The organism is Enterococcus sp. AAFC-DPL-5146 (genome assembly GCF_058216635.1).
Map to the genome: position 1 here is coordinate 1729627 of NZ_CM177103.1, position 57671 is coordinate 1787297.

Genomic DNA, 57671 nt, shown 5'->3' on the forward strand with positions numbered 1-57671 from the left:
AAAGAAATGAAATGATTTTGTGATTGATAATTGTAACGGATAACACTTGATAACTTATAGATAGCTTCTTCTAAATCCGTATTTTCATTAAAGTGAGCAAGTCTTGCTAATGTAGTTAGTGAATTAAATACAAAATAAGGTGTTAGTCCTTTGATATTGTCCTGGTTTTCTATATGTTCAATTTTTTGAGATAGAATTTTCAAATTATTTTCAGTCTTCTGTTGTTCTTTTTCCAATTTTTCTCTTGTTAAAGTTTGAGATAAAAAAGCCGCAAAGACTGAAGCGAAATTTTCAACTGTTTCTAATTCCTCCTCTTCAAAAAGGTGTAAGATATTCATTTTCTCATTTGCACCAGCCTTATCGATATCAGATACAATCAATAAGTTAAGATCTGTCTCATCTCTAAAAAAAGGGCCAAAAATCAACAAGCCCCGTTCGTTTCCATTATACTTAAACGGATAAATGAATTTACTTAATCCATAACTACAGCGATGACAATAAGAAGCAATTTTCTTCTTTCTAAAAATACCACTGCTTGATGGACAAGAAGAACAATCCGTTGATCGCTTGCAGAAACTTTGATTCGTTGCATCGAAGCTTGAACTCACTTTATTGAAAGATTCAAAACGCGGACGTACCTTGAATGGAAATCTTTTTAATAGTTCTTTGGACTGTTCAACTGTTTGTTGAGAAAGCTCTGAGCTGGTGTAGACGGTTAGATAAACATTTTCCACACTATTCGCTCCTTTTCAATACTAAATATGTTTACTTAAAGTATAACATAAATAACATTCGCTGTAATTTAAGCTTTTAACCCTGCCATAGTTACCTAATTTGTAAAGTGTATTGAAATGAGATTGAAGGACCTCAATTTATCCATCAACGACTTTTCTCAATGTTTGACTACTCTGATTGGTAAATCAAATTGAGCCATATATTCTTTGATTTTTTCAAGCTCCTCATCAGTATAAGACATATCTATATCTTCTAAAGGATAATGTTGTCCTAATTGTTCATACTTCGCCACACCTAGTTTGTGATAAGGTAAAATATCGATACTTTTTAAATAACCGTTTGTTTGAATCTTTTTAATGTGTAAAACAGTATTTTTTAGTGTTTCCATCGAATCATTTAACCCTTTAATCAAAGGCATTCTAACTGAAATATTTGCTCCTGCTTGGAACAACTGTTCCAAGTTTGTCATAATCCGTTCATTTCTTGCACCCACTAATTCACGATGCCGTTCAGGATCAAAATGCTTTACATCAAATAAAAATAAATCCGTCACATCAACAAATTTCTCCATGGTTTCCCATTTAGTATAACCACATGTCTCGATTGCTGTATGAATACCGTTCTTTTTACATTCTGCTAAAAGCTCTACAGCAAAATCCCCCTGATAAGTCACTTCACCTCCACCAAGTGTAACACCACCATTTGAACTCAGATAAAACAATGTATCTTGTAAGATAATATCCATCACTTCTGGAACTGTCATATCCTGTCCCATCACTTTTAATGCATTTTTAGGACAGCTTTCTTCGCAAATACGACAGCCACTGCAAGTAATTTCTCGATCAATAAAATGTTCTTTACGGCCATCAACAGTGGTACGCATTTTGTGAACATTACTTGGACAAACTTCGGCACAAATCCCGCAATCATCACATAGCGAATTTTGTTTCATGACTTGGAAACCTGATTCCACACTTTCTGGATTCGAACACCACTTACACCGTAACGGACAGCCTTTAAAGAAGACTAGCGTACGAATCCCGTCCCCATCATAAATAGAATATTTCTGAATATTAAAGATCCGGGCCGTTTTATTTGCTGACAACATCTTCTCTCACTACTTTCCTTTATTTTTTCGGCAAATATTTTCTTAACATTTCTTTTCCAGCATCATTTATCTGATAAGTCGTTAATAATTGATTTTCCTCATTAATGTATGCATCCGCTGCATCTAATAAACCATTTTCTTTTAAAGCAAGTACATGGTCTAAAAATGCTGTTTCGTTAAACTGTTTTTCTGCACCATATTCTTGATGAAGGCATGTCATCAATTCTTGAAAATGCATTTTTTGTCCTTCTAACTCTTTTAACACACGAAAACGTAAAGGTAACAAAGTTTCACTCATTACACTGCCTCCTTTTTAAAGAATGAAAGTGGATTTACTGACACCATGATTGCTCCAAACGTGATAAGTAATGCACCTATAATAACTGTTGGTGTAATCGCTGAAAAATCTTGTGAAACAACTGCTGAAAAAATAATCCCCCACATTACATACGTACTATTCAAAGCCATTCCTTTGGCTACTCCGCACATACTATTTGCGTTATACCATTGTAAAAACGAAACTGCTGCAACTAATGCTGCTAATGATAAGACAACCAAAGTTTTTGGCGATTGAAATACATGTTGAAAGACACCAAAACCATTCACTAAAGGCATAACGATCAAAAAGAATGTTAATCCAGAAGTAATATCACGAATCGTAATCGTTACTTTAGGATCAAGAACAGAACCTCCAAACGCTGAAAGAACTCCTTCAAGTCCCCAACCTAGAGCAGCAACTGCTGCACAAATAATACCTAAATAAAAATTTTCTACATTTCCTGCAGGTGGTGTATAAGAAATAACAACTGCACCTACTACACAAATTCCCATACCAGCCCAAACGCGCTGGGTAATTTTTTCTTTCAAGAAAACGGCCGAAAGCAAAGCTCCAACCACTGGACACAATGCTGAAATTGGCACTGCATATGTTGGTCCTGCAAAAGCAATTCCTAAGAGATACGCACCTTGTGCAACTGGTCCACCCATTAAAGCTGCTAAACAAGTCATTTTACCTGGAAATAATTTTAAACTTCTAAAAATTTCTTTTAATCTACCCTGATATGCATTATAAATAATCAACCAAATTGCTGCTAAAAAATCATTAAATCCAGCAAATACTAAAGGAAGAGCATAGGCATTCGGTTCATCTGAAAACAGAAACAATGAAATGGCTAAAGCTAATAATGCACTATTCAGTCCAAATAGTAATCCAGAAGACAAACCATTTAGTAGCCCTTTACGCTCAAAACTGCTGGCTTGTTTTATTTTTGCTTGTTCAATAGTAGAAGTACTTAGGTCGTTTACATTATTCATTCTTTTTCCTCCATTTGTAAAATGAGGTTAAGACAAAAGCTGTTTAATCGTTTCTATACTAAACAGCTTTTCCTTGCAATTCTTTAACTTTTAAACTAACAAGAAAGAACAGACTACCTCTCAAAATATAAAACTAAAAATGCTCAATCATTGTTCTACTAATAATCTCATCTTGTACTTCTTTACATAATTCAACAAAATAGGCACTATAACCCGCTACACGAATAATCAAATCACGATATTGTTCTGGGTGTTCTTGGGCTTTCAGTAATACATCATTATCAATATAACTAAACTGCATCTGACCATTCCCTAAAATTGAAGCTGTTCGTAAAAGATTGATCAAACCATTTTCGCCTTCTGGTGTCTCTAAAATCCCTTTTAGTAGTTTGAAGTTATGAACCATACCGATAGTCATACTTTCAACCCCTAGTTTGCTGACCGACTTAATGATTGCTGTTGGGCCAAATTTATCGGCTCCTTGGCTTGGAGAAATACCGTCAGAAAGTGGTACCCAAGCATTTCTACCGTTTGGAGTAGCAGCTGTCATTTCACCAAATGGTGTATTGTTAGAAATTGACAATGTTCCATGACTCATTTTTGAATAAAGCATGTCATATTGTTGATGTTCTCTTTCTGTCCAGTTAATGATTTCTGCTGCAATCGAATCCGCATAATCATCATCATTTCCATATTTTGGTGCATTTAAACAATCACGTTTTATTTGATCGAATCCTTCAAAATCGGCATCTAACGCTTCTTTAATTTGTTTTAGCGTATATTTATGGTCTTCAAAAACTAATTTCTTAATTACAGCCATTGAGTCTACATAAGTCCCTAAACCTGACCAAACTAATCCAGGGCCATTATTGACTACTGCTCCGCCATGCGTAACGTCTTTTCCGGTATCCATACAGCCTTCGACCATTAATGACATCAATGGTTTTGGAGCAACTTCCGAATGGACACGTTGACTTATTACAGTTCCAACCGCTGATAGGTGAACGATTCTTCTTAACTGCTCTTTAACGGCTTCATCAAATTGTTCAAATGTTGTAAACTTATCTAAATCCCCTGTATCAATTCCTTGTTTTGAGCCATGCCATTTCATGGTTCCACGATTTAAAACAAATTCGATTGCAATTGGCCATTGCGTATAGCCCGTTGAAGTCCACTGATAGATTCTACCGGATTTTTGTGGCTCTACACAGCCCATCAGACAGTAATCACGAGCGTCCTCAATACCGAACCCTTTAGCCAACATCATCTTGATGTGGGAATCATCAAAGTGACATGCTGGAAATCCCATACCCGCTTTTACAACTTCAACAATTTTTTTCAAATATTTTTGTGGTGATTGATTATGAATTCGACAAGCTAATGAAGGCTGATATACTTTTGTCATACGGATTGCTTCCATAATCGCATATGTTAGCTCATTAGTTGCGTCGCCTCCTGTACGTTTTACTCCGCCGACTGTACAGTTGATAAACGGTTGATACCCTGCAAAGAATTTTGCCCCGCCTTCACTAGACAACCACATATATTCAGAACATTTGATAAAGAAACAACCTAATAATTCAATAGCTTCATGTTCTGTCATTCGCCCAGCTTCGATGTCGGCTTTATACATCGGATAAATATACTGATCCAAACGACCTAATGAAATACCAGTTTGATTTTCTTCAATAACAAATAATGATTCCATTGTCCAAATTGATTGGAGCGCTTCTTTAAATGTTTTTGGTGGATTTGCTGGAACGTTTAATAAAATTTCTGCGGTTTCTAAAAGTTCTGCTTTTCGGATTGGATCATTTTCCTTACCAGCAAGCTCTTTAGCATAATCAGACAAGCGTTTAGAATAATTTAAAATCCCTTCACAAGTTTCGATTTCAGCTTTATAGAAATAAATTTTTTCAATGTCCTCTGGATTACTCATTGATAATTCAGAAAGTTTTGTTTCTGCTTCCTCTTTGATTTTATTGATTCCTTTTTTGATCAATAAAATATCATAACCTGGACAAGTATCGCCACCACCATTTATTTGGTGATAGGATAGATCACTAACAAATGCTTCACCAGAAAATTCCCAAAGTCCTGCTTCCTCATATTGAGACTGACAAACTTCATCTAATGAACGAGTTTCCCAAAATGGGAAAATATCTTCACGGAGCATTCTCTTAGTCTCTTCTGTAATTTCAAAAGGATCTTGCGGCCGCGAATCAATTGTATCAAGTTCATCTAGTACCCAACGCCAAGCAATATCTGGAGCAACTGCCCCAGCACGTGGACGTCCACAAGGATGACCTACAATCAATTCATTATCTTGAATCAATAAAGGAGCTGTTTCACATGCATGCTTAAAAGCTTTAGCTCGCAAAATGATTTTAGGCATTCCCCAATATTTTTGGGCAATTTCTGTCACTGCTTTTGCTCGATGAGCCGTCACTGAGGGACGAATGGTTAAATAATGTTCTTTTAACTTTTTCAAGCGAGGGCTAAATGTGCTTAACTCATCTGCTTCTCTAGAAGAAGGATTTGATATAACAACAGAATCCTCCTCTTTTAACTCTTGAATGACACCAGAAAATACTTTGACTAGCTCTTTTGACTCCGTATTAGATAGATTTTTTGTAGCATCAAGTAACTGTTTTTCTAAAAGTTGATTATTCATTTACTTTTCCTCCTCTGTTTTCTTTTAAATGATTTTTTGATGATTGCAGATCAAACATCTAATATATTGTGATAAGAAAAAATCAGATGTTTTCTAACAGTTATATTTTTTTATTCTGAATATATCCTCCACTCTCCTTCATTCACTAAACTGTTCACGCTTACATTTCCACAAAAAAAAGTTTGTTTACATGATTTAGTTTAACTTGTAAAATTCATAGATTTTTTTAAAATAAAGACCTTCTATTGTAAAAAAGAGAGATTGTGATTGTGAATGCCTTTCTTTTTCACAATCTTTATATTCTTCATAACAATTTCAAATGAATTCACACTTTTTTCAATCTTTTTTATGTTTGATTTAATCTATTAAGGATATAGTTTAACTATAGTAAACAACAACTTAAACATTTTTGTGGATGAACGTGGTGTTAAAACTCTTTGAGGACTAACGGATGTTTATTCTCGACCCGATGAGGTGTAGGTTCGAATCCTACCGTCCACGTATGTGCAAATTTTGCACTTGATTATAAACATAGGAACTGACGAAAGGAAGGCTGTTTTATGAAAACACTCTTGGTTACTGGGGCAACATTATCTGCGATTACACTTGCTGCATATTCAATTTTAAAACATGCTCCGAAACATCAATACGATTACGGAAAGTTATAATAAAAAAGTTGTCATGAATAGTTAAATTCATGACAACTTTTTTATTTTGTAAAACAACTGTTTTAATAATCTTACTACTAAAGTAAATTTTTATCTTTTGCTACTTTTAATGAGAATCTAATTCGTCAAATCTTCCCCATTTGTAGCAATGACTTTTTTATACCAGTTAAATGATTTTTTCTTCAAACGTTTCAACGTACCGTTTCCTTCGTTATCCCGATCGACATAGATGAAACCATATCGTTTTTTCATTTCTCCCGTTCCAGCTGAGACTAAATCGATACAGCCCCATGTGGTGTAACCTAATAAATCTACTCCATCCAGTTCTACTGCATCTTTCATCGCTTGAATATGGGCTGCTAAATAATCAATACGATAATCATCGATTACATCCCCATTTTCGTCTGGTGTATCCACTGCCCCTAAGCCATTTTCTACGATAAATAATGGTTTTTGATAACGGTCATACAAATCATTCATTGTTGTTCGTAAGCCTAATGGATCAATTTGCCAGCCCCATTCACTGGCTTGTAAATAAGGATTCTTCACAGAGGCAAAGATATTACCGGCAGTTTGTTCGTTAACGGCTGGGTCTGTAGATTGCACTCTTGAAGAGTAGTAAGAAAATGAAATAAAGTCTACTGTATGTTCTTTTAATAGCTCTAAATCCCCATCTTCAATCGGTAATTCAATTCCTTCACGTTCTAATTTTTTCAACGCATAAGCTGGGTACTCCCCACGAGATTGTACATCAATAAAGAAAAAGTTTTCCCGATCCGCTTGGCGAGCTGCCCAAACGTCTTCTGGTTTGCATGTATAAGCGTAGTTTGTCCCTGCCGCTAACATACAACCCACTTGGTTTTCTGGATCCACTTCATGCGCAATTTTTGTTGCGATGGCACTGGCTAATAATTCATGATGTGCCGCTTGATATTTCACTTGTTCTTTGTTTTCGCCTTCTTCAAAATAAAGACCAGCCCCCATAAATGGTGCATGCAAAATCATATTGATTTCATTGAAGGTCAACCAGTATTTAACTAATCCTTTATAACGATTAAAGATCACATGACACAAGTTTTCATAAAAACCAACCAATTCACGACTACGCCATGCGCCATATTTTTCAACAAGATGCATCGGACAATCAAAGTGTGTAATCGTTACAAGAGGCTCGATACCGTGTTTGCGGCATTCTTTGAACAAATCTTCATAGAACTTCAACCCTTCTTCATTTGGCTCTGTTTCGTCTCCTAGAGGGAAAATACGACTCCAGGCAATCGACAAACGATAGGTTTTAAACCCCATTTCACCAAATAAAGCAATATCTTCTTTATAACGGTGATACATATCAATCGCATTTTGAGCTGGATAGAAATGTTCCTCATCAAATGCAAACATTTTTTTCTCTCCAGTGATTACTGGAAAACGATCGGATCCAACTGGTGCTAAATCCACATTGGCTAAGCCTCGTCCACCTTCATTATAGCCGCCTTCACATTGATTGGCAGCCGTTGCTCCGCCCCATAAAAAGTCTTTTCTAAATGACATTTGACTCATCCTCCATCAATTTATTTTAGTAACAGTATTATTAACGAATAACTTTCATTACTTCCTCACCAGGTTCAGCTAAAGCTTTGGTCAAAGTAATAATATCACCAAAATCAGCTGAATTCGTTACAACAACAGGTGTAATTATATTATAACCCTTTTCAGAAATTTTCTCTAAGTCAAATTCAATTAATTTATCACCTGTTTGGATTTTTTGACCTTTTTCAACAAAGTATTCGTACCCTTCTCCATTTAGTTGAACTGTATCAATACCTACATGAATCAATAATTCAATACCTGAATCACTAGTTAAACCAATAGCATGTTTAGAATCAAATACTGCTGTTACGGTTCCTGTAAATGGAGCAAAAACAATACCTTCCACTGGTTTAACTGCAAAACCTTTTCCTAAAATTTCCTCTGAAAACATTCCATCTTCAACAGCTGTTAAAGAAACAATTTCTCCTTTAACTGGTGTTACCACATTTAAGCTATCTTCTGAAGAGACAGGGTTGTTAATTGTTTCATCATTAGTTCCTTTTTTTGTTTCATCTGTGACAGGTTCTTTATATAATATATAAGAAATGACAAAAGAAATTCCAATACTGATTGCTGCACCAATACAGGCAAGGTATAAATGTTTCAATGTATCGTCCCCAATATAACTTGGCAATGTTAATAGACCTGGTGAACCACCTGTAAAGTTTTTCACTCGTCCTATTCCCATAAATAATCCACCCAGACCACCACCGATCATCGCAGCATAAAGAGGTGTTTTAAATCTCAAGTTGACACCATACAAAGCAGGTTCTGTAATCCCAAACAAACCAGTTAAACCAGCTGAAGATGCCAATTGCTTAATTGAAGAGTCTTTACTTTTAAGACCAACAGCTAATGATGCTGCTCCTTGACCCAAGTTTGATGCTAACATCCCTGGATAAATCACAGTATCATACCCTGTTGTCATACGGTTGTTAATACCAATTGGAACAAGGCCATAGTGCGTACCTGTTGCTACAAATAAAGGAGTTAATGCACCAATAATTGTAGGCACTAACCAAGGACTAAAATTTTCCAAGGCTTTGATTCCATTAGAAATACCATCACTGATTAAATAACCGACTGGACCAATCACAACTAATGAAACAGTCCCAACAATGGCGATTGTAATTAAAGGTTTACTGAAGAACTTGATTACTTTTGGTGATACTTTATCTGCAATCGGTTCAACATAAGACATAAACCAGACAGATAAAATAATCGGAATCACTGATGAACCATAAGTTACAGCAGAAATTGGCATATCAAAAAGATGAATACCACCTTCGCCAGCTTCTTTAATAGCATTTACCATTCCTACAAAATTAGGATGTAGTAAGATCCCACCCACCATCATTGCTAAATACATGTTTGTTTTAAACTTCTGAGCAGAAGATGCAGCTAAAAGAATCGGTAAAAAGTAGAAAGCTGAATCCGCCATAAAATCAATAATAATATACGTTTGACCAGTTTTATCAATTGCATTAAAAACAACTAATAATGAAAGAACCGCTTTTAACATCCCAGCTGCAGTAATTGCTGGTAAAATGGGAGTGAAAATTCCAGTAATAGTATCAATGATTTTTGATGCTGTACCGCGATCATCTTTTTCAGTTGAGACAGCTTGTTCTCCATCTAAAGACGGCACTTCTTTTAAAATCTCTTTGTAAACACTTCCTACATCGCTCCCAATAATAACTTGATATTGTCCACCTTTTGAAACAACACCCATAACACCTGCAGTATTTTTTATTGTATCTGTCTGTGCCTTGTCCTCATGTTTTAGGTTAAAGCGTAGTCTGGTTGCACAGTGAGTTAATCCACTTATATTTTTTTCTCCACCGATATTTTCGATAATTTTTTGTGCTAGTTCTTGATAATTCATTCCATTTCCTCCTTTATAGCTAAATAATTGTTTCCCTGAAACTCTTGTACTCCTCACATCAGTCACGAATCAACATTACATTCCATTGTTTTGTACGACGTAGCAAATAATCACACGAGTAATCACATTTTTGCCTTTAAAAACATACTGTTGATTCTTTAAGGTAGCTAAAAAACAATAAAAAATACCTAAGAAACCTCTTATTACAAAGAGTTTTTTCTTAGGTATAGCCTGCTTTTATGCAGTAACAATCCTTTAATTATTGGTTATTCTTCTAATATGAATGGTGAGATAAATCATCTCATCTTCTTTTAAATCACGACCAAATTCTTTCCCAATATACTCACGAATCTTTAAAGCACAAAGATATTCTTCTTGATATTTTTCTTTTAGCATAAACAAGAAACCTTCGTCTTTGTCTTTATCTAATTCTATTCCGCTGAATAATCGTTGGACAAAAAACTTTAAATGCGTAATAAAACGTTCATAATTCAACGTATACTCGTCTAAATCAGTTTTATAATGGTACTTAACAATATTGATAATTTTTTGAATGACTTTCGTCATCTCAGAAACTTGGCTGACTTGTGACAAGTCTAGCTCTGCATTAACAATATGCAAAGCAATAAAACCAGCTTCATCTTCTGGCAATACTATATCCAGACGATTGGAAATAATGTTTAACGCTTCTTTGCCAATCAGATATTCATGATTGTAAAAACGTTTGATTTCCCAAAGAAGTGCATTTCTAACAGGTAAACCACTATTATGTCGCTCAATTGCATAATCAATATGATCAGTCAATGTAAGATAGATATTTTCGTTTAACTTTTTTCCTAAAGAAACTTTAGCAAAACCAATAATTTCATTAGCAACCTGTAAATGCTCTAAACGAACATTTGATAACAGTTGAGTTAGCTTATTTGTATTTAAATCTGCATTACTTGTATACACTTTTTCTACAAGCGTATCATCAATGCTATCACCGACATTTTTTTTAAAGCCAATACCTTTACCCATTACTAGTACTTCATGACCGTCTGCATCAAGAGACTTAACAATATTATTATTGATTACTTTTTTTACTTCCATAATATCTCCTCAATGAGATTAGATCAGCTAGCTAAAACAATGTAAATAAAAGAAATTAAGTATAGCCTGAAAACTCAGTAACAATCTTGATTTCTCTTGTAATTAAACCATGAAAATAAAGCGTTGTCAATAATGGAAAAACTAGCTTTATTTTCTAGAATAAATAATATCGTTTTATTTATAATTATTGTTACTTTTCGCACATATGACAAACAGAGAGACAGAAAAACTAGTCTGACTCTCTGTTTTGCCTCTACTCATTTTACTACTAATTCATATAAGTAATTGTTTCTTAAACGTTCTAACTGACTATCATCTACTTTCAAAACGTCGTTCAAGTAATTAACCATCGTTCCATATCGTTCTTCCACAGTATTGTAAGCTCCATCTAAATAATCTTTTCTTGTTTGTTGTAAGGACGCAAGAAAAGCTAACACGTCTTCATTGTTCGTGTATTTTTTATAGATAGCCATTCTTTTAGAGTTTCTAGGTGCATTCATTTTATCTGTTAACAAATAATCCTGATAGATTTGTTCTTTATCAACACCTAATCCAGCTAAATATAATGCAGCAGCCCAACCTGTTCGATCTTTCCCTCCTTGACAATGAAATATTAACGGTGTTGCATCTTTTTGTAAGAGTACCTTAAAAAATTGTTGATACGCTTTAATAGCATTGTCTCCTAAAACCAGTTGTTCCATTTGCTTGATCATGATATTACGATTTTTGATTAGTTGTTCACGCCCTGTTTTTGTCTGTACCATTTTTTCCAATTGAGCTATTTTATCTTCGTCTTTCTTAGAAACAGATTGAGTACTAGCTTGTTGAGCAACATCTGCATGAGGATTAAAGTTAAACATCTGACTTGTCGAAATACTTTTATTTGGATCTTTCGCTATTTCTTCTGGCGAGCGAAAATCGATAATCCTCTTTACACCTATCCCCTCAATATATTCTTGCCCTCGTTGATCTATTTGATGTAATGCGTCCGAACGAAAGACTTCTCCCCACTTTGTCAATCGACCATCTATGGTGAGATATCCACCCATATCACGGCAATTATACAAATTAGTTAAAGGTAAGCGCCGTTCTGAACCAATAAAAGTATCAGCGTTTGTTCTGAGCTTAAAATAAAGTCGTTCTTTAACGTTTGGATCCTCCAACGTTTGCCAACCTTTTTCATGAACTTCTATATAATCAGTCCCAGTGACATCGAATAAACTATTCGTTCCATAGTAGACTTTTACAGGCAGCTCCACTGTATCTGGAATGTAAATCGCCAACTTATCTTCGTTCCGCTTCACTTGAAGTGCTTGCATGTTTTCACGCTCCTATTGATTTTCAAGATTAATCGTTTCTTCTGCTACTCCTTGACTGTCTAACTTTTTCATGAATGGTAGATATAATAATAATACCACAACAAATTGAATCAGTTGTACGACCAATCCTTGCCACCCTGCAGCCATAAAGCCAGATAAGAAAGTTGGCAAATTTTTTGGTACATTGACACTAATAACAGGTAAAAATCCAACAATAGTTGCTAGATAAGCAATCCCTACACAAATAGCCGCTGAAAGAGTCAATGGAATAAAAATTAGAGCATTCATAATCATTGGAATACCAAATTTCATTGGTTCAGTAATGCCAAAAATACTTGGTACTAAAGATATTTTCCCAATCGATTTAAATTTTTCACTTCTGCTCATCCATACTAAAATAGCAGCTAAAGCCAAAGCTCTAGGACCTTTAAATGCATCTAAGAAAAATGAATTGATAATATTTGTAGCCGTCTCCCCAGCGGCCACTGCCTCCATATTCGCATATGCTTGTGTTGTAAATAAAACAGCAATAACTGACCCTACAACCATACTGCCATGAATACCGAAAAACCATAATAATTCTGATAAAAACATAATAAATAAAGCAGACCAAATTGAACCACCCAAAGCCTCAAGAGGTGTTTGAAGATTCGTATAAATAAAATCATGGACATTGCCAAACTTCGTTTCAGCAAATGCTGTACTAATAATAATAACTACAATAAAAATAATTGCTGCTGGCACAATTGCTTCAAATGTTTTAGCAATGGCTGTTGGTACACTTTCTGGCATTCTAAAAGTAATCCGTTTCTCTACCATTTTAGCAAACACCCAAGTCACAACTAATGCAACGATCATCCCAACAAAGATTCCTTTTGATCCTAAATAGGTTAGTTCAAACGCCATAGCAGGTTTCTCTTTTCCAATATCAAATGCAGTTATCGGTGTTAAAACAAAGAATGCAGCGAGCGATAATATGATTGAGGAAATCATATCTCCTTTTTTCTCTCTCGCCATCGCACAAGAAATACCAATAATCACATAAATAGTAATTAAATTACTTGAAATCGACGTTCCTAGCGAACAGGCTTTCATAACAACCTCAGGTAAACCTGGAATCATCCCAATGATGGTTGTCAGACTTCCCACAATAGTGATCGGCAACGTCATCATCATTCCATTAGCGATACTCTTTACAAAAGTATTATTTGAAAACTTATTAACAAACACATTCAATCCATTGATAAATGAACTTTTTTTCGTTTCTGACATTTGTATTCCTCCTTAACTATCCTTAGTTAGCTGCTATAATTTCTTGAGCTTTTTTAAAAACTTTTTCCCCATTCATCATGCCGTAGTCCATCATCTCGATCACTAAAACAGGAATCTCCGGATATTCTCTTTTCACATCATCTTGCTGGTAACCAACTTGAGGTCCCAATAAAATAATATCTGATCCTATAACTCGATCCTCCAATTCACTCAATCCGCAAGCAGATATATCTGCTTTGATTCCTTGTGAATTTGCGTATTCTTCCATTTTTTTTACTAACATTCCCGTTGACATTCCACCTGCACATGCTAAAGTAATTTTCATCCTAATCACCTTTTCCATTTTATTTTTTATTTGTTCTCTCTAATTAAGGTACGCAATTCTTGCATTTCTTCATGTAAATCGATAAATTCTTTCGTAAAATCTGTTGCAGTAATTGCAGCCATCATATGATCTTGTGCATGGGTCAAGAACATATTTGCTGGTTCATCTGGATTACTGGCAAATGTTTGTAAAATATTGGTATGGTGCTGATGAGCAATTTTCATATTTTTTTTGCTCTCTTCTAACATTTTTTTTGCAACAACAACCTCTCCACCCTTTGCTTCTTTAATTGCATTCATTGCCAGTGATTTTGCGTTCCCGGCATAAACAATGATTTGCATTACATCTGTCTCTGAAATCATTTGACCTTCTCCCTTCAAACACTAATTACCTCTACATAGTTATATAAGCAACTATCATGCCAAACAGCTAAATCATTGATATAGCAACAACCAAAATTAATGTGTTTTATTTTTTTACTGTTAAAACACATCTTAATCATCTTGCAAAACACATTTAAATAAATAAAACAGATGACTTTGACTATTTGAGCTGGCAACATTATACTAAGTTCATAAACAATATCCATTAAAAGGTGGAAGAAAAATGAAAAGAATTGATAAGGTAGCAGAATTACTTAAAGAGTATTCTGAAGAAAAACCAGTTACTGCAAGTGAAGTAGCTGAACAACTGAATATCACACGAGCAAATGTCAGCAGTGACTTAAATCAGCTAGTCAAACTAGGAAAAGCAAAAAAAAATGGTACAAAACCCATCTATTTTTACTCAACAACACCAAAAGAAAAAAGTACAAAAAATATTTTAGATGAACTCATAAAAAAAAGCCCTAGTCTTTTTCACTGTAGTGAACAAGCAAAGGCTGCTATTCTTTATCCACCAAACGGGATGCATATCTTACTAACTGGGGAAACCGGCGTAGGAAAAAGTATGTTTGCTGAATTGATTTTCACTTATGCAAAATCGCAGAATAAAATGAAAGCGCATTCTGAATTTATCACCTTCAATTGTGCTGATTATGCGAATAATCCGCAATTATTAGTAGGTTCAATTTTTGGAGTCCTAAAAGGTGCTTATACAGGCGCAGACAATGATCGAATGGGACTATTGGAAAAAGCAAATGGCGGGATTCTCTTTCTTGATGAAATCCATCGTCTTCCTCCTGAAGGTCAAGAAATGCTTTTTACGTTTATTGATCGAGGGATTTATCGCAGACTTGGTGAAACAAGCAGTGACAGAAAAGCACAAGTATTACTCATTTGTGCAACAACGGAAGATACTTCATCTTCCTTATTGCAAACATTCATCCGCAGAATTCCAATGCGCATCGAAATTCCTAACTTAGTTGACCGTGGTTTAGAAGAACGATTGCAATTGATCTCAACTTTTTTTCAAATAGAAACAAAGAAATTAAGAACCCCCATCGAAGTTTCCACAAACACAATTCGAGCCTTATTAGGTTATCATTGTACAAATAATGTCGGTCAGCTAAAAGCAGATATTCAATTACTTTGTGCGAAAGCTTATTCTCAATTTATTGCTCGACAAGAAGAAACGATTAAAATCAGTAGCTATGAATTACCCCATTATATCCGAGAAGGCCTTTATAATAGCGAGGACCGAAAAAAAATCTGGCTGCTCTTACCGAATATGAATACTCGTTTCTTCCTATTTAATGAAGAAGAAACAACACTTTTATTACCTAATAATACAAAAGGGAATGATATTTACCAAATTATTGAACAAAAGATAAGTGATATGCAACGAATTGGGCTTGATATTTCCCAAACATCAGAAATCATTGATACGACGATTACTAATTATTACCGTTCATATAACACCGAATCTACGGTTGACCTAACTAACTTAGAACAGATTGTTGGTTCAGAAATCGTTACAACCGCCAATAAAGTATGCGAAAAAGCTTCTCGTTTGCTTAATGTATATCTACCAGATAATGTTCGTTACGGACTAGCGCTTCATTTATATAATACAATTCAACGAGTAAAAAGAGGTCAAACAATCAGTAATCCACGAATTGATGAAATAAAAAAAGAACATCCACATCTTTTTGAGACTGCTCAACACTGTCTTTCTGTTATTGAAACCGACTTTAGTATCCAACTTCCTGAAGATGAAGCTGGTTTTGTTGCGTTATTTTTTGCATCTGAAAAAAAACAAAATAGAAAGCAAACGAAAGTTGAAGTAATTGTTGTAGCTCATGGTGAATCAACTGCAACAAGCATGGCTAATGTGGTAAATAAGCTCCTTGGAGAACAAATCGCTGTAGGATTTGACATGAGACTTGAGGACAAACCAATCATTACTTTGTCTAAGATTAAAGGATACCTTTCAAAAAAAGACCAGTTAAAAGAAGTCCTTTTATTAGTTGATATGGGCTCATTGATTAATTTTAGTGACGAGCTACAAAAAAGTTTAGCTATTCGAATTCGCTGTATTGAGTTAGTCAGTACTCTACACGTTCTTGAAGCAAGCAGAAAAGCTTCTCTTGGTTACGGATTGAATGAAGTTTTTGAATCTACTATGAATATAAAAGGCCTCTCTACCTACAAAAAAAAGAATGATGAGCTAAAAGTACTAAAACTATATATACTCACATTATGCACTACAGGAGAAGGCTCTGCTCAACTTATTAAAACAATGCTTGCTGACCGCTTAAATTTAAGGAATAGCACTTGTGAAATTATATCGCTGCAAGTGACTGATGAAAGACTATTAGAACAAACGATAAGCAATCTAAGTCACTCTGGAAAAATAATTTGCACAGTCGGTACATTTCAGTTACCCTTAACTTCCCCTCATTTTTCAATTACAGATGCATTAGATGAGACAAAAACAGAGAAAATACAATCTCTTATTGACTATGAAATTGCATTTGAAGGAATGCGTACAAATATTACCGGCATGTTAGTATATGAACAAGGCGAAAAATTAATTTCATCAATTCGAGAATGGGTCGAAACAATCGCAGCTGAAATAAATCCTGCAGTTTCTTATGAAGTCAAAGTTGGCTTAGCGTGCCATATTGTTTGTATGATCGACCGTTTAAAACAAGGAAAAACAGTTAGTAGTTTCCCACAAACATCGAGTTTTCAGGAAAAATATGTAACTGAAATTGCAAGTGTTCAAAAAAATAGTCAATTCTTAGAAAGTTACTACGCTATTAAAATACCAAAAGATGAAGTATTTTATATTACTGCCTTTTTTATGAATGAATCATTCATTTAACCAACTAAAAAATAACAGTGTGAGATGAAACTAAAAACACGTTTCACCTCACACATCAAATAATTTACGTAACTAACAGTATTTTAAATTCAAGTGCGTAGAAAAAACCTAGATATAATTTCCTTCTAGGTTTTTTCTACGTACTTATTCGTACTCTTCTTCTGTTGCAAAGTACTGATTTTGGATAGATACAACAATCAAACCAATCAGAACCATAAATGCTGCAAAGTAAAATGTAACGCTAGAATTCCATATTTCTGCCAATTTTCCAGCTACAAAAGGTGCAATTCCCCCACCAAAAAATCGAATAAAACTATAAGAAGAAGATGCTACACTTCTTTCAATACCAGGTATTTCCATTGCAATAGTTGTTAACAAGGTATTAATTAACCCTTGAAAGAAGCCAGCCATAACTACTCCTAATGCGACTAAAGCTGGTGATTGTGCATTGAATCCGATAAAACTCAAACATGCTAAGAAAAAGAACAAAGCAAGTAAGATCGTTCGATAGGTATTGATTTTCTTTTCCAAAATGGGAGCTATAAATACAGAAGATACTGCCAATAATGCACCCCATCCAAAAAAGACAAAACCTACTTGCATTTCAGAAAAACCTTCAAGTAAAAATGGAGCATAAGCCAACAATGTAAAAAAACCAAAATTATACAATAAAGCAATAATTCCGATTGAACGTAACTTATGATTACTTAACGCTTTTATTCCTGCAAAAAGAGAGACTTTTTTCTTTGGTTTAGCAATTGGTGACAACAAAAAGCCAATCGCAAATGTCGCAACAAGCATCAAAGTAGCCACACCAAAAAATGGCAAACGCCAAGATTGACTACCTAAAACTCCCCCTAGTAAAGGACCTATAGCCATTCCCAATCCCATTGATGCTTCATACATAATAATCGCTTTTTCAGTTTGACCAGCTAAAACTCCAACAATTGCTGACAAAGCAGTAGAAATAAACAACGCATTCCCCAAGCCCCAACCAGCACGTAAATAAATAAGTCCGTTAATTGTTTCAGAAAAACCAGCTAAACATGAAAATAAAATAATAATAATAAGTCCAACGATTAGCGTTTTCTTTGCACCAATCCGACTAGAAATAAAACCAGTAAATAACATCATCACACCTGTTACTAACATATAACTTGTAAATAAAAGTGTCGTTTGCGCAGGGGTTGCATCCAATTGATGTGCAATTGTTTTTAAAATAGGGTCAACAAGCCCAATTCCCATAAATGCAATCATACAAGTAAAAGCGACTGCATATGCTGATTTTAGTCCCCCTTTATCATAATTCACTTCTTCTAAATAGTTCGTTTCTTCCATTTCTCTACCTTCTTTCTCTATAAAAATACTATAAAAACAAAAACATGTCAATATTTACATGTAATATTTTACAACGAAACTATTTTTATATGTTATAATAAAAAATAAGTAGATTCAACAATTATAAGGAGACTTTTTTACTATGAATACTCTTAGTTATATTTTGCTTTGCATGCTAGTTAGAAAACCTTGTACAGGTTATGAATTAAAGCAATATCTGGCTCTTTTTTGGGAAGCTCATCACAGCCAAATTTATACTTCTTTAGCTAAACTTTTAAAAGAAAAATATGTCTCAGTCGAAAACGATGACAAACATTCACAAAAAAAAATCTATCATTTAACAGAAAAAGGAAAGAAAGTTGTCAATAGTTGGATTCAAGAAGAAACGAAAGAACCTTCTCAAAAAGACGAATTCCTAGCCAAGATGTACGTAGCATCAATTTTAGATAAAGATACTGTCAAAGGTCTACTCTTTGAAAGAAAGCAACACCAACTTAAAATTCTCAAAAAAAATCAAGAAAAACAAGCCCAAATCGATCAATTAACTGATCCTGAAGAACAACAAAAAAACTTTGGACGTTTTCTTGTTATCCAAAGAAAAATACGTATGTGTGAAGAAGAATTACGTTGGTGCCAATGGGCTGAAGAACAAGTTGATGATATGTTTTCTTTTGAACTTTACTAGGACACAACATCATTCATTTCTTCTATAGAAAAAGTATTCATTAAATATAAATTACTAAAAAAATCAACGAATCATTAGAAACGTTGATCTTTTTTAGTAATTTAGTTGTTTAAACAATTAAATTTAAGATTAAAGCACCAATCAATCCAACAACTGAGATAATAGACTCTAAAACAGTCCAAGTAGCGAACGTTTCTTTAATAGATAGATTGAAGTATTCCTTAAACATCCAAAAACCAGCATCGTTTACATGAGAAGCAATCAAACTCCCTGCTCCTGTTGCAATTACCATCAATGCTGGATTCGTTCCCGTAGTAGCCATTAATGGTGCAGCCAGACCAGCAGCTGTTAATGCTGCTACTGTAGCAGATCCCAAACAAATTCTTAATACTGCAGCAATCACCCAGCCTAAAATCAAAGGTGACAGCGTTGAATTAACGAATAATTGTGCCACATAATCTCCCACACCACCATCAATTAGTACTTGTTTAAAAGCGCCCCCGCCTCCAATAATCAATAGCATCATGGCAATTTGTTTAATTGCTTCTTCAGCTGATTTCATAACTTGCGGCATAGTTTGTTTACGCCGAATACCCATAGTATAAATTGCGAATAATAAAGATAATAGCATTGCCATACCAGGCGTTCCAATAAAAGCAACAACTTGATCAATCATTTTGCAATAATCTTGTTGTTCGAATAAAAATAGGCAATAATTCACGATAAATTGGAACAGGTCTTCCAAATGTTCAGAAGTTAGCATCCTTTGAATGTCTTCGTCGCTTATTTATTCTAAATGCTGATATTGATTCATCCTACATCTCCTTTTGATTTATCACATGAATGAAAAACGATTCTACTGGCCTAGATATGCACTATTTTAATGAGCTGATTGATAGCCATAAATAGTGAAAACACTACGCTCTTCTTCATAAGGAATATATTTTTTTAATATTAGATTTTTCAATTTCTATATCCATTAGCTGTTAAACAAGCCCAATTATTCTCATCTATCCGATTTCCTTCTGGATTTAATCTAAACCACTCTACTAGCTTATCAAAATTTTCTCTACGTTCTTCTGATAGTGATAAATAATACATTTTCTTTGCTTGATTAAACTGTTCTTGCGTTCCAAATCGATAAAAAAAGTTGGCACTTAACCGAAGTGTATTATTCTCAGTTTGATGTTGTAAAAACTTATCTAAATTAGTTGAAAATTCTTTGATTAGTGGAACAAACTCCTTCATTATAAAGCAATACATGCTTTTATAATTCTCTAAAAAAGTCTCTTTAGGAAACAACTCATACTGTTTCAATCCTGTCTCATAATAATATTCCTTGACACCAATACATAGTTTTTCTTTTCTGCTAACAATTCCACATCTAAGCCATACATCTGTTGATACACCTGATTGGTTATATCTATTTGATTGCATTTGTAAATAAAAAACAAATGTTTTCGTTTTCATTTCAAGTGAATTGCGACTTTTTATATACTTAAAGTTAAAAACAGTAGCCTTTAAGTGTTCTGAAAGAGTAAAACAAAGAAATTCAACAATTTCTTTTGGAGCTGAATGCTCATTAAAAGGATACTCATCATTCATATTTGTTACACTCTTTTCTTTTTTTAAAATAATTTTATTTCCAGCCTTATTATGTGTTTTCCGTCTCAATTTATCTAATCATCTATGTCCAATTCTTTTATCAGCAGCTCTTAAAATATTGATTAATCCCCAGTAATCATTTTTAAAAGTCGTTGTCAATAACTCGCTTTTAGGGTATCAATGTATTGTCTTATGAGTGCTGAGATAGCTGAAATATCAGTATTATATGGATAATAAGTATCTTTTCCAGACAAATTTTTTATATCTCCAAATTCATCTATAAAGTCTTTTGGATAATTCCAAATAATCTCATCATCTAAAGTAATAAAATATCTTGGTAAATCTGTACATCCATATCTAGAATTCATTCTTTATTTTGAACAGTAAATTTGAAAATTGATAGACATATCCGTAAGTTTATACACTTTTTTTTATAGCTTACTCCATTTCAAAATGTACTTCTCCGATTCTTATAATAATATGTATCCTATTTTCAAAATTTATTATTTAATAATTCCAGTATACTATATATCATAATACAAGTATGTTTTCTAATTCAAAAGCCACTTAAAAAAGTTACTGCGGGACAAGCTTATTTTGGAAGCAAAAAAAAATATCAACGAATCGTTAGAAACGTTGATATACTAGTATACCGGCGGCCGGGGTCGAACCGGCACGCCCTCGCGGGCACTGGATTTTGAGTCCAGCGCGTCTGCCAATTCCGCCACGCCGGCATGAAATAATTTTGCAAGGCGGTAACCGGATTTGAACCGGTGATGAAGGTTTTGCAGACCTCTGCCTTACCACTTGGCTATACCGCCATATTACAATTTAAATAATCTCAAAAGAGAACTGGGGTAGCTGGATTCGAACCAACGCATGACAGGATCAAAACCTGTTGCCTTACCGCTTGGCGATACCCCAAAAATTAAAACTAAGGGCGACTGATGGGGATCGAACCCACGCGTGGCGGAACCACAATCCGCTGTGTTAACCACTTCACCACAATCGCCATAAAACATATGATAAAAAACTAAAACTAAGGGCGACTGATGGGGATCGAACCCACGCATGGCGGAACCACAATCCGCTGTGTTAACCACTTCACCACAATCGCCATAAATTAAATTGTAACAGGGATAGTAGGAATCGAACCCACAATGACGGTTTTGGAGACCGTAGTTATACCGTTTAACTATATCCCTGTGTAATGGAGGAAAGTGGATTCGAACCACTGAACCCTAAGGAACGGATTTACAGTCCGTCGCGTTTAGCCACTTCGCTATTCCTCCAAATGGCGCAAGACAGAATCGAACTGCCGACACACGGAGCTTCAATCCGTTGCTCTACCAACTGAGCTACTGCGCCAAAAACTATAAAACGGTCTGGACGGGACTCGAACCCGCGACCTCCTGCGTGACAGGCAGGCATTCTAACCAGCTGAACTACCAAACCGTAATTTAATGGAGGTTGACGGGATCGAACCGCCGACCCCCTGCTTGTAAGGCAGGTGCTCTCCCAGCTGAGCTAAACCTCCAAAAAATATAAATGACCCGTACGGGAATCGAACCCGTGATACCGCCGTGAAAGGGCGGTGTCTTAACCGCTTGACCAACGGGCCAATATGACTTAATACGGAGAGTAAGGGATTCGAACCCTTGAGACAGTGTTCACCGTCTACATGATTTCCAATCATGCTCCTTCGGCCTCTCGGACAACTCTCCAGAGTTAAAAGAAGCAAAACATTACTCATAAATCCTATATTAAGGAACTCCGGCAGTAGGACTCGAACCTACGACATCATGATTAACAGTCATGCGCTACTACCAACTGAGCTATGCCGGAATAACAACTAGCGTGGCGACGTCCTACTCTCACAAAGGGAAACCCTTCACTACAATCGGCGCTAAGAAGCTTAACTTCTGTGTTCGGCATGGGAACAGGTGTATCCTTCTCGCTATCGCCACCACACTGGGTGTTGTTACTATTAAGTTGAGTGATTATTCACTCAAAACTGGATTGAAGTAGTAATCAAAGCTTCCGAAAAACTTTTTTATTTCGTTTCTTTGGTTAAGTCCTCGACCGATTAGTATTGGTCCGCTCCGTACATCACTGCACTTCCACTTCCAACCTATCTACCTGATCATCTCTCAGGGGTCTTACTTTCTTAAAGAAATGGGAAATCTCATCTTGAGGTGGGCTTCACACTTAGATGCTTTCAGCGTTTATCCCTTCCCTACATAGCTACCCAGCAATGCCCTTGGCAGAACAACTGGTACACCAGCGGTAAGTCCATCCCGGTCCTCTCGTACTAAGGACAGCTCCTCTCAAATTTCCAACGCCCGCGACGGATAGGGACCGAACTGTCTCACGACGTTCTGAACCCAGCTCGCGTGCCGCTTTAATGGGCGAACAGCCCAACCCTTGGGACCGACTACAGCCCCAGGATGCGACGAGCCGACATCGAGGTGCCAAACCTCCCCGTCGATGTGGACTCTTGGGGGAGATAAGCCTGTTATCCCCAGGGTAGCTTTTATCCGTTGAGCGATGGCCCTTCCATGCGGAACCACCGGATCACTAAGCCCGACTTTCGTCCCTGCTCGACTTGTAAGTCTCGCAGTCAAGCTCCCTTCTGCCTTTACACTCTGCGAATGATTTCCAACCATTCTGAGGGAACCTTTGGGCGCCTCCGTTACCTTTTAGGAGGCGACCGCCCCAGTCAAACTGCCCACCTGACACTGTCTCCCACCGCGATAAGCGGTGCGGGTTAGAGGGTTCATAACACAAGGGTAGTATCCCACCAGCGCCTCCACCGAAACTAGCGTTCCGGGTTCATCGGCTCCTACCTATCCTGTACATGTGGTACAAACACTCAATATCAAGCTACAGTAAAGCTCCATGGGGTCTTTCCGTCCTGTCGCGGGTAACCTGCATCTTCACAGGTACTAAAATTTCACCGAGTCTCTCGTTGAGACAGTGCCCAAATCGTTACGCCTTTCGTGCGGGTCGGAACTTACCCGACAAGGAATTTCGCTACCTTAGGACCGTTATAGTTACGGCCGCCGTTTACTGGGGCTTCAATTCTGAGCTTCGCCGAAGCTAACCCATCCTCTTAACCTTCCAGCACCGGGCAGGCGTCAGCCCCTATACGTCATCTTTCGATTTTGCAGAGACCTGTGTTTTTGATAAACAGTCGCTTGGGCCTATTCACTGCGGCTGACCGAAGTCAGCACCCCTTCTCCCGAAGTTACGGGGTCATTTTGCCGAGTTCCTTAACGAGAGTTCGCTCGCTCACCTTAGGATACTCTCCTCGACTACCTGTGTCGGTTTACGGTACGGGCAGTTGTTTTCTCACTAGAAGCTTTTCTTGACAGTGTGACATCAGGAACTTCGGTACTATTATTTCCCTCCCCATCACAGCTTGTCCGTACAGAGTAAAGCATTTGACTCTACTCAAGACTTACTGCTTGGACATGCACTTCCAGTCGCATGCATTCCTTAGCCTCCTGCGTCCCTCCATTGCTCAAACAAAAACAACTGGTACAGGAATATCAACCTGTTGTCCATCGCCTACGCCTATCGGCCTCGGCTTAGGTCCCGACTAACCCTGGGCGGACGAGCCTTCCCCAGGAAACCTTAGTCATACGGTGGACGGGATTCTCACCCGTCTTTCGCTACTCATACCGGCATTCTCACTTCTAAGCGCTCCAGCCGTCCTCACGATCGACCTTCAACGCCCTTAGAACGCTCTCCTACCATTACACCAGAGGTGTAATCCACAGCTTCGGTAAACTATTTAGCCCCGGTACATTTTCGGCGCAGGGTCACTCGACTAGTGAGCTATTACGCACTCTTTAAATGGTGGCTGCTTCTGAGCCAACATCCTAGTTGTCTGTGCAACCCCACATCCTTTTCCACTTAATAGTTATTTTGGGACCTTAGCTGGTGGTCTGGGCTGTTTCCCTTTCGACTACGGATCTTATCACTCGCAGTCTGACTCCCGGATATAAATGAATGGCATTCGGAGTTTATCTGAATTCGGTAACCCGAGATGGGCCCCTAGTCCAAACAGTGCTCTACCTCCATCATTCTTAATTCCGAGGCTAGCCCTAAAGCTATTTCGGAGAGAACCAGCTATCTCCAAGTTCGTTTGGAATTTCTCCGCTACCCACAGCTCATCCCCGCACTTTTCAACGTACGTGGGTTCGGTCCTCCAGTGCGTTTTACCACACCTTCAACCTGGCCATGGGTAGATCACATGGTTTCGGGTCTACGACTACATACTCATTCGCCCTATTCAGACTCGCTTTCGCTGCGGCTCCGTCTCTTCAACTTAACCTCGCATGCAATCGTAACTCGCCGGTTCATTCTACAAAAGGCACGCCATCACCCATTAACGGGCTTTGACTTGTTGTAGGCACACGGTTTCAGGATCTATTTCACTCCCCTTCCGGGGTGCTTTTCACCTTTCCCTCACGGTACTGGTTCACTATCGGTCATTAGGGAGTATTTAGCCTTGCGGGATGGTCCCCGCGGATTCCGACGGAATTTCTCGTGTTCCGCCGTACTCAGGATCCTCCTAGGTGTTGCCAACATTTCGTCTACGGGGCTATTACCCTCTTTAGCGGACCTTTCCAAGTCCTTCGACTATCTTGACAGACTACCACAACGGAGTCCTACAACCCCAACAAGCAAGCTTGTTGGTTTGGGCTCTTCCCGTTTCGCTCGCCGCTACTCAGGGAATCGAATTTTCTTTCTCTTCCTGCAGGTACTTAGATGTTTCAGTTCTCTGCGTCTACCTCTAACCAGCTATGTATTCACTGGAAAGTAACATCCTATAAAAGATGCTGGGTTTCCCCATTCGGAAATCTCTGGATCATAGCTCACTTACAGCTCCCCAAAGCATATCGGTGTTAGTCCCGTCCTTCATCGGCTCCTAATGCCAAGGCATCCACCGTGCGCCCTTATTCACTTAACCTTACGATCTTACGATCGGTTTTGTTTGGTTCGTTTCTCTAGCGATAGAGGCGTCACCAATAAAATAAGCTTCGAACAATTTTAATTAAAAAACTCATTCAACGCGGTGTTCTCGGTTTGTTTTGATTACTTTTTTACTTCAATATCCAGTTTTCAATGAACAATATTTTAGTAACCAATGGTTACTAATGGAGCCTAGCGGGATCGAACCGCTGACCTCCTGCGTGCAAAGCAGGCGCTCTCCCAGCTGAGCTAAGGCCCCGTATTACGTATTAAAATTGAGAGTAAACCTCTCAAAACTGAACAAAGTATCGACGAATGTGTAAGTTTCCGTAATATTCCTTAGAAAGGAGGTGATCCAGCCGCACCTTCCGATACGGCTACCTTGTTACGACTTCACCCCAATCATCTATCCCACCTTAGGCGGCTGGCTCCACAAGGGTTACCTCACCGACTTCGGGTGTTACAAACTTTCGTGGTGTGACGGGCGGTGTGTACAAGGCCCGGGAACGTATTCACCGCGGCGTGCTGATCCGCGATTACTAGCGATTCCGGCTTCATGTAGGCGAGTTGCAGCCTACAATCCGAACTGAGAGAAGCTTTAAGAGATTTGCATGACCTCGCGGCCTAGCGACTCGTTGTACTTCCCATTGTAGCACGTGTGTAGCCCAGGTCATAAGGGGCATGATGATTTGACGTCATCCCCACCTTCCTCCGGTTTGTCACCGGCAGTCTCGCTAGAGTGCCCAACTGAATGATGGCAACTAACAATAAGGGTTGCGCTCGTTGCGGGACTTAACCCAACATCTCACGACACGAGCTGACGACAACCATGCACCACCTGTCACTTTGTCCCCGAAGGGAAAGCTCTATCTCTAGAGTGGTCAAAGGATGTCAAGACCTGGTAAGGTTCTTCGCGTTGCTTCGAATTAAACCACATGCTCCACCGCTTGTGCGGGCCCCCGTCAATTCCTTTGAGTTTCAACCTTGCGGTCGTACTCCCCAGGCGGAGTGCTTAATGCGTTAGCTGCAGCACTGAAGGGCGGAAACCCTCCAACACTTAGCACTCATCGTTTACGGCGTGGACTACCAGGGTATCTAATCCTGTTTGCTCCCCACGCTTTCGAGCCTCAGCGTCAGTTACAGACCAGAGAGTCGCCTTCGCCACTGGTGTTCCTCCATATATCTACGCATTTCACCGCTACACATGGAATTCCACTCTCCTCTTCTGCACTCAAGTCTCCCAGTTTCCAATGACCCTCCCCGGTTGAGCCGGGGGCTTTCACATCAGACTTAAGAAACCGCCTGCGCTCGCTTTACGCCCAATAAATCCGGACAACGCTTGCCACCTACGTATTACCGCGGCTGCTGGCACGTAGTTAGCCGTGGCTTTCTGGTTAGATACCGTCAAGGTAAGAGCAGTTACTCTCCTACTTGTTCTTCTCTAACAACAGAGTTTTACGATCCGAAAACCTTCTTCACTCACGCGGCGTTGCTCGGTCAGACTTTCGTCCATTGCCGAAGATTCCCTACTGCTGCCTCCCGTAGGAGTCTGGGCCGTGTCTCAGTCCCAGTGTGGCCGATCACCCTCTCAGGTCGGCTATGCATCATGGCCTTGGTGAGCCGTTACCTCACCAACTAGCTAATGCACCGCGGGTCCATCCATCAGTGACACCCGAAAGCGTCTTTCAAATCAACACCATGCGGTGTCGACTATTATGCGGTATTAGCACCTGTTTCCAAGTGTTATCCCCCTCTGATGGGTAGGTTACCCACGTGTTACTCACCCGTCCGCCACTCCTCTTTTCAAATGAGTGCAAGCACTCGGTAGAAAAGAAGCGTTCGACTTGCATGTATTAGGCACGCCGCCAGCGTTCGTCCTGAGCCAGGATCAAACTCTCATAATAAAAGTTGAACACAATCCGAAGATTGTTAAGCTCATTTGGTTGCTAGCATATTGCTTCGCTTTTGTTAAAAATTGTTGTTTGTTTTTACCGTTGTAAAAACAACCTACACATTTGGTTCGTCTTACTTTGTTCAGTTTTCAAAGGTCTACTTTGTTACCTCGCAGCAACTTTTATATCATATCAAATCGACGATTTGATGTCAACACTTTTTTTCAAAAGTTTCAAAGTTTTTTTCTGCTTGTTGTTGCCGAGTCTTCCTTGACAACTTCATTAGTTTATCAGGTTGTTTGTTATTTGTCAACAACTTTCTTCCTGATTTTTCAAGATGTTTTAGTTGTTTTTGAATTAACAACTTTGTTATTCTATCATGCTCAGCATTCTTTCGTCAAGAGTAAAAAAAATGTTTTTCACTGCTTGAGATGAATCAAATACTATCACGAGAACATGTATAAATATAACAATACTTATCATAAAAAGCAACTAGAAAATGCCTATTTTCAATTCTTTTTTCACTTAGCGAACAAACACGATGAACTTCATTTGAGCATTCGCTTTTTCTGTAACATTACTTTCATATATAAATAGATCATTCGTTAAAAAAAGAGCAGAGGTTTTTGGCCCCTACTCTAATGCTTTACTTTTATCTACTATAGGAATGAATATCCTAAATATCGTCCCTTGATGAACGACACTTTCTGCGTCAATTCTACCCTTATAGTTTTCAACTAACTGTCTAGCAATCGATAATCCTAATCCATTTCCACCCTTATTTCGAGCTCTAGCCTTATCAACTCGGTAAAAACGATTAAATATCTTATCTAAATCTTCTTCTGGGATTCCCTCCCCAAAGTCTTGAATCGCAATTTCAAACTCACTTAAGGTTTTAGATATAGAAATATGAACTTCTTTACGCGTTGTTGAATACTTCACTGCATTATCTAAAATAATAATCAAAAGTTGTTCAAAGTGATTTCGATAAATCCCCAGTGTCACTTCTTCAAACAAGTCGTCATCTAAAGTAATAACAAAGTCTGGATATAAAATTCTAAAATTATTAAACACTTGGTAAACCACTTGCTTCGCATTTGATGTACGATTTGAATATTGAATGTCTACTTGTTCGGCACGAGATAGGTCCAGCATTTCTTGAACAAGACTCTTCATTCTAACAATTTCTTGTAGACTAGCTTCTAGAGATTCGTCCAACACTTCCGGATCTTCTTTGCCCCAACGGTTCAGTAAATTCAAGTGTCCTTCAATGATTGCAACAGGCGTTCGTAATTCATGGGAAACATCTTCCACAAATTGTTCTTGTTGCTCAATATACCGTCTCATACGATCTAGCATTTCATTGAAAATTTCAGCAAGGTCTGCTAACTCATCATTTGAGTGGATATCCGGCATATGAATGTCTGATTGTGGATCTTTTCTGATGGTGTCCATCGTATCTCTTAAAACTTTCAATGGTTTCAAGAAATATGAAGATAAAATAAAGCCTAATATGCTACTTAAAATCAATGAAATAATCTCCAAAACTATCAATGTTACCAGTAATCGATTTCGAATATCATAAAATGAAGATAGTTCATAAAAAGCTTGAATATACCCTATCTTCTCTCTATTTTCTTTTGAGTAAACAGGTTGAATGATTAAAAAACCTGTCTTATCATCCAAGGTTTTGATCTCTGCTTCTTGTTTCTCTTTTTTTTGCAATTTACTTTGTACCTTTTGTGTTTCAAATACCAATGTGCCTTGTGTGTTGTATACAGATAAGAACAATGCTGGTTGACCTAGTTCAGAAAGCATACTATCCATTTCCATCAATGAACCTTCTACAGATACTTTTTTACTATTCAACTCATTCTCATCAACACTAGGTGATTTTAATTTTTCATACACCTCAGTTACCGTCAAATTCTCTTCTATATTAGATAATCGATTACCAACTTCAGCAATTGTTCTTTCAGCGTTTTCACGTTCTTTTTCAACTATAAGATTAACAGAAGATTTATATGTAATCACAGCAAAGATTGTGAATACAACAAATATGAAGAAAGAACTTGCAGAAGCCCACTTGATTGTCAAAGAAGGCCCCTTCAGTTCTTTTTTTGCTGCTTTTTTCATTTTTATTGCTTTCACGAGCGCATCACATATCCTGTTCCACGAACGGTTTGAATGTAGCTTTCTTCACCTGGAACATCGATTTTATTACGTAGATAACGGATATACACATCAACAACATTGGTTTCAACTTCTGTTTCGTATCCCCAAACTTTGTTTAATAATACATCACGCGCTAAAACAACATTGACATTTTCCATTAATGTTAGTAATAGCTCATACTCACGTTTCGTTAATTCGATCATTTCAGAATTACGACGTACCACACGATTTTCTTTTTCAATCGTTAAATCACGGTAAGTAATCGTAGTTTGTTTAGCCACATTCTTGTCACCTTCGATGTCAATTCGACGAAGTAAAGCACGTAAACGAGCTAATAGTTCTTCAATGGCGAATGGTTTTACAATGTAATCGTCCGCTCCATGATCTAAACCTGAAACTCGATCAATGACAGAATCGCGTGCAGTCATCATGATGATTGGTGTATTTTTCACTTGGCGTATACGTCGACAAACTTCAAGCCCATTTAATTCAGGCAACATCAAATCTAAAAGGATAGCATCCCAATCATTATTTAAAGCCGCTTCTAAACCAGTACGTCCATTGTAGTGAACTTCTGCAACGTAACCCTCATGTTTCAGTTCTAGTTCTACAAAACGCGCTAAGTTCTTTTCATCTTCAATAATTAGAATATTACTCATTGGTTATTTGTCCTTTCTCTTTAAAAGCTATCTTAAAGCCTACCCATTATACCCACTTTTAACTTAAAAAGCTAGCAACAACCTATTTTTTACCTAAAATGGAGAGAAAACCATGAGAAATCTTTGAATCCCATGGCTCTTCAACATATTATTCTTCGTTATACCAACTATAGTGGTATGTTCCTTCTTTATCAACACGTTGATACGTATGAGCACCAAAATAATCTCTTTGTGCTTGAATGATATTAGCTGGTAAACGTTCTGAACGATACGAATCGTAGTATGCAATTGCTGAAGCAAATGTCGGAACTGGAACGCCTGCTTGAACAGCGATTGACACAACATCACGAACAGATTGTTGGTATTTTTTCGTAATTTCGATAAAGTAATCATCTAGTAATAAGTTCTCAATTGTTGGGTTTTTATCATATGCATCTGTGATTTTTTGTAAAAATTGAGCACGGATGATACAACCTGCACGCCAGATTTTAGCAATTTGACCAAAAGGTAAATCCCAATCATAATCTTCTGAAGCTACACGTAATTGAGCGAATCCTTGTGCGTAGCTCATGATTTTACTGAAGTAAAGAGCTTCACGAATTTTTTCGATCAATTCTTTTTTGTCACCTTGATATTCAACTTTAGCTGGTTTAGCTAAAACTTTGCTTGCTTTAACACGTTCATCTTTATAAGCAGAAATGAAACGAGCAAAAACAGATTCAGTAATCAATGGTAGTGGAACACCTAAATCCAACGCACTTTGACTTGTCCATTTTCCTGTTCCTTTATTTCCAGCAGCATCTAAAATTACGTCAACGATTGGTTTGCCTGTTCCTTCGTCGTCCTTGCGTGTTAGAATATCAGCGGTAATTTCTACAAGATAGCTATCTAGTTCGCCTTGATTCCATTCTTTGAAAATCTCAGCCATTTCATCAACAGAAACTCCAAGAATATTTTTCATTAAATCATATGATTCAGCAATCAATTGCATGTCACCATATTCAATCCCGTTATGCACCATTTTAACATAGTGACCAGCGCCATTTGGACCAATGTAGGTAACACATGGCTCGCCGTCTTCTGCTTTTGCTGAAATTTTCTCTAAAATAGGTGCAACTAATTCATACGCTTCTTTTTGACCACCAGGCATAATAGAAGGTCCTTTTAATGCGCCTTCTTCCCCTCCTGAAACACCAGTCCCGATAAAGTTGATTCCTGAATTAGCTAACTCTTCATTTCTACGGATTGTATCTTTAAAGAATGTATTTCCACCGTCGATCAAAATATCCCCTTTATCTAAATGAGGCAATAACTCTTGAATCGTTGCATCTGTTGCAAAACCAGCTTGAACCATCAACATGATACGACGTGGTTTTTCAATAGAGTCTACAAACTCTTCAATTGTGTAAGTCGCTTTAAAATTTTTATCTGGATGCTCTTCTACGACATCTGTTGTTTTTGAACCTGTACGGTTAAATAGAGCAACTGAGTACCCTCTACTTTCGATATTTAAGGCTAAATTTTTTCCCATTACGGCCATTCCGACTACGCCAAATTGTTGTTTTGTCATCTTGTATCCTCCCACTATCTTAAAAAAAAGTTCATTAGAATTTTCTTATAATCTACATCATTATAACGTAGAATGCTTGATATGAAAACAAAATAGTTCGATTTATTCTTCTTTATTTTTTTATAGTTCTTGCAATTCAATGGATTGATTAATTAGCTTGGGTATTTCTAGTCAAAATAAATCCCCTAGGCTCCATGGTTAGCCTAGGGGATTTTAACATTTTCAAAAAAATGTTTTATGCTTCTTTAGAGACTACGTCTTTTCCATCGTAATGACCACATGCTGGACATACGTGATGGCTTTTTCTCATTTCACCACAATTTGAACATGCGTTCAAACCTTTGATTGTTAATTTGTAATGAGTACGGCGTTTGCCCTTTTTAGCTTTTGAAGTTCTTCTAGCTGGTACTGCCATTGGTGTTCCACCTCCTTGTAAAGATGCGTGCATTAAATGCACGATATATTCCAATCTTACTGATTATCGTCTTCATCAGATGTTTCACTGAATAATTCGGATAATTTAGCAAGACGAGGATCCATTGTTTGTTGTGCTTCTTCTTGTCTTTTCTGTAAGTAATCTTCTTCTGATAGAACTTCCCAGTCATTGCCTTTTGGCATATCATGACTTATTTGCTCTTCTTCTGACAATACTTGAATCGGAATAGACAAAAGAATGTTGTCTTCGACGGACTCATCTAAATCAATCGTTGGTTTTTCCAACAAGATGATTTCTTCATCAGGCATTCGTAAATCTCTGCTCTGATATTGCTCAGGAGTCATAAAGACCTCATCAACATCGATCGTCATTGCTAGCGGAACAGGTGTCAGCGAACGTGAAGATGGAACTGTTACAATAACATCTATTCTATAATGAAGCAAATACTCTTCTTTTCCTACAGTTAATATCCCGGTTGCTTTAACAGGACTAACATCTAGAATCAGATCATCTCTTTTCATCAGGGACGTTTTTAAATCAAGTGTCTCTGAAAATTCACATGGTTTGTCTTTGTATTTGTTTAGTTCTAGTAAAGACCATTTCATATTCATCACCTCATAACGCAACAAAAGCAATTATACAGGGGGATGAAAGCTTTGTCAATGAAATTTTCTTGACAGTATTTTCTTCTTTCATTTTTTTCAAAACTTCTTGGTTTTATTCTGTATTTTTAATGGTAAAATAAATAAAAGGAGGAGTTGTATGAAAGCATTTGAATTTGAAAATGTCTCTTTTATTCGGGATAAAAAGACATTGTTAAATAACGTAAGCTGGAAAGTTGGATCCGCTGAAAATTGGGCGATTCTTGGATTGAATGGCGCTGGTAAGACGTTACTTTTACAATTGATTTGTGGTTATTTGTGGCCGTCCAAAGGTCGCTTGACGGTTTTGGGTCAGGTATTTGGTCAAGCTTCCATTCCAGAGTTACAACGAAGAATTGGTTGGGTCAGCACAGCGTTGCAGTACCGTATGAAAAATAGCGAAACCGCTGAAAAAATTGTTCTTTCCGGAAAATTTGCCAGTATCGGTATTTATCAGCGTTATACTCAAGAAGAGTTAGAACAAGCAAAAAACATTTTAATAAACGCTGGTGGTGAATCACTCATCGGAAAAAGATATGAGGTTTTATCTCAAGGGGAACGTCAATTAGTTCTGATTTCCAGAGCCTTAATGACTAATCCAGAATTATTGATTCTAGATGAACCTTGTAATGGGCTAGATTTATTTGCTAGAGAAAAGCTATTATCCCAGATTCAGCAGATCGCAGAGCAAGAAAATCATCCTACGCTACTTTATGTCACTCATCACACAGAAGAAATACTCCCATGTTTTAATCGTTTAATGCTTCTAAAAAATGGAGCAATCTTCGCTGAAGGAACACAAAAAGAACTTTTTAATGAAGAAAAGCTAGCTTCCTTTTATGCTGAACCGATTCAAATTATTCCATTAAAAGATAATCGTTTTGCTGTTTATCCCAAATAAAAGAAGGAATCACCATGATGTAGACAAACTATTTTTGAAAAATCAGATGAAAAAAATAGTTTGTCTCTTACTTTATAACAAATGTATCCATCAATATTTATACGTAGTGACCTCTATGCTACAACTCACTATAAGTAAGCGAGAAAGGCAGGTATCGTATGAAAATATCCGTTTATGTTGCAAGTGGATTTAGTAAGGATAATAAAGGAGGAAATAAAGCAGGTGTTGTACTGTTTGAGAATACATTGAACACTACTCAAAAAATGACAATTGCTAAACAACTAGGCTATGCAGAAACCGCATTTATATCAGAATCGGAAATTGCTGATTATAAATTTGACTATTTTACTCCCAAAGAAGAAGTTGATTTATGTGGTCACGCCACAATTGCCTCTTTCACGATACTGATGCATTTAAATAAACTCTTCAGAAATCACTATACAATTGAAACAAATAGTGGTGTTCTTACTATTACCATAAAAGATGGCATCATATTCATGGAACAAAACAAACCGACATTCTATGATGTTCTTTCTCCAAACGAGTTCAGCGACTGCTTTGACATTAACGCTATAGACAATAAATCTCCCATTCAAATTGTTTCAACTGGTTTAAAAGATATTTTAATTCCTATAAAAAACGAACTATGTTTACATGAACTGCAACCTAATTTTAAAAAAATTCAAGAAATCAGCAAGCATTATAATGTTGTTGGGATGCATCTGTATACATTTAATGACGATCGAATGATATGTAGAAATTTCGCTCCACTATTCGACATCAATGAAGAAGCAGCCACAGGAACTTCAAATGGTGCATTAGCTTGCTACCTTTATAAACAGCAACACTTGCAAAAAGAAGTCTATGTATTTGAACAAGGTTATTCTTTAGACTCACCTTCTGAAATATTAGTTAGGTTAGTGACCAACAATAAAAATGAAATTGAAAAGGTTTACGTTGGAGGCAAAGGTTACTATTGTGAAACCAAGTGCTTAAATGTAGAAAACACTAAGTGAAAATAAAAAAGTTGAAAAAATATTTTTTCAACCTCATACTGTAGACAAAAAGGAGCTGGTTTAATTACCAACTGCTTTTTTCTACCTATTCAAATAGATAACGATAGTTATTCTTCTGTTTGTTTAAATCTTTCAATCGCTGTTAAAAACTTCTCCCCATACTTATCCAACTTATTCTGTCCTACCCCTTTTACTTGTAGTAATTGAATTGAATTTTTAGGTAGTTTTTCGCACATTTCTTTCAATGTACTATCAGAGAAAATTAAATATGGCGGTACACCTGCTTCTTGTGCTAAATCCATCCTCAATTCTCTTAACGTTTCAAATAAGCCATCATTAACTACTGAAACTTTTCTAACACGCTGATCTTCTTTTCTAAAAACTGTCTGCTGACCTAAAAGGACTTTAACCCCTGTCGGCGACACAGACAACAAAGGATATTGACCATCAGACGGATTCAAATATCTCTCAGCTGTAAGATAGTCAATCAATTGATTCACTTCTTTTTGCGTTCGATCTTTCATTAATCCATAGGTAGGCAAACGGTCAAAATGCCACTGATCGATTTTTTGGTCTTTTGATCCAGTTAATACTTTTCCAACTAACCCTTTACCAAATTTTTCACCCATTCGTTTCACACAAGATAAAACTTTTTGGACATCCACAGTGATATCGACCAATTCTCTTTCGTCTAAACAATTAGAGCAACGACCGCAATCAGATCCTTTTTCTCCAAAATAACGTAAAATAAACTTCTGCAAGCACATTTGTGCATTTGCATATTGTGACATTTCTCTTAACTTCATATATTCTTTTTGCTTATAATCAATTGTCATTTCCGATTGATCGATAAAAAATTGTTGAATCTGCAAATCTTGTGGTGCATAAAGTAAAACGGCATCACTTGGTAATCCGTCTCGGCCTGCCCGACCCGCCTCTTGATAGTAAGACTCAATATTTCCAGGGATTTGAGCATGAATGACAAAACGCACATTACTTTTATTGATCCCCATACCAAATGCATTTGTCGCAACCATCACTTGTATCTGATCAAATAAAAACTGTTCTTGATTTTGATTCCGTTCTTTCTCGTTCATCCCGCCATGATACCTGCCAACAGCAATTTTTTTACTCTGAAGCAAGTGATAGATCCGTTCAACTTCTTTTCTGGTACTAGCGTACACGATACCTGATTGTCCTTGATTCAACTTCAAGTACTCTAAAAGAAACACATCACGATTCTGATCTTTAACAACTTGAAATGATAAATTCTCACGAGCAAATCCTGTTTGGATCTGATTGTCTTTTGGGATGTGCAATTGTTGAAGGATATCTTCTGCTACTTGAGGTGTAGCTGTAGCAGTTAAGGCAATCACGGTTGGCTGTTGCTGAAATTGTTCAATGATCTCAGCTAAACGAAGATAGCTAGGGCGAAAATCATGTCCCCATTGAGAGATACAGTGTGCCTCGTCAACCGCCAATAAATCAATCGGTACGTGTAGCAATAACTGTTGAAAATCAAAAGATTCTAAACGCTCTGGCGCCACATATAAAAGTTTAACTTCACGATTTACAGCCATTTGAACACGATTATTCATCTCTTGTTGAGAAATCGTACTATTAATAAATGTTGCAGGGATCCCCATCATATTTAACGCATCCACTTGGTCTTTCATTAAAGAAATCAGTGGTGAGATTACTAACGTCAAATTTTCCAACATCAGTGCAGGCAACTGGTAGCAAATCGACTTTCCACCACCTGTAGGCATAATCCCTAAAACATTTTCTTTATGTAAAACATGATTGATAATTTCTTCTTGTCCTTGACGAAATTCGTCATATCCAAATTTTTCTTTTAATAAGTCTTTAGTGCCAATCATGAAATTCTCTCCGTTCTTTGTGTCTGGTAGTTATTTTAGCATGGGCTATTAGCCAATTCAAGAGCGCTTTTCCTATAGCGTGAAACAATTCGCACCGTGTGAAACATCTCTGCTTTTTTTCTAAAAATTAAAACCTTTATTTTTCAAGCTTTCTAAGATAAGATACGCAATTTTTCGACTTATTTACTAAAAGTTATCCACAAAAAAAGATGGAACAAAACGATTTAAGTTTTGCTCCATCTGCTTAGTCTATTAAACTATTTTTTCTTTTTACTAGCTTTTTCGCGTTCGTTTTTATTAAGAATTTGTTTTCTTAATCGAATGCTTTCTGGTGTTACTTCACAATATTCATCTTCATTCAAGAACTCTAATGATTCTTCTAATGTAAGGATTTTTGCTTTTTTGATTACTGATGTTTGGTCTTTGTTAGCAGAACGAACGTTTGTCATTTGTTTTGCTCTTGTGATATTTACAGTCAAGTCATTATCACGGTTGTTTTCACCGATAATCATTCCTTCGTAAACATCAGTTGTAGGTTCTACAAAAACTGTTCCACGTTCTTCAATACTCATGATACTGTAAGTAGTTGCTTTACCTGTATCAATAGATACCAACGCGCCTTGATGACGTCCGCCAATTGACCCTTGAATCATAGGTAGATATTGATCAAATGTGTGATGCATGATACCGTATCCGCGAGTCATTGACAAGAATTCAGTTGTATATCCAATCAAACCACGCGCTGGCGCTAAGAAGATCAAACGAATTTGACCATTACCAGTATGGATCATGTCTTGCATTTCACCTTTACGTAAGCTTAATGACTCGATAACGCTACCCATGTACTCTTCTGGTGTATCAATTTGAACACGTTCAAATGGTTCACATTTCACGCCTTCGATTTCACGTTCAATAACTTCTGGACGAGATACTTGTAATTCGTATCCTTCACGACGCATGTTTTCAATCAAGATTGATAAATGTAATTCGCCACGACCTGATACTGTCCATGAATCTGGTCCGATTGGTTCTACACGTAGAGATACATCTGTTTGTAATTCTGCCATTAAACGTTCTTCGATTTTACGAGAAGTTACGTATTTACCTTCACGACCGGCAAACGGCGAGTTGTTTACTAAAAAGGTCATTTGCAATGTTGGTTCATCGATGTGCAAGATTGGTAACGCTTCTTGGTGTGCTACGTCTGCAACTGTTTCACCAACAAAGATATCTTCCATACCAGAAACGGCAATTAAATCGCCTGCTTTTGCTTCATTGATTTCAACACGTTGTAATCCAAAGAAACCAAAGATTTTAGTAACACGGAAGTTTTTCACGCTACCATCTAATTTCATTAAAGCAACTTGGTCGCCAACTTTCATTGTTCCACGGAACACACGGCCGATACCAATACGTCCAACGTAATCATTGTAGTCTAATAATGATACTTGGAATTGTAATGGTTCATCTGAATTATCAATTGGTGCTGGTACGTGTTCAATGATTTGATCAAAAATTGGTGCCATTGTTGGTTCTTGGTCTTCTGGGTTATCAGAATCGCTTGAAGTTCCATTTAAAGCTGATGCATAAATAACTGGGAAATCCAATTGCTCATCATCCGCACCTAATTCGATAAATAATTCTAAGACTTCATCAACAACGTGTTCAGGACGCGCTGAAGGTTTATCAATTTTATTTACAACAACGATTGGTGTTACTTTTTGTTCCAATGCTTTTTTCAATACGAAACGAGTTTGAGGCATCGTTCCTTCGTAGGCATCAACAACTAAAACTACACCATCGACCATTTTCATGATACGCTCAACTTCACCACCGAAGTCCGCGTGTCCAGGTGTATCCAAAATGTTGATACGAGTGCCTTTGTAATCAACTGCTGTATTTTTAGCTAAAATCGTGATTCCACGTTCGCTTTCAATAGCATTTGAATCCATCGCACGTTCTTGTAATTGTGTGTGTCCATCTAAAGTATCTGATTGCTTTAATAATTCATCTACTAATGTTGTTTTACCATGATCGACGTGGGCGATGATTGCCACGTTTCTAATATCTTCTCTGTATTTCAATGTAATTGCTCCTTATCCTTTTGCCTTACGTCACTTGTTCATTAAATCCGACTTTTTATTATACCAAATTTTTTTCATGAAATATAGTCTAAAGCTTTCAAAAGTTATGAAAATTTCATATTTTATTACTATTTTTTGAAAAAGTAACACAATTTCCGAAAAAAATCAACGATTCTTTCTATAGATTTTGCTTTTTTTAGCTTAACGTTTCACTAGCTATATGATTTTGAATCTCTTCGTATGCTTTAGGTGTTGCTGCTAAAAAATACTCTCTCTTTGAAAAGGACAAAGGACTTCCATTCAAATTAGAGTATTTAAACCCAAATTCTTCTATTAAAACCAAACCTGCAGCATAATCCCACGGGCTTAAATTAGAAAGATAGCCAATGTGATTTCCTTTTAGCATCGCAATTAGTTCAACCCCAGCACAACCGCTAATTCTCACACCCATACTTGCACGACCAATTTCTTTTGCAGAATAAATATTTTCGCCGTACATATAAGCATTCATTCCCAACAAACCTTCCGATAAAGATAGATTCTTTGGAGCAGTCATTTTCTGATCATTCAAAAAGACACCACGGTTTTTACCACCCCAATATAATTCGTCTTTCATCACATCGTAAATAAACCCAAGCTGTCCAACACCTTCTTCAAAAACAGCAATCATAATACAAAAATTTTCCTGTTCCATCACAAAATTCATCGTACCATCGATTGGATCAATGATCCAAACACGTCCAGATAGCGAATCAATCGTACTAAATTCTTTTTCCTCTGCTAAAATTCGATCTTCTGGATAATGTTGATTGATTTTATTAATAAAAAAAGCTTGTGTTTCTTCATCAATATTTGTAACTAAATCTGTTCTTCCAGATTTTTGTGATACAGTTAGCTGATTGGTTAGGCTCACTCGGATATAACCAGCTGCTTCGTTTAACCATTCTTTGATTTCAATGATCATTTTTTCAGTTGTCATTTTAGCCAACTCCTAGTTTCAATCTACCTGATTCTTGTTTTTTAGCTTGCTGAACCGTTCGATATAGCGAATAACCAGATGCTTTTTGAAATTCATTGCCTAAGCGCTTTTCTTCTCCAATACTTTTGACCACCGTTTTAAATGCTTTGTATTTATTCAAAAAAACACCTGTATCGATCCCTGCTTCATTGGCTTCTTCCACCGCTGACCACATATTAGTAACAATCACCATTTCATCTGTCGACCAATCTAAATCTAAGGGGTATTGATAGTCTTTCATGTTTTCACCTCATTGTCTACTATTTAATAACGTCTAAAATATATTGCTATGACCTGTTACTCTGTTTTCTTCCTTTTAAAGTTTCCCAAAATCGGCAAGAATAAAACACCTTTTTCTACTTCTACTTTTTGAGCAGAATAAATCCCAGCATTTCCTGAACACATGTAACTAATCAAACAAATCATAAATAAAAATAATGCCGCCTCACTGCCAAACAACTCGATGCCCATAATAAAGCAAGCAATCGGCGTATTCGTCGCTCCAGAAAAAACACCAATAAAGCCTAATCCTGCTAAAAACGGAATAGAAAGATGAAGAACCATTGCTAAACTGCTACCTAAAGTTGCGCCAATTTCAAATAAAGGAGTCACTTCTCCACCCTGAAACCCCGCTCCTAATGATAACACCGTGAAAAAAAGCTTACCTAAAAAATCAAACCAGAGGCTATCACCGTTAAATGCATCCTTTAACAATGGTAGGCTTAGTCCCAAATAACGATGAGTTTGTAAAATAAAAACAGCCACCACTACAACAGCTCCACCAATGAAATTTCGAAAAACAACATTTTCAAACCAGTTAGCATAAACCTTTTTAAGAAACACGATTGATCGACTAAATACCCAACCAATCACGCCAAAACAAATACCAGCAATCACTATTTTAACAAACAATAACAAGGACCAACTGGGAATTTGTCCAATGGCATAATGCGTATGCGTTACACCAAAAGATTCAGTCACAAAATTAGCAAAAAATGCAGCAAAAAAGCTAGGGAAAAGTCCATCTGATCGCAAACGGCCAATCACTAAAACTTCCAATCCAAAAATCGTCCCTGCCAAAGGTGTGCCAAACACAGAGCTAAACCCTGCACTGATTCCACTAATAATTACGATTTCTCTTTCAACTTTATCTAAACGAAAAAGCCGACCTACAGCATCTGCTACTGTTCCCCCCATTTGTACAGCTGTTCCTTCTCTACCAACTGAACCGCCAAACAAGTGTGTCGTAATTGTCCCAAATAACGTTAAAGGAATTAAGCGCAAAGGAATATTTTCTTGTTCACCATTTGCTTGATCAATTACAAGGTTATTCCCTCGAATCGAATTTCCACCGAATTTTTTATATAAAAAAGCAAAAATAGCGCCACCGAATGGTAACAAAAACAAAAGCCAAGGATTATCAAGCCTCATTTTTGTCACTACATCTAAACTTTTCAGAAAAAATGCTGACAAGGCTCCCATAAACAAGCCGATCAATGATGCAATCACTAACCACTTAGTCATATATACGCCTATCTTAACTGGTGTATGTATTTTGTCTTCCATTCTTTTCAGCTCCTTAAAAACATATTGACTATTCTATAATACCACTTCTGAAATCTATACTGGTAAATTATAATAGTTTTTGCTAAAAAATTGAATCCTAATCTTGTAAAACAAAAAAAATGTGCTACTATAAATAGGAAATTTTTTTATTTTCCTATTAAATTTATCAAACTTTATATTGTTGTTTCCTGTTAAAGCTGTAGAGAAAATCGAGTAACAGATTGTTCTCTCAAAGATGAAAGGATGTTTTCATTGAAAGAATTAACACATGGGAATCCTGCAAAACTACTATTTTTATTTACGATCCCTCTATTGATTGGTAATATTTTCCAACAGTTTTACAATATGGCTGACATGATTATCGTTGGTCAAACGTTAGGAAAAGATGCTCTAGCAGCTGTTGGTTCTACTGGCAGCATTACTTTTTTGATTATCGGTTTTGCACAAGGTTTAACGGCTGGCTTATCCATTATAACGTCACAACGTTTTGGCGGCCAAGATTATCGCGGTGTGAAAAAAAGTTTTGCTACTGGCATTATCATTAGTGCAATCGTGACGATTGTCTTAACTGCTTTAAGTTTGATCTTTGTTCGTCCCATGCTTTTACTTATGCAGACACCTAAAGAAATTATTGATGATGCTCAGACATTTATTTCGATTATTTTTCTTGGCATTTTTGCTGCAATGGCTTTTAATCTTCTATCAAATGTGATTCGTGCTTTAGGAGACAGCCGGACACCGCTTCTATTTTTAATTATTGCTAGTATTATTAACGTTGTTTTAGATTTGATTTTAATTATCAATTTTCATATGGGGGTTGCTGGCGCTGGGATAGCCACGGTTACAGCACAAATCATTTCAAGTGTTTTGTGTGTACTTTATATTCGCTGGAAAATCCCTAATCTTCAATTACGTAAGAAAGATTTTTCTATTGATAGACATGACTTTCGTGTTCATTTAAACATTGCGTTGCCTATGGCTTTTCAGTCATCAATCATTGCAATTGGTGCAATCATCTTACAGGCAGCTTTAAATAGTTTGGGCACAGATGTAGTGGCCGCTCAAGCAGCTTCTGGAAAAATCGAACAATTTGCGACGCAACCAATGATGTCATTTGGTATCGCTATGGCAACTTTCACTGCCCAAAATTTTGGTGCTAAAAAGTATAAACGAATTTTGCAAGGCGTTAATCAGTGCTTAATAATGAGTATTGGCTTTAGTCTTTTGGCCGGAGGAATTGTTATTATCTTTGGACAAAATCTAGTTACGCTTTTTGTCAGCGGAAAAGAAACTGAGGTTCTTCAGTTGTCTCAAACCTATTTTAATGTAAATGGCAGTATGTATTGGTTGTTGGCAATCTTGTTTATTATTCGCTATACGCTTCAAGGTCTTGGTCAAAGTGTGATACCAACAATAGCTGGGATTATGGAATTGATTATGCGATCATTTGCAGCTATTTTTTTAACAGCCTCTTTAGGATTTGTCGGAGCAGCTTTAGCCTCTCCACTTGCTTGGGCTGGTTCTGTAATTGTTTTGCTAGCTTCTTATTTCAAAGCAATGAAGCATTTAAAAAAATTAGAGTATGAACAAGAACTTGAATTGAACTAGTTATTTCCTTATTTCTCTACAAAAAAATCGACCGATTCTCAAAAAGAAAATCGATCGATTTTTTTATTGTACTGATTCTTTTCTACCAAAATACTGACGCCATTTATTTTTTATTGAAGTCGTCATCGGCTCAGAAGCTTCTTTCACCGCACAATACTTATCTACCATTGTAACGATGTAGCTTTCTTTGTATTTTGGCGGAGCAATTGTAGCGCCCCACATATGTTTGATGATAATATCACGTTCTAAATCTGAAAGTTCCGTTAATTTCTCTGCATTTTTCACAGCGATTCTTGGGTGCATATAGGCATGAGAACCTTCGTCAAACTTAGTTGTACGCCAATCATAATAAAACAAATCGTGTAACAGTCCCGCACGAGCGGTTGCTCTAGCATTGCCATTCCATTTTTTAGCTAGTTTATAACTATAATAAGAAACGCTGATTGAATGATCTAAACGAGTTGAGTGAACGTGCTGCGTATAGTTACCTAAACGCTGTACTTCTTCTGCTTCCAACAAATCTTCTACATAAGACATATATTCTTGATCTTCACGCCATTTTTCAGTCATTAATTCTGGTTCCACCTTTTTAGAGACTTATATGTTTTTATTATTTACGAATTTAAGATAAAGTCTTTTTTTAATTTGATGAAAGTATAGCACCTTGATTTTCAAAATACTAGGATTTTTGAATTCCGTAACTAAAGTTTAATATTTGCTTTATAATTATTTCTATATTTACTTAAATGGCAAACATACGAAACACTCGTTTTCTTAACGTTACTCTTGTTCATGTTGATGTTTAGCAAATTCTGCTTTAATCTCTATAAATGATTGAAATACTTGCAACAACTGAAATAATTTCGCTCGATTTTCAAATTCTTCTCTTGTTTTAGGTAGTTCCTTTTTTCGATAGATGTCATATACTTCAGTAATTTTATCTAAAATGTCTTGTCCATCGTTATTTTCAGCAAAAGTTTCTGCTGTATACTGCAATAATTCTTGAATATTCCCCACTTGTTCAGGTTCAACTGTGATGTCGTTCAAAATATTGAGCATATCTTTTAAACTATTACTTTGCATCCGTCGCATCGTAAAATATTCTATATAATAATGATTTGAAGAGATTAATTGATTTTCAGCATGTTTTTTTGCCCAATTTTCTCCTGTCCGTATGAAGGCTTTCAAGTCATTACATTTTTCAAATAAGTTTCTTTCTTTTCCATGGTGATTGAGATATTCTGCCATATTATTTAAAATCTTTCTGAACATCGTTTCAATTACTTCTTGATCTTCTTTCAAGCGTTTTTCAGTATCGGGCATGTATAAATTCATGAGTAGAGCAAACCCAACACCAATGGTCATCAACAGAAATTCATTCCCTATAATCATCCAAGATAAATCTTTTTCCACTAGATATTGAGTCACTAAAACTGAACTTACAACAATCCCATCTGACAGCTTAAAATAAACCGCTCCTGGAATAAATAAAAGTAAGTAGACACCAAATGCAATGGCATTAAATCCTATAATAGTGAAACAAATATAGGCAATAACCGTAGCTAAAGCTAAAGAAAGTAGTCGATAAACTCCTGTCAATAAAGACGTCTTCTTCGTATTGGTCACACTCAATACAGAAATGATACCTGCAGATGCAGGGTACAATAGCCCAAAACTTCCCGCAACAATCATTGATAACGTCGCGCTTACTGCTGTTTTGATTGTTCGTAATCCAATTTTCATATGACTGCTCCTCACAAAATCGTTAATCTTTGGTATTAATACTAGTAATTTTACCTCTATTTCGGTTATCATTAAATAGAAAACTGATTAAATGTTGATTATAGGAGAGAAAGTCTATGGAAGTTGGCCATTTTCGTTTAGGCATGCGCACATTGAAAACAGCTTTAGCTGTTATGCTCTGTATTATTTTATTTAAAGTATTTGATCGGGGAGCACCAATGATTGCAGCTCTAGCCGCTGTTTTTTCATTACGGCAAGATTTAACCACTAGTCTTTCTTTTGGAAAATCAAGAATTCTAGGCAACACTTTAGGCGGTGGTCTAGCCATTGTTTATTTTTTGGTGAAGGATCTTTTTTCCAATGATTTTTTGGTTGAATTATTTTTACTGCCTTTTTTAGTAATTGTGGTAATTGTTGTTTCTGATGGTATGAATAATAATCAAGGCATTATCTCAGCAATCGCAACCTTACTATTGATTTCTTTAAGCATTCCTCAAGGGGAATCATTTTATTTTGCTTTGTCACGGGTGATCGATACGTTTATTGGGACGTTCATTGGTATTGGTCTTAATTTCTTTTTTAAACCAAAACCAATTGAAGAAAAACATGAAATTGAAGAAGATTTGGCTGAATTGGAACAAAAGGAAAAAGAATTAGAAGAACTTAAACAAAAAATTCAAACAAAAATAGAAGAGCAACAAAAATAATAAAATGAGCGATCCTTAATAAGTCTTTACAACACCAAATGTGTAAAGTTTCATTAAGGATCGCTCATTATGTCTGCCCCGACATTGACGAATCAATAGATAGCTGAACATTTTAATTTGGAGTATGTCATAAAAGTCTCATTTTAATTTTTTTATTATTTTTTCAGCTTCTCTTTCCCCTGATCTTACAGCCCCTTCGAAATAACCATTCCAAACAGTTGCAGTTTCCGTTCCTGCCCAATGGATATTCCCTGTCTCTTCGCTGATAAACTCTCCATATTTTAGAAAACCACATGGCGCAAAGTGTCCTGTAAAACAGCCATTTGTAAACGTTTCTTCATTCCAATCTTGTGTTAAAAAATACTTTGGTTTGCTTGCTTTTTCACCATATAATTTTATTAATTCTTTTATCAATAAGCGTTTTCGTTTTTCTTCAGGTAATTCATTTAATTTTATAGAATCAACTCCATATATGAAAAACGTAAGAATCCCTTCTTGTCTATTTTCATTAGAATTATCAATAGACTCCATAATCCAACCCTGACTTTTATTAAATTGACCAGATAAGCCGCTTTCACGCCAAAAGGGTTTATCATAAACTGCATGGTATTTCGACGCACTTCCGGGTAAAAAATTTTGAAGCATTTTCTTCTTCATTGTTGGTAGTTCAGGTACGAAAGTGATTTTAGAATTTATAACGCTCGGCGGTAAAGCCATAAGGACAAATTTTGATTCATAACAGTGTCCCTTTTCTGTTTCTATGAAATAAGACTGATCCATTTTTGTAATGCCTCGGACTATTTGATTGAACTTTAATTCGGTTCCGTAGTCTTCTGCCATTTTATCTGCTAAAGCTTGCGGTCCACCAACAATCCTATCCTGTTGTGCACCTCCTTTTGTACCTAAAAGGATTTTAGTTCCTTGACCAGAAGCAATATAATATAACATTTGAAAGAGAGAAACTTCTCCGGCATCAGATGCTAAAAGTCCTCCAGCTAAAATTCTACCTAAAAATTCCGCCACTTCTTCATTAGCTGTTTGTATATTTAACCATGCATCAAAGGTTATTCTATCTTGATAGTAAATATCCGGACTATTTTGAGGTTTCTCTAGGTTAACTTGTTTTGCTAAATCATCAATTACATCAAACATCGTCATCATTTCATTTGGAACTTGATCGTATAGATCGTTAAAATAATGATATTGCCCTTTCCCAAAAAGTTGTGTTGAAAATAGTTTCATTTTATATTTTTGTACCAGTTCATACATACGATCTTGTGTTGGACCGATCCACTGACCTCCTAAATCAATTTGAATCTCTTCTTCCAGCCATTTTGTTTCTGCGCGTCCCCCAACTCGATCTCTTGCTTCTAAAATACATGTTTTCACGCCTTTTTCTTTAAGTGACAATCCAGCTGACAGCCCTGCAAATCCTGCTCCTACAATTACTACATCGTACTTATAAACCATAAAATCCCCCTCTTTCACCGTTTATGAATAAAGTATAAACGTTAGAACGATTCTAAGGTCAAGGCTTTTCTACTTTCACTTGAATTTCTGTTAAATATTCATTTTTGTCATTTGTTTCATGGAAATCAATTAGATAAAACTCATAAAAAGGTGGAGTAATACGATAATGTTCTTTTTTCAACTCTTCTTCCATTTTCATAATACATTTGCTAGTTTGCTCGTATGTTCCTTGATAAAAATAAGAAGCATAGTTTCCTTCTTCTAAAACAAACTGATTTAAATGGCTATTAATGAATTGGTTTTCTAAAACAAATACGCCTTTATAGATACTCTTTTCAGGTGGATGCCAATCAATTATTCCTCCAACATGATGAAATTGATAGACTTCCGTTATATTCAGTAATTCTCCATATAAAATTCTCATCTCTTTTTCAAAACCAGCTTCATCGGTAAATTCAGTAAGCCGTTGAAAAGCGCGCCGCTCTTTTATTTTTCTAATGGTTAATTGATTCATGGAAGTTTCATTATTTTTCAGTTGTTCCATAATTTCTAAACGAGAGGTAGCTCCTGATAATTTCTTTTCCAATAGAGAAATCTCAGCTTCAAGAATTTTGGCGTTTTCTCTTAATAGATGTGTCGTACTTTCTACTGTTCTATTTTCTAAATAGGATTGGATTGTTTTCAGTGGGACACCTAATTCAGTTAAATCACGAATAATATTCAAACTATAGATATCTTTCTCTGAAAATGATCGATAATTATTTTCGCTTCTTTCCGGTCGAATCATAGCTAATTTTTCATAGTGTCGAATGGTATGGGTTGATATACCATACATTTTAGCCATTTCTTTTATAGTAAAATATCCTTGTTCCATTTTCCCACCTGCTCTTTTATTAAAATAGAAACAATATAAGTATTTGTTTTTAAACGTTCTTTTTCTATTATAATGTAAAAGAACTCATTTACACTATCTATTTTACTTATGTAATTATGATGTATTATTTTTTTAAATGAACGTTTAATTATTTTTTGTTCATATTTAATCGGATACTTGTAATGGATCGTCATGCTTATTCTTCGAATAATAGACTTAGACAAAAAACGAGTGTCAAGCTAAACTGATAGATAGTTTTGCTCGACACTCGTTTTTTAATCATAACCTATTTTTCAATCGTGAAGAATAAGATCCATTGGCTGAGGCCCTGCAAGTCCTATAAACACAAAGTCTTCATCCCCGGTATTCTTCATTCCATGTTGCTCGCCTGGTAAAGAGACAATCATATCCCCTTTAGAAATACGAACTTCTTCCCCTTCCCCTGGAAAGAAAGTTCCGGTTCCCTTGGTGACGACCCATAAATCGTCTGAAGTAGTATGTGAGTGAGTAAAGACACTTTGTCCTGGTTTCAAACACCATACTGCACCAGCGGTATGTTTAGTTTCATAAAAAATTGTCTTTTTTCCTTCGTGCTCACAAAAATCAATCACTTCATCAAGTTTAAATAATCGTTCTCCCATTCTCGCTTTTGACATACTACATCCATTCCTTTCTAGATCTAAATCACATAAATAATTGTCCAAACTTAAACAATTGTTCCGCAGTTTCTCTAATTGCATGAATTGTATTATCTCTGTCTAAGATTTCCCGCTCGGAGGAAATTTTCCTGATTGTTGGAAAAAATGCATCGATTCCTTCATCGTTACACTGTGAGGCATCCTCAGAAACACCGCCGGATAAAGCAAGTACTGGTTTATCATACTTTTTGGCCATCTTAGCAATCGCAATTGGCACTTTTCCCATCATGGATTGAGCATCCAGCATTCCCTCACCTGTGATAACCAAATCGGTTTGCTCTATTTTTTTCTCTAAATTGATCATTGCAGCTATTTCATCAAATCCTGAAACAAGCTCACTTTTGAAATAGGATAATAAAGTAAAGCCTAAACCACCAGCAGCACCTGCTCCTGGTGTATTTTGATAAGCAGTTTCTGTCAACTGATTTGTTAAGAATGCAAATTTTTCAAGAATAGAATCAATTTCTTTCTGATTTTCTTCTGTTACACCTTTTTGCTTGCCAAATATATAAGTGGCACCCTTTGGACCATTTAACGGGTTTTTCACATCACTTGCAATCCGAATAGAACACTCTGACAATTCTGGTAAAACAGAAGTATCATCAATTCTGCTTAGATTTTTCATATCTTTTAACAAGTAACCTAGATTTTGACCGTCAGCATCAAAAAAATCATAACCTAATGCACTTAACATTCCAATACCTGCATCATTTGTTGCACTGCCACCTAATCCTATAACAAATTCTCGATAACCTGCATTAATATTTTTTTTCATCAATTGGCCCAAACCATAAGAAGTAGCCTGCCAAGGATCCAAAGCTTCTTTTTCAATTAACATGATTCCTGATGTTTCTGCTACTTCCAACACAACTTTTTTACCATCAATACCATATTCTGCTGTTACTTCTTGCTTAAATAACGGTCCTTGGACTTTTTCTGTATAAATGAAGTGGGGATTATTGTAAAATATAGCCTCGACCGTTCCTTCACCACCATCTGCAATCGGAGTAACGTCTATTTGAACAGCCTTCTCTTTTTTGAAAGATTCTTCAATTCCTTTTTTTACCGCTTCCCCGACTTCGATGGATGTCGCACTGCCTTTAAACGAATCCATAGCTACCAATATTTTCATATAATCCCTCCATCCTTCACTGTGAGCTAACCGTTAACTACATTCGTTGGTGCACCATTTAGATAAGCACTTACATTATTTACTGCGATGTCCATTAAACGAGAGCGAGCTTCTTTTGATGCCCAAGCAATGTGAGGAGTAATAATGATATTCTTTGCTTGTAATAATGGATTGTCTTCTAAAATCGGCTCTTGTGATACAACATCTACTGCTGCAGCTCCCACCTTGCCAGAGTTTAGTGCCTCTGCTAAATCTTTTTCATTAATTAATTGTCCTCTGGAATCATTAACAATCAGAACACCTGATTTCATTTTTGCAATATTTTCTGCATTAATAACGCCTTCATTTTCAGGTAATAGTGGGCAATGTAAAGAGATTACATCTGATTCAGCAAAGATTTTTTCAAGGCTGACTAATTCCGTTCCATTGCACTCTTTTTCTTCTGTTTCCCCATTGGTTGCAATAACCTTCATTCCCAATGCTGAAGCAATTTCTCCAACTTTTTGTCCAATTCTACCATAGCCAATAATTCCCAATGTTTTGCCGGAAAGTTCGATTTGTGGATAATTCCAATAACACCAATCTTTGGAATTCGCCCAATCTCCATTTTTTACACTATCTGAGTGTGCACCAACATGATGAGCTAGTTCTAAAAGTAGCGCAATCGTATATTGAGCAACTGTATCTGTTCCGTATGTTGGAATATTGGTTACAACGATCCCTTTATCTTTTGCTGCTACTACATCGACTACATTGTAACCTGTGGCTAAAACACCAATATATTTTAAATGACTTGTTGCTTGAATAACATTTTTTGAAAGAGGGGTTTTATTTGTTAAAACTACTTCTGCCTCTCCTATGCGTTTAATCAGTTCTGCTTCTGAAATAGGGCTTCGATCATAAACTGTTACATTTCCCAATTTCTCTAAACCACTCCAAGACAAATCTCCTGGATTTTCAGTATACCCATCAAGAACAATAATATCCATAGTTATCCTTCTCCTTCCATCCGTTCGCTACTCTTCTAAAAGTGCCCATGCACGTTTGATCACACGTTTTGTTTGCGCAACAATCACATCCGCATCTTCATTATCACGAGGTGTTACCTCAAAAGATAGGATCAGAGGTTCTTCTTTATTAAAGAGACCTTCTTCTTTACAAATTTTGAAAAAGTCTTCTAGCTCAGCTACGTCGTTGGCACTATTAGGGTAGCCAAATCTCGGATGTTGATCACCATATGCGTCACAACCTTCTTTCACAACAGCATTTCCAATATGCAAATGAGTAATGTAAGGTCGTGTTGTTTGAATCACAAATTTACTTGTTTCATAGGTTGTTGGAAAATGAGATAAATCCACGATCAATCCAAAATTAGGACAATACTTCCGAACATCAGCCGCAAATTCTGCTGCTAAAGGTGCGGGACCAATTAGAGATTTTTTGTCCATATCATAATCAAATACCTCTAGTTCCACCATCATACCTTTAGTTGCAGCATATTTACAAACATTAGTTGTCGTTTTCAACAGTTGAGAATAGGCTTCTGCTTTTGATTCTTCTTCCCAGTTACCTGATAAAAAAGCAATCCCTTTAGCGCCTAAATATTCAGCTTCATCCACAGCTTCTAACAAGGTTTTTTCAGCAGCAACTCGATCCGTTTCGGCTAACGCATTTGGATTAAGACCCGGTCCTAATAAACGTGGTTGCGCGCCATAGCCGACTCTCAAACCAGATTGTTCTAAAATTTGTTTGATTTCTAAACGCGTTTGATCATCTTTAATTTGAGTTATTTCAATCGCTCGAAAATCAGGATCTTTGGCAATTTGTAAGAGAGTTTCTTTTAAATCATAATTTTTAGGTGGATAGCTCATCCACTGGATTAAACCTAGGTCAAAGTATCTTTCAATGCTTTCTTTCATTTTTTAAACGCTCCTTTTTTCCTATTATTTTTTTAGTCTCCGAAATTTTTGATTTGGTCAACTGCTCCACCCATGTCACAAAGTTGTTCTGGTTCACAAATAATATCAATTACATACGTTTTCCCAGAATCAGCTGCACGCTTGAATGCACCAGCTATATCATTTGGATCAAATACTCGTTCTCCTAGACAACCAAGTCCTTCTGCCACTTTTACGTAATCAATCAATCCGTCTTGGTTATATGGCATATCTACACCGTATTCAAAATCGTAAGCTGAAATTTGATTTTGGCGAATCAATCCTAAATAAGCATTATTAACAATAATTACGATGATTGGTTTTTTGAATGCTGCTGCAACAGCGATTTCTTCTCCCATAAATGTAAAACCAAAATCACCAAGTACAGTAACTGATGTCGACTCCGGATCAGCAACTTTTGCCCCAAATGCAGCGGGTACTTCAAAGCCTAAAGTTCCTGCACCACCAGACGGTAAGTAACGACGTGGTTTATCAATATCTTGCAGTTGACCACTCCAGATTTGCGTGATTCCACAACCTGCAGTAAACATCGTATTTGCATCGAAAAATTTATTCATTTCTCCAAATACACGGTGAGGCATAATAGGTTTTTGATCGAAGTTTGTTTTTCTAGCTAATTGTTTTCTCAATTCTGGGATTTCACTAACACCAGCTCGATTTACTTGCGACATATTACGTGATTCAATCCCCGCCAGCAAGTCATTCAACGCTTCTTTAGCATCTGATACAACACCAATATCTGGATTAAAGACTTTCCCAATTTGATTTGCTTCGATATCAATATGGATAAATTTGCGACCTTTTCTATAAACATCAAGATTTCCTGTATGTCGATCTGTAAAACGATTACCGATTCCAATCACTAAATCAGAGTCCAAGAAAATCTTGTTCCCAATCGGTTGCCCTACTTGAATCCCTGCATGTCCTGCGTTTAGAGGATGATTTATTGGCACACCACCTTTAGCCATATAGGTTTGTATAATAGGAATTTGAAGTTTTTCAGCAAATTGGATTAGTTCTTTTTCTGCTTTAGCTAAAATCACTCCGCCTCCCATGATGATAACTGGTGATTTTGCTTCAGCAATCATATCAAGGACTTGATCGATTTGTGTTGAAGCTGCTTTTACTGTTTCAACTTTTTTTGGTTCATATTTATTGATATCAAAGTCAATTTCCACCTGTTGAATATCAAGAGGTAAATCAAGCAATACTGGGCCAGGTTTTCCAGAACGCATAATGTAAAATGCTTCACGTAAAATATCAGGAATTTTCTGAGCATCTAAAGGGCAGTAAACTTTTTTACATACCGTTGATGCAATGCTGACCATGTCTACACATTGGAATGCATCTTGTTTCATTTGCCAACTATTGGCCTGACCTGTAATAGCTAATACAGGGATTGAATCAATATTGGCCGTGTAAAGACCAGTTACAAAGTTTGTTGCTCCCGGTCCTGACGTACAAATAGCAAGTGCAATTTCATGTGTTGCACGATAATATCCATCTGCTGCATGAACACAAGCTTCTTCGTGACGCATACAAAAATGTTCGATTGGTGCCGCTTCCAAATATTTATACACTGGATTTATCCCAGCTCCCGGTATCCCAAAAGCATCTTTTATTCCTTCTTTAACCATAATTTGTACTATTGCTTCTGCAGCTTTCATTTAAATTCCCTCTTTCTATTTTAAAATCAATATTCCACTAAGTGGCATTGCGTTTCACTTAACAACATGTTACCATGACCTTACAAAGTGGTCTTTGACCGTTTCACACGAAAAACAATTCCCACTTTTGTACAGGATGTACAAATCTGGCTAAAAAAATATATTGGAGGTACTCATGAACGAAAAAAAAGTAAAATTAAATCAATCAGTGATTAAGACATTTGCTATTATTGAAAGTTTTACTAGCGATAAACAAGAAATGTCTCTTGTCGAACTTGCTCAAACAGCAGACTTACCAAAATCGACCGCATTACGTTTTCTATATACACTTATGACATTAGGTTACATAAATCAAAACCCGGAAAATCAATATTATTCTCTATCTAATAAATTCGAAAATATTTCAGCTAATTTAGTTTCTCCTGAAAGTTTGATTCAATTAACTCAAACTGCACTTTATCGACTATCATCTTCATTAGCTGAAGCGACTTGCTTGTCTATACAGTCTGGCGATCAATTACAATACATCAATTCAATAGACAGCCAAGAAAGAATTTTAAGTATCTCTCAAAAAATCGGAAAAAAAGCCCCTCTATATTGTACTGGGGCAGGTAAATTATTTTTATCCGCATTATCTAAAAAAGAATTGACAGAATATCTGGAAACTATTGAATTACAGCCATTGACAGAAAATACAATCACAAGCAAACAAAAAATGCTTGAAGAACTTCAATTAATCAGAAAGCAACAATTTGCTATTGATAATGAAGAATGTGAACTCGGGGTCTACTGTATTGCCACTCCAATCTTCAATTCTACTAACCAAATAATTGCGGCTATCAGTATATCGATACCAACAATTAGAATCGATGAAGCAAAAATAAAAACTGTACTAGATTTGTCTAAGCAAGAAGTTGCTGCCTTATCTTCTAGATCAAATTAAGTAAAGAAGAAGAACTGTTGTTTAAAAAAATGAAGGAGTGATCACTTTGAAAAATCTCAAAGAGCTTTTAAAAATTCCACGTTTTTCAGACTTAATTGTTTTAAATAACCAAGCTGATTTAAATTTGCCTTTACACACAATTGAAATATCAGAAACTCCTGATGTTGCTAACTACCTATCTCCTCATTCTTTATTATTGACAACTGGCATGGCTTACAAAGATACACCTGAAGATTTATGCGAACTGATCGAAAACTTGCACAAGCTTCCAAGCGCTGGATTGGCAATAAAATTAGGTCGATTTATACCAGAAATAAGTCAGAAGGTCTTAGATTTCGCAGATTCACTAAAGTTTCCAATTATTCAAATCCCGATGAACACGACCTTAGGAGATATTTCGCATAAATTATTAAGCCACCTTTGGACAGATAAAACCGAAGAAATCTTTTTTTCACTTGAAATACAACAAAAGTTTGCTGAAATGCTATTTAAAGGTGCCTCTACTCCTGTTTTAATCGAACAACTAAGCTACATGATTAAACAACCTATTATGTTAATTGATCCTTTTGGTAAATTGGTCTCATCAAGCAGAAACCATAACGTTAATAATTTCCTATGTCCTTCCAAGAAAAAAGATCTTCTGTCTCAATTAACAGTTAAACAACATAATGCAAAAAAAGAGTCCTTTTTATTCAAAATAGATGATACTAATGAGCAAGTTTTGGTCAATGTTATTCCGATCAATTCAGACAGTTATATTCCATATTTACTCGTTCTTTTCAAAGTAGATCAGTTAGTCTATCCTTTTTCTCAATTTGCTATCGAGCAATCTTTAATTATTTTGGCCCTTTCGATTTATAAAGAACAAACAATCAAGCACGAAAGCCGTGTAGCAAAATTACAGTTATTCGACAACCTATTGCATTCTGACAAAAATGTACAGTCTATTGATTTTGCCAAATTACATCCTGTTATTGGTACAACAGATTCTAATTACTTACGTGTTGTTATAGTTTCAATCCAAATACCAAAAAATAAGGCTTTTTATGAAAAAGAAATTGCTTTGTTTGTCTATGACTTTTTAGAAGAATATATATCTGAAACAAATGCTGATTTATTGTTATTACCCACTGATGAAAATAATCGGTATGTATTACTTTTTAGAAAGAAAGAAAATTTACAACAGATTCTAGAAGATTTACATGATAAAATATTTAAATTATTAAATATCTCACTTAGTTTTGGTGTAGGTGATCCAGTTAATCAGTTAAGTCTTTTTCATTTTTCCTATAAAGAAGCAAAAAGTTCGCTTCAACATTCACCTTCAAAGAATAATTTTGTATTTTATAATACTGTTCAAGGAATCAATCGGATTGCTGAGAATGTTTCAGAGGATGAAATGCGGCATTTCTGTCAATCTATATTAAAAAGTCTTGCTTATCCAACCAATCAAACCAGTCAAGAGTTACGAAAAACATTAACCACTTATTTGGACTGTCAATGTAAAATTTCTGATACTGCTGAGCAACTTTTTGTTCATCGGAACACAGTGAAATATCGGATTGAAAAATGCAATCAATTGTTTGGTCAACCGGTAGATGACTCTAACCTATCCCTTAAGTTACGCGTTGCTTTATCTCTTTCAGGAAATGAAAACGCCGACATAAACGATTAAAAAATTAATGGTTTAAATTTTTCACTTGATTAGATGCGAAAAAAGATTTAGCACACTTACGTATGCCAAATCTTTTTTTGTTCTTGTGGTTGAATTGGTCGATTATTACTTGCCCAATCTTTTTCCTTTACTAACTTTAAAATTGTTTTACTAAACAAAGAAGACACTTTGGAAAGAACAATCCAGTGTACATTCCCCTCACACGGTGGTGTTGTATATGAACCATAATAGGCATAATATTCGATTGGTTTAGAGATAAATACTGTTGGGTTTAGTTGTAGATTTTTTTTCCTTAAATCCCAATTGATTGTGGTACAGCATTCTTCAATTTGTAAAAGTTCTTCATTTCCTACTATTTTTTTAAATAACAATGCAATGACAAGTGGTTCCTTTGTTTCAGATAGATGAACAAAATGAAATTCAATTGGATGAACCTTCCCTTCTAAACTATGTTCACTAGGAATATGAAAGTGAATGTCATCAAGATAATAATCTATTCCGTTAAAATTCACTTTATTTTTTTTAGTTTTTGGAATAAAATGAAAGGTATGTTTGGACCATCTTATTTGGAATTCATCGCACATGTATTCAAATGTTAATTGGTTTTTATCTAGTTGATTTGTTACTTTATCTTTCGATAGAGCAATTGGTGATTGCATATATTTAGTGCATGCTTGACGATAATCTTCACATAAATTCACCCATGATTCCGGTCCATTTCCCAAAGAATAACCCCACTCAATTTCTTTTTCCATCATAAAGTATCCTCTCTCCTTTTAAAACGCTTACAATTTAGAATATTGAAGATAGTATAATGGATGAAAATATTGTTGTATTTGTCCAAATAGAGCAAATAAAATTAAAAATATTAGTCAAAATGAACCATGTAATACATTCCATTTCTTACTATTATATAAGAAAACGTTTACAACACAACTTTTATAAACATTTAATTTACTAACCAAAAACCTTGCAGGAGGAAGAAAATGAAGACAAACCGTGAAAAAATCGACAAAAATTATTGGAAGCGAATTGTAGTGTTATTATGTTTTGGCTGGGTAACTATTTGGATTTATCGTGCTTCACTGACCCCATTATTCTCAGAGATTCAAGGAACCGTTGGCTTTCACACAAATGCTCAAATGGGATTGATTTCTAGCTGTTATTTTTTTGGCGCTACTAGTATGCAGATCCCGGCTGGAATGTTAGTTGATCGACTAGGTAAAAAAACTGTGATGATACCGGGATTTATTTTATTTGGTATTGCGGCATTTGCAATTACACAAGCTCAGTCACTAACGATGATTTATTTTGCTAGTGTTCTAGCAGGCTTAGGCTGTGGTTCTTACTATGGTGCTGCGTTCTCTCTTTCTTCTGAAAGTATTCCTCAAGATAGAAAAGGTCTCTCTACAGCTATTATAAACAGTGGATCTGCTGTTGGGATGGGTATTGGGATGATACTTTCCAGTTTATTAGTTAAACAGTTTGACCTACCTTGGCAATC

At 36.3% G+C, this 57671-nt stretch carries 43 protein-coding genes, 14 tRNA genes, 3 rRNA genes and 1 pseudogene (2 of these 61 only partly in view); 9 read left to right on the plus strand and 52 right to left on the minus strand.

Annotated elements, in window-relative coordinates; translation table 11 throughout:
• The 12 genes from AC4BB2_RS07835 to AC4BB2_RS07890 form a co-directional block, all read right to left on the minus strand.
• On the minus strand, positions 1–734 hold the 5' portion of the coding sequence (locus tag AC4BB2_RS07835) for a sensor histidine kinase (RefSeq protein ID WP_490472404.1). It extends 424 nt beyond the left edge of the window; the window shows 734 of its 1158 coding nt (coding positions 1–734); the start codon lies at positions 732–734; its stop codon lies beyond the left edge, outside the window.
• 158 nt (positions 735–892) lie between these two features.
• Entirely contained in the window at positions 893–1843 is a 951-nt protein-coding gene (cutD, locus tag AC4BB2_RS07840) for a choline TMA-lyase-activating enzyme (RefSeq protein ID WP_490472405.1), read from the minus strand.
• Positions 1844–1862: 19 nt separating this feature from the next.
• Positions 1863–2141: a hypothetical protein gene (locus AC4BB2_RS07845; protein WP_490472406.1), complete on the minus strand. Its 279-nt coding sequence runs from the start codon at positions 2139–2141 to the stop codon at positions 1863–1865.
• Positions 2141–3157: a DMT family transporter gene (locus tag AC4BB2_RS07850; RefSeq protein WP_490472407.1), complete on the minus strand. Its 1017-nt coding sequence runs from the start codon at positions 3155–3157 to the stop codon at positions 2141–2143. The genes AC4BB2_RS07845 and AC4BB2_RS07850 overlap by 1 nt, the downstream gene beginning before the upstream one ends.
• 133 nt (positions 3158–3290) lie before the next feature.
• A complete protein-coding gene (cutC, locus tag AC4BB2_RS07855; protein ID WP_490472408.1) occupies positions 3291–5831 on the minus strand; it encodes a choline trimethylamine-lyase in 2541 nt (846 codons plus the stop codon).
• A 785-nt stretch (positions 5832–6616) separates the two neighbouring features.
• On the minus strand, positions 6617–8047 hold the full coding sequence (locus tag AC4BB2_RS07860; RefSeq protein WP_490472409.1) for a 6-phospho-beta-glucosidase: 1431 nt from the start codon (positions 8045–8047) through the stop codon (positions 6617–6619).
• 40 nt (positions 8048–8087) lie between these two features.
• Positions 8088–9971, minus strand: coding sequence for a beta-glucoside-specific PTS transporter subunit IIABC (locus tag AC4BB2_RS07865; protein ID WP_490472410.1), 1884 nt, complete (start codon positions 9969–9971; stop codon positions 8088–8090).
• A 255-nt stretch (positions 9972–10226) separates the two neighbouring features.
• Complete coding sequence (gene licT, locus AC4BB2_RS07870; RefSeq protein ID WP_490472411.1) at positions 10227–11063, minus strand: BglG family transcription antiterminator LicT; 837 nt, start codon at positions 11061–11063, stop codon at positions 10227–10229.
• Positions 11064–11320: 257 nt separating this feature from the next.
• Positions 11321–12382 (minus strand): tyrosine-protein phosphatase, encoded by a 1062-nt coding sequence (locus AC4BB2_RS07875; RefSeq protein ID WP_490472412.1) that lies wholly within the window; start codon positions 12380–12382, stop codon positions 11321–11323.
• 12 nt (positions 12383–12394) lie between these two features.
• Positions 12395–13654: a PTS sugar transporter subunit IIC gene (locus AC4BB2_RS07880; RefSeq protein WP_490472413.1), complete on the minus strand. Its 1260-nt coding sequence runs from the start codon at positions 13652–13654 to the stop codon at positions 12395–12397.
• 22 nt (positions 13655–13676) lie between these two features.
• Complete coding sequence (locus AC4BB2_RS07885; protein WP_490472414.1) at positions 13677–13979, minus strand: PTS sugar transporter subunit IIB; 303 nt, start codon at positions 13977–13979, stop codon at positions 13677–13679.
• A 26-nt stretch (positions 13980–14005) separates the two neighbouring features.
• The gene (locus tag AC4BB2_RS07890; protein WP_490472415.1) at positions 14006–14341 is read right to left on the minus strand and encodes a PTS lactose/cellobiose transporter subunit IIA; all 336 of its coding nucleotides are present in this window, start codon (positions 14339–14341) and stop codon (positions 14006–14008) included.
• A 244-nt stretch (positions 14342–14585) separates the two neighbouring features.
• Between AC4BB2_RS07890 and AC4BB2_RS07895 the strand changes: the two genes are divergently transcribed.
• Complete coding sequence (locus AC4BB2_RS07895; protein ID WP_490472416.1) at positions 14586–17246, plus strand: sigma-54-dependent transcriptional regulator; 2661 nt, start codon at positions 14586–14588, stop codon at positions 17244–17246.
• A gap of 144 nt (positions 17247–17390) precedes the next feature.
• Here AC4BB2_RS07895 and AC4BB2_RS07900 read toward each other — a convergent pair whose 3' ends face one another.
• Positions 17391–18584 carry an MFS transporter gene (locus AC4BB2_RS07900; protein WP_490472417.1) on the minus strand — a complete coding sequence of 398 codons (1194 nt, stop codon included), beginning with the start codon at positions 18582–18584 and terminating at the stop codon, positions 17391–17393.
• A 142-nt stretch (positions 18585–18726) separates the two neighbouring features.
• On the opposite strand from AC4BB2_RS07900, the gene AC4BB2_RS07905 reads away from it, so the two are divergent.
• Positions 18727–19269 (plus strand): PadR family transcriptional regulator, encoded by a 543-nt coding sequence (locus AC4BB2_RS07905; protein WP_490472418.1) that lies wholly within the window; start codon positions 18727–18729, stop codon positions 19267–19269.
• Positions 19270–19378: 109 nt separating this feature from the next.
• On the opposite strand, the pseudogene AC4BB2_RS07910 reads toward AC4BB2_RS07905, so the two are convergent.
• From AC4BB2_RS07910 to AC4BB2_RS08025, 24 genes and pseudogenes are all read right to left on the minus strand, one after another.
• Positions 19379–19942 (minus strand): annotated as a pseudogene (locus AC4BB2_RS07910) (GntT/GntP/DsdX family permease); the annotation flags it as partial.
• 290 nt (positions 19943–20232) lie between these two features.
• A complete protein-coding gene (locus AC4BB2_RS07915) occupies positions 20233–20874 on the minus strand; it encodes a hypothetical protein (RefSeq protein ID WP_490472419.1) in 642 nt (213 codons plus the stop codon).
• Between the two features lie 650 nt (positions 20875–21524).
• A tRNA-Leu gene (locus AC4BB2_RS07920) sits at positions 21525–21608 on the minus strand.
• 16 nt (positions 21609–21624) lie between these two features.
• Positions 21625–21695: transfer RNA gene (locus AC4BB2_RS07925), tRNA-Cys, on the minus strand.
• Positions 21696–21726: 31 nt separating this feature from the next.
• Positions 21727–21798, minus strand: a tRNA-Gln gene (locus tag AC4BB2_RS07930).
• A gap of 15 nt (positions 21799–21813) precedes the next feature.
• Positions 21814–21886 (minus strand) — tRNA-His (locus tag AC4BB2_RS07935).
• Between the two features lie 32 nt (positions 21887–21918).
• A tRNA-His gene (locus tag AC4BB2_RS07940) sits at positions 21919–21991 on the minus strand.
• Positions 21992–22008: 17 nt separating this feature from the next.
• Positions 22009–22079: transfer RNA gene (locus AC4BB2_RS07945), tRNA-Trp, on the minus strand.
• A 6-nt stretch (positions 22080–22085) separates the two neighbouring features.
• Positions 22086–22166, minus strand: a tRNA-Tyr gene (locus AC4BB2_RS07950).
• 3 nt (positions 22167–22169) lie between these two features.
• A tRNA-Phe gene (locus tag AC4BB2_RS07955) sits at positions 22170–22242 on the minus strand.
• A gap of 13 nt (positions 22243–22255) precedes the next feature.
• Positions 22256–22329 (minus strand) — tRNA-Asp (locus AC4BB2_RS07960).
• A gap of 9 nt (positions 22330–22338) precedes the next feature.
• A tRNA-Val gene (locus AC4BB2_RS07965) sits at positions 22339–22411 on the minus strand.
• 12 nt (positions 22412–22423) lie between these two features.
• Positions 22424–22495 (minus strand) — tRNA-Glu (locus AC4BB2_RS07970).
• Between the two features lie 14 nt (positions 22496–22509).
• Positions 22510–22598, minus strand: a tRNA-Ser gene (locus AC4BB2_RS07975).
• A gap of 47 nt (positions 22599–22645) precedes the next feature.
• A tRNA-Asn gene (locus AC4BB2_RS07980) sits at positions 22646–22719 on the minus strand.
• 10 nt (positions 22720–22729) lie between these two features.
• A 5S ribosomal RNA gene (gene rrf, locus AC4BB2_RS07985) occupies positions 22730–22845 on the minus strand.
• Between the two features lie 95 nt (positions 22846–22940).
• Positions 22941–25852 (minus strand): 23S ribosomal RNA (locus tag AC4BB2_RS07990).
• Positions 25853–26040: 188 nt separating this feature from the next.
• A tRNA-Ala gene (locus AC4BB2_RS07995) sits at positions 26041–26113 on the minus strand.
• Positions 26114–26197: 84 nt separating this feature from the next.
• A 16S ribosomal RNA gene (locus tag AC4BB2_RS08000) occupies positions 26198–27758 on the minus strand.
• Together the 16S, 23S and 5S rRNA genes with 14 tRNA genes alongside form the textbook arrangement of a ribosomal RNA operon.
• A gap of 621 nt (positions 27759–28379) precedes the next feature.
• Positions 28380–29882 (minus strand): HAMP domain-containing sensor histidine kinase, encoded by a 1503-nt coding sequence (locus AC4BB2_RS08005; RefSeq protein WP_490472420.1) that lies wholly within the window; start codon positions 29880–29882, stop codon positions 28380–28382.
• A gap of 11 nt (positions 29883–29893) precedes the next feature.
• A complete protein-coding gene (locus AC4BB2_RS08010) occupies positions 29894–30580 on the minus strand; it encodes a response regulator transcription factor (protein ID WP_069634651.1) in 687 nt (228 codons plus the stop codon).
• A 148-nt stretch (positions 30581–30728) separates the two neighbouring features.
• Positions 30729–32150: an NADP-dependent phosphogluconate dehydrogenase gene (gene gnd / locus AC4BB2_RS08015; RefSeq protein WP_490472421.1), complete on the minus strand. Its 1422-nt coding sequence runs from the start codon at positions 32148–32150 to the stop codon at positions 30729–30731.
• A 235-nt stretch (positions 32151–32385) separates the two neighbouring features.
• Positions 32386–32565: a 50S ribosomal protein L32 gene (gene rpmF, locus AC4BB2_RS08020; RefSeq protein ID WP_069634653.1), complete on the minus strand. Its 180-nt coding sequence runs from the start codon at positions 32563–32565 to the stop codon at positions 32386–32388.
• A gap of 56 nt (positions 32566–32621) precedes the next feature.
• Positions 32622–33191: a YceD family protein gene (locus AC4BB2_RS08025; protein WP_490472422.1), complete on the minus strand. Its 570-nt coding sequence runs from the start codon at positions 33189–33191 to the stop codon at positions 32622–32624.
• A 157-nt stretch (positions 33192–33348) separates the two neighbouring features.
• Here AC4BB2_RS08025 and AC4BB2_RS08030 point away from each other — a divergent pair, with 157 nt between their 5' ends.
• On the plus strand, positions 33349–34128 hold the full coding sequence (locus AC4BB2_RS08030) for an ABC transporter ATP-binding protein (RefSeq protein WP_490472423.1): 780 nt from the start codon (positions 33349–33351) through the stop codon (positions 34126–34128).
• 158 nt (positions 34129–34286) lie between these two features.
• Positions 34287–35144, plus strand: coding sequence for a PhzF family phenazine biosynthesis protein (locus AC4BB2_RS08035; RefSeq protein ID WP_490472424.1), 858 nt, complete (start codon positions 34287–34289; stop codon positions 35142–35144).
• Between the two features lie 107 nt (positions 35145–35251).
• Here AC4BB2_RS08035 and recQ read toward each other — a convergent pair whose 3' ends face one another.
• The 5 genes from recQ to AC4BB2_RS08060 all read right to left on the minus strand — a co-directional run bounded on the left by recQ (position 35252) and on the right by AC4BB2_RS08060 (position 41692).
• A complete protein-coding gene (gene recQ / locus AC4BB2_RS08040; RefSeq protein ID WP_490472425.1) occupies positions 35252–37024 on the minus strand; it encodes a DNA helicase RecQ in 1773 nt (590 codons plus the stop codon).
• 257 nt (positions 37025–37281) lie between these two features.
• On the minus strand, positions 37282–39108 hold the full coding sequence (gene typA, locus AC4BB2_RS08045; RefSeq protein WP_490472426.1) for a translational GTPase TypA: 1827 nt from the start codon (positions 39106–39108) through the stop codon (positions 37282–37284).
• A 196-nt stretch (positions 39109–39304) separates the two neighbouring features.
• Complete coding sequence (locus AC4BB2_RS08050; protein WP_490472427.1) at positions 39305–40087, minus strand: inositol monophosphatase family protein; 783 nt, start codon at positions 40085–40087, stop codon at positions 39305–39307.
• Position 40088: 1 nt separating this feature from the next.
• A complete protein-coding gene (locus AC4BB2_RS08055; protein ID WP_490472428.1) occupies positions 40089–40367 on the minus strand; it encodes a UPF0223 family protein in 279 nt (92 codons plus the stop codon).
• Positions 40368–40423: 56 nt separating this feature from the next.
• Positions 40424–41692, minus strand: coding sequence for a voltage-gated chloride channel family protein (locus tag AC4BB2_RS08060; RefSeq protein ID WP_490472429.1), 1269 nt, complete (start codon positions 41690–41692; stop codon positions 40424–40426).
• Between the two features lie 252 nt (positions 41693–41944).
• On the opposite strand from AC4BB2_RS08060, the gene AC4BB2_RS08065 reads away from it, so the two are divergent.
• On the plus strand, positions 41945–43300 hold the full coding sequence (locus tag AC4BB2_RS08065; protein ID WP_490472430.1) for an MATE family efflux transporter: 1356 nt from the start codon (positions 41945–41947) through the stop codon (positions 43298–43300).
• Between the two features lie 63 nt (positions 43301–43363).
• Here the strand turns inward: AC4BB2_RS08065 and AC4BB2_RS08070 are convergent, their stop codons facing one another.
• On the minus strand, positions 43364–43870 hold the full coding sequence (locus tag AC4BB2_RS08070) for an HD domain-containing protein (protein WP_490472431.1): 507 nt from the start codon (positions 43868–43870) through the stop codon (positions 43364–43366).
• Positions 43871–44080: 210 nt separating this feature from the next.
• On the minus strand, positions 44081–45043 hold the full coding sequence (locus AC4BB2_RS08075; RefSeq protein ID WP_490472432.1) for an aromatic acid exporter family protein: 963 nt from the start codon (positions 45041–45043) through the stop codon (positions 44081–44083).
• A gap of 116 nt (positions 45044–45159) precedes the next feature.
• On the opposite strand from AC4BB2_RS08075, the gene AC4BB2_RS08080 reads away from it, so the two are divergent.
• Positions 45160–45750, plus strand: a complete 591-nt coding sequence (locus AC4BB2_RS08080; RefSeq protein WP_490472433.1) for an FUSC family protein — start codon at positions 45160–45162, stop codon at positions 45748–45750.
• A gap of 138 nt (positions 45751–45888) precedes the next feature.
• Here AC4BB2_RS08080 and AC4BB2_RS08085 read toward each other — a convergent pair whose 3' ends face one another.
• From AC4BB2_RS08085 to AC4BB2_RS08115, 7 genes are all read right to left on the minus strand, one after another.
• Positions 45889–47220 carry a flavin monoamine oxidase family protein gene (locus AC4BB2_RS08085; RefSeq protein ID WP_490472434.1) on the minus strand — a complete coding sequence of 444 codons (1332 nt, stop codon included), beginning with the start codon at positions 47218–47220 and terminating at the stop codon, positions 45889–45891.
• A gap of 58 nt (positions 47221–47278) precedes the next feature.
• Complete coding sequence (locus tag AC4BB2_RS08090; RefSeq protein ID WP_490472435.1) at positions 47279–48094, minus strand: MerR family transcriptional regulator; 816 nt, start codon at positions 48092–48094, stop codon at positions 47279–47281.
• 293 nt (positions 48095–48387) lie between these two features.
• Positions 48388–48750 carry a cupin domain-containing protein gene (locus AC4BB2_RS08095; protein ID WP_490472436.1) on the minus strand — a complete coding sequence of 121 codons (363 nt, stop codon included), beginning with the start codon at positions 48748–48750 and terminating at the stop codon, positions 48388–48390.
• A 28-nt stretch (positions 48751–48778) separates the two neighbouring features.
• Entirely contained in the window at positions 48779–49924 is a 1146-nt protein-coding gene (locus AC4BB2_RS08100) for a glycerate kinase family protein (protein WP_490472437.1), read from the minus strand.
• Positions 49925–49950: 26 nt separating this feature from the next.
• Complete coding sequence (locus tag AC4BB2_RS08105; protein ID WP_490472438.1) at positions 49951–50913, minus strand: D-2-hydroxyacid dehydrogenase; 963 nt, start codon at positions 50911–50913, stop codon at positions 49951–49953.
• 27 nt (positions 50914–50940) lie between these two features.
• A complete protein-coding gene (locus AC4BB2_RS08110; protein WP_490472439.1) occupies positions 50941–51843 on the minus strand; it encodes a sugar phosphate isomerase/epimerase family protein in 903 nt (300 codons plus the stop codon).
• A 32-nt stretch (positions 51844–51875) separates the two neighbouring features.
• The gene (locus AC4BB2_RS08115) at positions 51876–53549 is read right to left on the minus strand and encodes a thiamine pyrophosphate-dependent enzyme (protein ID WP_490472440.1); all 1674 of its coding nucleotides are present in this window, start codon (positions 53547–53549) and stop codon (positions 51876–51878) included.
• Between the two features lie 175 nt (positions 53550–53724).
• On the opposite strand from AC4BB2_RS08115, the gene AC4BB2_RS08120 reads away from it, so the two are divergent.
• Both AC4BB2_RS08120 and AC4BB2_RS08125 read left to right on the plus strand, forming a co-directional pair.
• Positions 53725–54492, plus strand: coding sequence for an IclR family transcriptional regulator (locus AC4BB2_RS08120; RefSeq protein ID WP_490472441.1), 768 nt, complete (start codon positions 53725–53727; stop codon positions 54490–54492).
• Between the two features lie 46 nt (positions 54493–54538).
• Positions 54539–56167 (plus strand): PucR family transcriptional regulator, encoded by a 1629-nt coding sequence (locus AC4BB2_RS08125; protein ID WP_490472442.1) that lies wholly within the window; start codon positions 54539–54541, stop codon positions 56165–56167.
• Positions 56168–56223: 56 nt separating this feature from the next.
• Here AC4BB2_RS08125 and AC4BB2_RS08130 read toward each other — a convergent pair whose 3' ends face one another.
• A complete protein-coding gene (locus AC4BB2_RS08130; RefSeq protein WP_490472443.1) occupies positions 56224–56925 on the minus strand; it encodes a carbonic anhydrase family protein in 702 nt (233 codons plus the stop codon).
• A gap of 228 nt (positions 56926–57153) precedes the next feature.
• On the opposite strand from AC4BB2_RS08130, the gene AC4BB2_RS08135 reads away from it, so the two are divergent.
• Positions 57154–57671, plus strand: the 5' portion of a protein-coding gene (locus AC4BB2_RS08135) for an MFS transporter (RefSeq protein WP_490472444.1). It continues 766 nt past the right edge of the window; 518 of the gene's 1284 nt are visible here — the first part of the coding sequence; it begins with the start codon at positions 57154–57156; the stop codon falls past the right edge of the window.

Bases quoted from the DNA above. Each gene is read 5' to 3' on its own strand.
- cutD (WP_490472405.1), bottom strand. From the start codon at position 1,843: ATGTTGTCAGCAAATAAAACGGCCCGGATCTTTAATATTCAGAAATAT.
- AC4BB2_RS07845 (WP_490472406.1), bottom strand. From the start codon at position 2,141: ATGAGTGAAACTTTGTTACCTTTACGTTTTCGTGTGTTAAAAGAGTTA.
- AC4BB2_RS07850 (WP_490472407.1), bottom strand. From the start codon at position 3,157: ATGAATAATGTAAACGACCTAAGTACTTCTACTATTGAACAAGCAAAA.
- cutC (WP_490472408.1), bottom strand. From the start codon at position 5,831: ATGAATAATCAACTTTTAGAAAAACAGTTACTTGATGCTACAAAAAAT.
- AC4BB2_RS07860 (WP_490472409.1), bottom strand. From the start codon at position 8,047: ATGTCATTTAGAAAAGACTTTTTATGGGGCGGAGCAACGGCTGCCAAT.
- AC4BB2_RS07865 (WP_490472410.1), bottom strand. From the start codon at position 9,971: ATGAATTATCAAGAACTAGCACAAAAAATTATCGAAAATATCGGTGGA.
- licT (WP_490472411.1), bottom strand. From the start codon at position 11,063: ATGGAAGTAAAAAAAGTAATCAATAATAATATTGTTAAGTCTCTTGAT.
- AC4BB2_RS07875 (WP_490472412.1), bottom strand. From the start codon at position 12,382: ATGCAAGCACTTCAAGTGAAGCGGAACGAAGATAAGTTGGCGATTTAC.
- AC4BB2_RS07880 (WP_490472413.1), bottom strand. From the start codon at position 13,654: ATGTCAGAAACGAAAAAAAGTTCATTTATCAATGGATTGAATGTGTTT.
- AC4BB2_RS07885 (WP_490472414.1), bottom strand. From the start codon at position 13,979: ATGAAAATTACTTTAGCATGTGCAGGTGGAATGTCAACGGGAATGTTA.
- AC4BB2_RS07890 (WP_490472415.1), bottom strand. From the start codon at position 14,341: ATGATTTCAGAGACAGATGTAATGCAAATCATTGTTTATGCCGGGAAC.
- AC4BB2_RS07895 (WP_490472416.1), top strand. From the start codon at position 14,586: ATGAAAAGAATTGATAAGGTAGCAGAATTACTTAAAGAGTATTCTGAA.
- AC4BB2_RS07900 (WP_490472417.1), bottom strand. From the start codon at position 18,584: ATGGAAGAAACGAACTATTTAGAAGAAGTGAATTATGATAAAGGGGGA.
- AC4BB2_RS07905 (WP_490472418.1), top strand. From the start codon at position 18,727: ATGAATACTCTTAGTTATATTTTGCTTTGCATGCTAGTTAGAAAACCT.
- AC4BB2_RS07915 (WP_490472419.1), bottom strand. From the start codon at position 20,874: ATGAATGATGAGTATCCTTTTAATGAGCATTCAGCTCCAAAAGAAATT.
- AC4BB2_RS08005 (WP_490472420.1), bottom strand. From the start codon at position 29,882: ATGAAAAAAGCAGCAAAAAAAGAACTGAAGGGGCCTTCTTTGACAATC.
- AC4BB2_RS08010 (WP_069634651.1), bottom strand. From the start codon at position 30,580: ATGAGTAATATTCTAATTATTGAAGATGAAAAGAACTTAGCGCGTTTT.
- gnd (WP_490472421.1), bottom strand. From the start codon at position 32,150: ATGACAAAACAACAATTTGGCGTAGTCGGAATGGCCGTAATGGGAAAA.
- rpmF (WP_069634653.1), bottom strand. From the start codon at position 32,565: ATGGCAGTACCAGCTAGAAGAACTTCAAAAGCTAAAAAGGGCAAACGC.
- AC4BB2_RS08025 (WP_490472422.1), bottom strand. From the start codon at position 33,191: ATGAAATGGTCTTTACTAGAACTAAACAAATACAAAGACAAACCATGT.
- AC4BB2_RS08030 (WP_490472423.1), top strand. From the start codon at position 33,349: ATGAAAGCATTTGAATTTGAAAATGTCTCTTTTATTCGGGATAAAAAG.
- AC4BB2_RS08035 (WP_490472424.1), top strand. From the start codon at position 34,287: ATGAAAATATCCGTTTATGTTGCAAGTGGATTTAGTAAGGATAATAAA.
- recQ (WP_490472425.1), bottom strand. From the start codon at position 37,024: ATGATTGGCACTAAAGACTTATTAAAAGAAAAATTTGGATATGACGAA.
- AC4BB2_RS08050 (WP_490472427.1), bottom strand. From the start codon at position 40,087: ATGACAACTGAAAAAATGATCATTGAAATCAAAGAATGGTTAAACGAA.
- AC4BB2_RS08055 (WP_490472428.1), bottom strand. From the start codon at position 40,367: ATGAAAGACTATCAATACCCCTTAGATTTAGATTGGTCGACAGATGAA.
- AC4BB2_RS08060 (WP_490472429.1), bottom strand. From the start codon at position 41,692: ATGGAAGACAAAATACATACACCAGTTAAGATAGGCGTATATATGACT.
- AC4BB2_RS08070 (WP_490472431.1), bottom strand. From the start codon at position 43,870: ATGACTGAAAAATGGCGTGAAGATCAAGAATATATGTCTTATGTAGAA.
- AC4BB2_RS08075 (WP_490472432.1), bottom strand. From the start codon at position 45,043: ATGAAAATTGGATTACGAACAATCAAAACAGCAGTAAGCGCGACGTTA.
- AC4BB2_RS08080 (WP_490472433.1), top strand. From the start codon at position 45,160: ATGGAAGTTGGCCATTTTCGTTTAGGCATGCGCACATTGAAAACAGCT.
- AC4BB2_RS08085 (WP_490472434.1), bottom strand. From the start codon at position 47,220: ATGGTTTATAAGTACGATGTAGTAATTGTAGGAGCAGGATTTGCAGGG.
- AC4BB2_RS08090 (WP_490472435.1), bottom strand. From the start codon at position 48,094: ATGGAACAAGGATATTTTACTATAAAAGAAATGGCTAAAATGTATGGT.
- AC4BB2_RS08095 (WP_490472436.1), bottom strand. From the start codon at position 48,750: ATGTCAAAAGCGAGAATGGGAGAACGATTATTTAAACTTGATGAAGTG.
- AC4BB2_RS08100 (WP_490472437.1), bottom strand. From the start codon at position 49,924: ATGAAAATATTGGTAGCTATGGATTCGTTTAAAGGCAGTGCGACATCC.
- AC4BB2_RS08105 (WP_490472438.1), bottom strand. From the start codon at position 50,913: ATGGATATTATTGTTCTTGATGGGTATACTGAAAATCCAGGAGATTTG.
- AC4BB2_RS08110 (WP_490472439.1), bottom strand. From the start codon at position 51,843: ATGAAAGAAAGCATTGAAAGATACTTTGACCTAGGTTTAATCCAGTGG.
- AC4BB2_RS08115 (WP_490472440.1), bottom strand. From the start codon at position 53,549: ATGAAAGCTGCAGAAGCAATAGTACAAATTATGGTTAAAGAAGGAATA.
- AC4BB2_RS08120 (WP_490472441.1), top strand. From the start codon at position 53,725: ATGAACGAAAAAAAAGTAAAATTAAATCAATCAGTGATTAAGACATTT.
- AC4BB2_RS08130 (WP_490472443.1), bottom strand. From the start codon at position 56,925: ATGATGGAAAAAGAAATTGAGTGGGGTTATTCTTTGGGAAATGGACCG.